This window comes from Cellulosilyticum sp. WCF-2 (assembly GCF_003990395.1).
Lineage (GTDB): Bacteria > Bacillota > Clostridia > Lachnospirales > Cellulosilyticaceae > Cellulosilyticum > Cellulosilyticum lentocellum.
The window spans coordinates 1078529-1136199 of the sequence record NZ_CP034675.1 but is presented as its reverse complement, the minus strand read 5'-3'; the positions used below and the strand labels follow the sequence as shown (position 1 = coordinate 1136199).

Genomic DNA, 57671 nt, shown 5'->3' with positions numbered 1-57671 from the left:
ACTATTAAACCAGCAATTCTTATTCCTTAGAAAGGAGGTGATCCAGCCGCACCTTCCGATACGGCTACCTTGTTACGACTTCACCCCAGTTATTGGTTTTGCCTTAGACGGCTCCCTCCCCGAAGGGTTGGGTCACCGGCGTTGGGCCCCCCCAACTCCCATGGTGTGACGGGCGGTGTGTACAAGACCCGGGAACGTATTCACCGCGACATTCTGATTCGCGATTACTAGCGATTCCAACTTCATGTAGTCGAGTTGCAGACTACAATCCGAACTGGGACTGCTTTTTTGAGGTTTGCTGACTCTCGCGAGATCGCTTCCCTTTGTAGCAGCCATTGTAGCACGTGTGTAGCCCTAAACATAAGGGGCATGATGATTTGACGTCATCCCCACCTTCCTCCAAGTTATCCCTGGCAGTCTCTCTAGAGTGCCCAACTCAATGCTGGCTACTAAAGATAGGGGTTGCGCTCGTTGCGGGACTTAACCCAACATCTCACGACACGAGCTGACGACAACCATGCACCACCTGTCACTTCTGCTCTAGCAAGCTAGAGAAAGAGGCATTACCCTCTAGTCAAAAGGATGTCAAGTTTAGGTAAGGTTCTTCGCGTTGCTTCGAATTAAACCACATGCTCCACCGCTTGTGCGGGTCCCCGTCAATTCCTTTGAGTTTCAATCTTGCGATCGTACTTCCCAGGTGGAATGCTTAATGTGTTAACTTCGGCACCGAGACCCGTAAGCCCCGACACCTAGCATTCATCGTTTACAGCGTGGACTACCAGGGTATCTAATCCTGTTTGCTCCCCACGCTTTCGTGCCTCAGCGTCAGTTATGGTCCAGAAAGCCGCCTTCGCTACTGGTGTTCCTCCGAATCTCTACGCATTTCACCGCTACACTCGGAATTCCACTTTCCTCTCCCACACTCTAGTTCATCAGTTTCAGAAGCAGCTTAGAGGTTGAGCCCCTAAATTTCACTTCTGACTTAACAAACCGCCTACGCACCCTTTACACCCAGTAAATCCGGATAACGCTCGCTCCCTACGTATTACCGCGGCTGCTGGCACGTAGTTAGCCGGAGCTTCTTAGTCAGGTACCGTCATTTTTTTCTTCCCTGCTGATAGAAGTTTACAATCCGAAGACCTTCTTCCTTCACGCGGCGTCGCTGCATCAGGCTTGCGCCCATTGTGCAATATTCCCCACTGCTGCCTCCCGTAGGAGTTTGGGCCGTGTCTCAGTCCCAATGTGGCCGTTCACCCTCTCAGGCCGGCTATGGATCGTCGCCTTGGTGGGCTGTTATCTCACCAACTAGCTAATCCAACGCGGGTCCATCCTATGCCGATAAAATCTTTACTATAACAATCATGCGATCGTCCATAGTTTATGCGGTATTAGCGTTCGTTTCCAAACGTTATCCCCCTGCATAGGGCAGGTTACCCACGCGTTACTCACCCGTCCGCCACTAAGTTCTAGGAGCAAGCTCCTATCACTTCGTTCGACTTGCATGTGTTAAGCACGCCGCCAGCGTTCATCCTGAGCCAGGATCAAACTCTCATATAAAAGTTTGTCCGTGTAGTATTTCTACTACTGACTATTTTACTTAGTACAAGTTGTACTGATTCTCATCTCTTATTAGAGACGTAATGAATCGACTGGTTTATAGTTACTATTTTGTTTTCAAAGTTCATTTGTTCTCAGCAGCTGTTTGCCACTGACTTGTTTAATAATACACTACTTCCTTACGTACGTCAATGATTTTTTTCATTTTTTCTTTTGTTTTTATGAAATAATTCTAAAATCGGTTAGTTTTTACTTTAACTACAAGGAAAATAAGGGATTTTACTTCTATCTTTTGGTATAATATTTCTATGTTATAATTCTATTTATTTGTAGAAAGGATGAGTTTATGCCCTATATTGATTCAAAAATCACGTTAACGTTATCAGAAGAGAAAAAGGAAACACTCAAGACTGCACTCGGACAAATCATCAGTACTATTCCAGGAAAAAGCGAAAACTTTCTTATGGTGGGCTTTGATGATGAATATTCTCTTTTCTTTAGCGGAAAAAAACTTGATAAAGGTGCTTTCGTAGAAGTAAAAATCTTTGGCTCTACCTCCGATGCAGCTTTGGAACAAGTAACCGCTAAAATTTGCGCCCTTTATGAAAAAGAACTAGGTATTCCTCAGAATGCAATTTATGTTAAATATGAATTTGTTAACCACTGGGGCTGGAACGGGCATAATTTCTAACCCCCATATTATTATCCTTACACAAAAAGGGACGAAGAAGTGCCTATCAATTCTTCGTCCCTTTTTTATATACATATATTAATTTTTTCTATAACACTTCGTTAGAATTTGTAGTGAAATTTATATATTGACCAACATCTTTCATATATAATGCATTAAGTGGTATTGTAAACATAATGCCTGTATTAGGTTTTTTTAAATCATTGCCTAGTACTTTCCGAACTGCATCTGTAGCCTTAAGAAATATCTCTTCATCAGGGATAATAGATAAAATAACTTTTCTATATTGAGCCACTTGACTAATAGATAATAATGCTGATTCTATTGCTGATTGAGAGGCAAGATAGCTATTCTCAATATTATTTGTACCTATGGCATCTATTGCTACATTGCTTTTGGTACCCACACTCTTTAATGCCTTCAGCGTTGGTTTAAGTTTATCTATATTACTAATAACTGTAATCATCAAATACATATATTAGCCTCCTTCCCTCTTATTCTGATTTCGATGCGTTCTTTTCCTCTAATTTTCTCTTTTTATCTCTGCTCTCAATATGCCTTCCTAGCTCTCCCCCTTGCATATGAGCTACTGGCAATACAAACATCATACCTAGAGGTGATTTCTTGGCTTCCCCTTCTAATATTTTTTGCACCTCTTCCATTGCTCTTTGAACCTGCTCTTCACGTTCAATTAATGAAAATATCACTCTACTAGCTTTATTTCTTCTTTCATATGCATTTACTAGACTTGCTAAAAATGAAGCCGTATATAAATCATTATCTACGATTTCACTTGCACTAGTACCTTCAATAACTGTTGCCCCCCTTACGCCTGCTTCTTTCATCTTTTTAATAATCTCAGCTAAATACTCTATTTCATTAAGAATAATAAATAATACATACATCCAGCATCCCTCCTATTTGTTTTTAATCCTACTCTTCTTGTAAACCTACTTTCCCATCCTCGCCCGCTTTAATAATGGCATATCTCGTACATAGTGGCCCTATAATTTCAGTGATAATAGTAGTAGCTAATAATATAGTTATTACTAAATTGCCTATTTCTGTGCCTGCAAACTCATGACTAATAACGATAGCTAGTCCAACTGCCACTCCAATTTGAGAAAGTAATCCTAGGCCTATATATTTCTTGACACTTGGCTCTGCTCCCGTAATGATTGCCCCACAAGATGCTCCGCTTACCTTCCCTACAATTCTAGCAATTGTATATACTACACCTATCACTCCTATTTGTCCTAACAAACTTATTTGAAGTCTGGCACCTGCTAATACAAAAAATGCTGTATATATAGGTGGCGTGATAGCTTCAATCGTTGCAAATGCTTTTGCTTTATTAGAACTAAGATTGGCTACCATTATGCCTAGACTCATATTACATAATAGAGCTGATAAACCTAATTTAGTCGCTATTCCTAGTGTTAATAAAATGGCAGCTATGACAACTGTTAGTATTTCTCTTGTAAAAGATACTTTACTTAAAATAACCACTACTATAGCACCAATAACCATACCTAGTATGATAGAACCACCAATTTCAATTAATGGACTGATCATAACATGTGACCATTCTACATTTTGTGTATTTGTTATAAGTACCTTTGCAATAGATGATGCTACTGCATAAATCATTAAGCAAATTGCATCATCTATTGCAACTACAGCTATTAACGTCTTGCTTAAAGGTCCTTTAGCTCCTAGTTCATTAATAACCATAACTGTTGCTGCTGGTGCTGTAGCTGATGCAACCGCTCCAAGTAGTAATGCCGTCTCCATCGGTTGCTTTAATAATAGCATTGCTCCTGTTACACAGACAAATGCAAAAAAGGCTTCAAAAAAAGCTATTATAAATACTTTAATACCAATCTTTTTAAGCTCACTTGCTAATAATTCTCCGCCTATGCTAAAAGCAATAAGTCCCAGAGCTAAATCACTTATACTGCTAGTGGCTTCAATAAATGCTTCATTAAATACCCCTAGAAATGATTGTCCTAATAATAAGCCTGCTATAACATAGCCTGCAACCGAAGGAATTTTCAACTTATTAATCAATTTCCCTATAAAATACCCACAAATAATCGCTATACCTATTCCCATCATTGCATTCAACACATTCGCCTCCAAACTAATCTTAAATATTATGTATTGATTCTATATTGATTATTTTCAACATATTATTATACGCTTGCTCCAAGTAATAAGCAAATTACTGATTGCAAGCGTAACAACAGCACTCTATAAATTGGCTTAGCAAAAATTGAATGCCTTTATAAAAAGCAAAAGACTAAGAGGATACTTTTTATTCCTCTTAGTCTTTTACCTTTATTATTTTTTATGCGCTATTTATTGTGACTGTTGACATTACTTTGTCTTAGACTTCTTAAGTACGCATTTAAAATACTAGTTGTGCTTCCTCTGGCTCCTGGAAAGACTTGAAGCCCGTAATCTTCTAATTCTTTTCTTTCATTTGCCTTAATTTCCCCGCATAATACAACTTCTACTTCTTCATTCTGCAAAATATATACTAGACCTTCGTAGCCTCCTCCTGCAGAGGCATCAACTAACATCCTGCTTGTAGCTTTTCCCTTTTGTACATCAAAAATTTCAAGACCCTTGGTGCTTGCAAATTGTTTTGATACACTTCTTCCATCAGTAGTTATAGCAACTTTCATAGGCTCCTCCTAACTGAAATGGTTCTCTTTCTTCTTCATTATATGCTACTTTACTGTGGTTCATGTTTAGAGGTTACTCATACTAATTTGTTGGCAAAGGGTTTTATTGAAGTTTCTCGTGAGTATTGCCTGTAAGTGCTACTTTGTATTTTCCTTGGGTTTGATCCCCATGTTCTGATGTCACATCTACACCTATAGCATAAATACCATCTGGCTTCACTTCCCAATCTACTAAATAACCTGTTCCTCCTTCATTAAGTTCAAACCCCATAGGATAAAGTTTACCATCTTGTTCCCAGCTACCTAAACTTATACCTATGCCATAAAAATATCCCTTTTCTCCTAATATCTCACCTTCAACTTGTCTACCTTCTGGATTAGCTTTAATCGCTTCTTCAATAGAAACCTTCATTAGATTACCATCATAATATTGCATCATCTCTGGTGTATTACTAAGTAATGCTTCCATTTGATGTGCTTTAATATAGTATACATAGCCATCTTGTACTTGAAAATCGTAAATATCATCATTCACGATTAAATCTGCTTGTTTATTATCTACTATTCTAACGATTAAATCTGTTCCCATAATACCATCCCCTACATGGAAACTTGCATACTTAACTGTTTTATCTTTTGTTTGTTTTGCTATGAGTTCAATCCATCCCTTATCATTATCTAAATCTCTATAAAATAATTTGTTGTTTTTCTCACCAATAAGGCACCACTTATGACTAAAAATAATGTTATAGTTCTGTTTTTCAAATGCTACTTGTAAGGTTGAATTAAGATAGCCATCTACTACACCTCCTACATAAACGAACTTATTGGCTTGATCATACTTGACTTCTACGCCTAATGCCTCACCTATAGCCCTAAGTGGTAAATAAGTAGTTTTATTCTTAATAAACGGAGCTACCTCTAATGATACATTCTTGTTACCTATTTGCATTGTCTTGCTTCCTATTTTTAATGTTACCTTAGCTTTACTCGTGGTGACATCAATTTGCCCTGTCTTTTTATCCCAATCTACTTTAGCTTTTAATCCTTCTGCTATTATCCGAAGAGGTAATAACACCCTATTATCTTCTAATAGCAATGATACACCTTGAACCTCTTTTCCATCTATAAAAGCAATATCGCTATCTAGGCATAGAATTACTTTACCTTCAAAATCCTTTAGTTCAATAACTTGGTTATAGTCTTTAATTGTTTTTACTTCTTCCCCATAAACATTTCCTACTGAGCTTAACCCTAAAAAACCTATTAATAATATACTATATACTTTTGATAATCCCCCTCTAATCCTCATAAAACTCTCCCCCTATTAATTTATCTCTTCTTTTAGTAATCTTTATTATAAAATATATTATACATTTTCTTTGTTACTAGAGGGTTACAGCCTCATTAATTTCTTAATACTATCCCGAAAAATCTTTTTATATTTTTACTACCACGTGTATTACTTCTAAAAATCAATCTCATTATTTAACTGCTATTATAAACAGAAATTTGTCTCGGTGTTTATGGAGAATGACGTCTGGAGGAAAATGAGGGAGAGGGCTACCTTCCAGAGTTCCGGTTCAAATTTTTTGAGGCACTAGGCTCACTTATTTGGATGAACGCACGAAAACTCCCGCTGGTCAGACACTCATGCTAAAACCCATCCAAAACGTTCGCCAAGTGCCTCTAAAAAATTCTCCCAAGTCACTCTTCCAGGCAACCCTCTCCCTCATTTTCACAAACGTTATTGACCTCATAAACATCCATGACATTGAGGCAGCCTGGGAAGAAGGCGTAACGACAAATCATGTTAATAGCAGTTAAAGAACGCAAAAAAAACACATCTCCAAGTACTATATATACTCGAAGATGTGTTTCCTTGGTCCAGACTCTGGAAATTAACTTTCATAACTAGCTAAATAGACCCTAATCAAGGTGCAAGATGGCTCCTCAGCACGTATGCGTTATAGCTTAGTGCCTACTAAGACTAGCTATGAAAGCTAAACCAATGAGTGAGGAGCTCCTTAAAGTCTTGGCCGGCGCACCCTATGCTAGGAAGCTAAGACCTTAAGACTCTGGTTTAAAACTTTATTTGGTAATGCTAGTTATAAAAACATTTAAAACAACTTATAAGTGGCGCCTTCCTTGCAGCGCACCAGTGAACATTTTCCTTAAGTCCAGAGGTACCTATAACAATAGATTGAGACTTGGCTGACCCGGTCAGTTCCTCAGGTTGAAGCTGTGGTAATTATGCCGAGGGAAGTTATTTATTTTGTTTTTACACTTATATATATGTAGCCAGGAAGCCGACTCCCTAATAAAAATCCATAAATTATTATTATTTCTCTTTGGCATTTCTAGTAAGGGAGCCTTTTTCTCTTTGGCAAACACTTAAGGAAGGTGTTTTACGCGTTATTGCTGGTAGAAGTGGGAGAGGGTGGCTGCCTGACGGGGTGACTTCGAAGTATTTTCAGTAGGCACTTAGCGAACGTTTTGGATGGTACTTAGCCCACGTGTTTGAGGGAACCGAGTTTGTGGGCGTTCATCCAAAAAAGTAAGCTTAGTGCCTACTGAAAATGCGAAGCGGAACCACGACAGGTAGCCACCCTCTCTCACTTCCGCCCAAATAGCCAATGAAGTCACCGACAAATTTCTGTTTAACTAGTTATACTGCAACAAAAAACAGCTTAAATACGGCATTCATTACCTATTTAAGCTGTTTTCTTATGATTCAATAGTTATTTGATTTAATGACAATGGCAATCATGTTCATCTTCATGATGGTTACAATCATGTTCTTCCCCATGATGGTGATTGCAGGTCACTCCGCCGCTTTCAGGAAGCTTACCTTGAAGATAAGCAAAAACTAGCTGCTCTACTTCTCCACATAAACCTGAGATAACCTTAATGCCTTCTTTTTCAAGTCCTGATTTTGCTGGGCCTCCAATGCCACCACATAAAAGAGTATCTACTTTTTCTTCTTTTAAAGCTGCTACTAAGGCACCATGGCCGCTTCCTTCAGTATTTAATGCTGTTTGATGGATGGATGCATTTTCTGTTACTTCATATACTGTAAAAAGTTTAGCTTTACCAAAGTGTCCATAAATATGATTGTTTTCTGTTGGTACTGCAATTTTCATAACGATCTCCCTTTCCTAAAACTTTATTATAAATACTTATCAATAAATAAGTACTTTTAACTTTAACCTTAGGCTTTTATATCCTTTTTCCCATTTATCACTTTTGCTAGGTTAATTATAGAACTAATGACGTCACTTTACTTATTACAAAATGTCACAATACGTTCTGCTACGCTACTTACTAAGTCTTCTTCCACTTCTTCTACTTGGCCTTTGTCACAAAGTGTTGCAAAAGCTGGGTCTATTGGTAGCTGCGCTAGTACTTCTATTCCTTGCTCTGCTGCTACTTGCTCTATTTTGCTTTCTCCAAAAATAAAGTGCTTATTATCACAATCTGGACATTTGAAATAACTATAGTTTTCAACTATACCGATAATAGGTATATTCAGCATTTGTGCCATCTTCACAGCCTTACTTACGATCATAGACACTAAATCCTGTGGTGAAGTAACAATGATGATGCCATCTAGTGGGATAGATTGAAATACTGTAAGGGCTACATCACCTGTTCCTGGTGGCATATCTACAAACATATAATCAACATCTTGCCAGATGACTTCCTGCCAAAATTGTTTAACAGCACCTGCTATAACAGGTCCTCTCCATACAACTGGATCTGTTGGCTTATCTAATAATAAATTAATAGACATAATATCAATACCATTTTTTGTAGGTACTGGATATAAGCCCTCTTCCGTTGCATAAGCTTTTTGATTAATACCAAAGAGTTTTGGAATAGATGGTCCTGTAATATCTGCATCTAACACCGCACTATGATAACCTTTACGATTCATAGATATAGCTAATCTAGCTGTTATACTAGATTTTCCTACACCACCTTTACCACTTACAACTCCGATTACCTTTTTAATGCTACTTAATTGATGTGGCTTTTCTAAAAGGCTTTTTGGTCCTGATTTTCTAGAAGAGCAGCTTTCACTGCAACTTCCACAACTACCACTTGTACATCCTTCACTCATATTAACATCTCCTTAAAATAGTAGATTCATTTATTGTATTTTTATTAGCTATTAAAATTTTAGTCGTTATAATGATTGAGTTATTATACGGGGTATTCACTGTTTGATTGATTAACTTTTATTCTTCTTGCTTTTTAGAAAAACAACAGTGTTTACACCTCTTGCTAGCCTCACATAGTTTCTTAGAAACTTCATAGTTTCCACCATCAATGGCAATAGACTTCCCCATCACTAGTGCTTCTGCCACCTTGTGCCTAGCACTATAGAGAATGCGCTGGAACGTTCCTCTTGAAATAGACATTCGCTCAGCCGCTACATCTTGATCGAGATTTTCGAAGTCTGTAAGTCTTATACTTTCTAGTTCTTCAACACATAAGATGACTTCTTCATTTAATAATGTATCTGATTTAAAAAACTTATGTTTTGGTTCTGCACATACACGTCTACATTTGGCTATTCTCGGCATAGCATCACTTCTTTCGTAAGTTATCTCCACATTAAATGGGCATATGCACATTTAAATTATATTGTGCATATGCCCATTTGTCAACGCCAACTCATCCCCATTAAATCTATTTTCTCTCTCTCTATTTGCTTAAGTTTAGACGAAGTAGACATATATTTTTTATATAATGGTGCTGGTAAAATAATCAGTTCGATTTGAAAAACCTCATCGTTAATGCGATAGACCATCTCCTCTACTTCCCAGCGCAGTCTATGAATTTCCCTAACAGAGTTTTCTATACCAATCAGCACTAGAAGGCTAATCATACTTTCTGCTCCTACATAGCCCTTAGCATAGTTTCCAAATAAATAGATTTCACTACCAGGTATTAACTTAGTAATAACATCAAAACATAGCCTAACTCTACCCTCATATTTTATTGGCAAATCTAAATACTGCATGTTTGCCTCCCCCGTTCTTATACTTTCTTTATCTGTCTTTTTCTAGAAAGTAATTTCTTTTCCCCCTGGTCTAAACAACTTAAAACTAAGATGCTCAAATCCATACTTTTCTATAAGCTGCTCCATGTAGCTTGTAAATTCTATCATATCATAAACAATACAATCGATATAACTATTAAAGAGTCCAGTAGCTCCTCCAATGTATCGAACAAAATGCTTTTCCCTACTCACCTTTATAAGCTGATCTTCTAATCGGTTACGTACACTTAATGCACTTTCCTTGGACATATTTTCTGTATTAAAAAATATAAAGCCATAAGTAATCCCCAGCTGCTGCCCCTCATCTAGCACACCTACTTTATTGGTATAATATTCATGTACAAGTGCCATAAGCGCGTTCTTTCCCTCGTAAATATCTTCTCTCAAGGGACATCTACGTTCCTTACTAGGTAGAAGTTCATATGCTGTAAAGACCTCACAAAGATCGCCATATACAGGCACATAACCCTCTTCAATCATATCTTCAATATATGCTTTAAGTTCCGTTAACAATAATGCTTCTTCTATCTCTAGATTAGGTACTATCTCTACCTCACCAATATAAGCCATATCATATGCTTCGCCAATAAACTGTTGCATAAAAATATACAGCATTAAATAAGCTTCGGCTTCATCCAACTCATTTAACTTCTCTGAATATACCCTAAGATTTACCCTTCCCTCCTCTAAACTGGGATAAAGTAAAACATCTCTTACCTCTAAAACGGTATCATACATATGAAGTTTAAAATTTTCGGCATTTGCCATCGGCTTTCTCATCTCATAAAAAGTCCAGTGTTCTAATAGCTGACTTGGTGCTTCTTCCTTCCAATAGCTTAGCGCAAATAGCCTAGCTTTATCACCTTCTGGAGTTAGCATGAGCTCCCACTTATTAGTACTTTTATTAAATCCTATCTCACAATTACGCGTGGAAAAGGTATTGTCTATAAGCTCTTCTATGTGCTGCCTTGCTCCTTGAAAATTTTCTTCATTTTCTAGGCTTTCTCTTAAGCTAGCCTCCTCTTCTAAAAAGAGCCGCCAAAATAGATCTATTCTTTCTTTAAAACTTTTCATTCCTTTGCCCCTTTCTAGCCTAAGCTAACCTCTATTCATATTTTATCAAAATCTTCTACCTTTTTCATCCTTTAATAGAAAAATAGTATTTAAACACAGCAATATATTTTTATAATCACATAAACTTAGATTTATATGTTATTTTGTCGTATAATAAAAATATACGGCATAACGACTAAGAAAGGAGACTCTACATATGAAAAAATCAGCCTATATCCTTAGTTTCATTTTATTAATCGGAACCATTAATATTCACGGTGCTACAATTCCTCAGTTAGAAAAATGCGGTTTGAATAACCCTTATCATTTACTGATAAATAAGGATCATCCTTTATCACCAGATTATAAACCTAACAATCTAGTTATCCCTAACGTAAAATTTCAAACACCTGGTAATATAGAAAAAAATTATATGGAAGCTACTGCAGCCGCTGCTTTAGAAAAAATGTTCGAGGCAGCTAAAGCTGCTAATATTCGTTTAGTAGCTATTAGTGGTTATAGAAGCTATGCTAGACAAACAACACTTTATAATAATGCCGTTAGAACCTATGGTAAGAATCAGCGAAGTTCAGCTAAAGCTGGTGAATCTGAACATCAATCTGGACTTGCTATGGATCTTAATAGCCTTTATCAATCTTTTGGTAATACAAAAGAAGGTAAATGGTTAGCCCAAAATGCTCACTTATACGGTTTTATTATTAGATATCCCAAGGACAAGACAGATGTTACTGGCTATATCTATGAACCTTGGCATGTAAGATATGTTGGCACCGAACTTGCTACCTATTGTTATACAAATAATCTAGCCCTTGAGGAAATTGAATTTTGTTGTAAAAAAGATGAAGAAATTGAAATGCATATTAGTAACTCTGAGAAACTCACCCTCACACCCTATAAGGTTATTAAACGAGACGGTGTAACCTACATAAAAGTAAGAGATTTAATCGGAAATATTGGTGGCTCTATTGAATTTCAAAAAAACACCCTTACTTTAGATACCTATGAGCATCGACTCATTCTTACAGAAAATAGTAATTATGTTATGCTTGATGATTTACCTCAAACCATAACGCCTACACCTATTCGAATAGACAACTCTCTTTATATACCTATGAGAGCTACTTTAAGTTTACTCGGATTAAATCTTGATTTAATAAATAGCTCCACTTTAATCATTACCAAAGCACCTACTCTAGAGGCAACGCCTCACTCTCCTCTTGTAGAAGAATCTTCTCCCACTTAATGCTTATCATTAATTGAGTAGGAAAGCCTTCACTAAAAACTATTCTCTGTTAGATTGTATCACTAAAATAGGCGTAAGCTCTTTGCTTACGCCTATTAATATCCATTATAATTTCATTACCAGAAACGTCTTTATAGACTCTTATCATACGTCTTCTTAATGCAATATCTGTGGGGTATCAATATATATTCCTATCAATAAGGTCTTTTAACAACTAATGTTTTTCAGTGCTTTTTTCCTTTTTTCATATCGTAAAAGAACTCCTTGATTAACAGGCTTTCTTTTAATAATATGTCACTTTAAATTGATTAGAATCAAAGTACACTAAGTCACCTTGTTCCTCATGCCAAATAGCTTTTAAACGGGTAGGATACTTGATACCATCAATTTCCTTATAGTCTTCTGCAATGCACTCCCAGTCTACAGATTGAGTTGTACCGGTTGTTTCATCTGCCATCATTCTATCTGATGTGTAAAAAGAAATAAATGCCCCCGATTCATCAAAAGTAAAAATACCACTTACCTTTAGGCCATAATAGTCTAAAGTTGCTTTTACATGGTTATTATCAATACTTTCCCAGGTTACATAGTCCTGTAAAATAAAACTAGGTAATAAAAGCCCTTCAGCTAGGCAAGTTACAAGCCCTGCTGCATTCATTCCTTCTCCTTTTACATCGAACAAATTAATCGTTTTTGCAATAACACCTTTCATACCACCATCTCCTTCTAAATAATGGTCTAATCCCTGAAAAGGAATCCCCATTACTGAAGCATCAATAAATGCTACTCTCTCTGGCTGCGTAGTAAAATTATAGTGCATATAATCCATCTTGAGAGGTTTACCCCCTTGAATAAAGTCTACATCCTTATAAGTAACTTGCATATAAGTAGGTTTCTTCATCCCTATGAAACCACAATAACGAAAGTAGCGCTGAAGAGGCTCTGGTAAGTCTTTAATATCTTCTTCACTAAAACTTCCTTCTATGAGTTGTTGCCTATTAATTGCTTCTTGCTTCTTTTGATTAAATTCACTTTTAGTTTTTGACATAGGTAATTGAAAAAAGATTAAAATTGCTCCTACTAAAATGAACAGTATACCAATAACATACATCATTATTCTCATTCCCCTTTTCCTCATTTCATCTCGTCTTCTTCCATCTGCTTTATATTATCCTCTAGCTGCTTTAAACCTACGCACATGACTTCAAGTAAGTTCTCATCCATCCCTTGAAAAAGTTTTTCTAGGAAATACCCTTCTCTTTCCTCTCTACTTTTGGCATGTTCTATAGCTTTTTCTGTTAAAGTCAATTTCACACTTCTACTATCCTTTTCATCTGTATGAATAGTAATAAAACCTTTTCTTTCTAAAATGACAGCCATCTTCTTAACATTTTGTCCTGAGCTTCCCAGGAAAGTAGCAGCTTGACCAATAGAAGCACTTCCCCCCTCAAATTTAGAAAGCGCTGCTAAAAGCCCCCATTGCTTTAAGGAAATCTGTTCATCAAATTGATCCCCTAAGTATTGTAGTCTGTTAGCTAGTATAAAAAGCTGCCCAAATATATACCCTTGTTTGTCTTTCTCATTCATTATTTCTTCCCCTTCTTTTTCCTAGTGTTATGCTTATCAAATTAATACTAAATCATCTTATTTTTACTATGATTCTTTTGTTTACCTGGTACTCTTTAAGTAATGTATTGATGTATTTCCTCTGATAAATCAAATGAGTACTAATAAAGCACAAAAAGCTAACCGGTTAGGTATATTTTATCTAACCAGTTAGCTTTTTACAATAGTATTTATATTTTATTAATAAATTTAATTCACTCTACTCTTATCCCACTAAATGAATAGCACATTTAATAAACGAGCTATATTCCTCAAGAGAAGTATGTATATCGGTAACATCCCCTTGTAAAAGTTTTTTTGCTATGTAAAGTATTTGTTCATGAGGATAAGTTCCTTCTCCCATACAAGCTTCCAATAAATAGGTTGGTCCTCCTAATGAAAGCTCCTCATAAGCCTCCACATAAAATGCCTCTCCTTCATAATGAATATAGTCATCTTGAAAAAGCGCAATGAGATAAAGAAAGGCTAACTGTCTTCGTAATAAAGCTGAAGGTTGTTTTAACTCTATTTCTGTAAGATCCGCTTCTTCTATCAGCTGGTTGTATGCGTCTTCATGGTGATGGTCTTTAAATATGAATTCCATTGATAATCTCCTGTCTTTGGTTCCTAAATACTTTATTTATCACTTTCAGCCACTATTCTAAATTGAAATTTGTCTTGGCGTTTATGAGAATGACGTCTGGAAGAAAATGAGTGGGAGGGCTATCTTCCAGAGTTCCGGTTCAAATTTTTTGAGGCACTAGGCTCACTTATTTGGATGAACGCACGAAAACTCCCGCTGGTCAAACACTCGTGCTAAAACCCATCCAAAACGTTCGCCAAGTGCCTCTAAAAAATTCTCCCAAGTCACTCTTCCAGATAGCCCTCCCCCTCATTTTCACAAACGTTGTTGATCTCATAAACATCCAAGACAGTGAAGCAGCGTGGAAAGAAGGCGTAACGACAGTTAAAAAATACTCAGAACTAGGGCAGACGCCCATAGTAATAATGTATCAAGCTTCCCATAAGTCTGTTTTGCCAAGAAGTAGCTATGTAAGGACGCTAGGGAGCCTTACAAGTATTATTGACCTTATAAACGTTCAAGCCCCTAAGTGAGAAGTGCTGAAAAGAGATAATAACAAGTTTTATTTCCTCTTAAAAACACTTAATGGAGGTGGCTTTACGCGTTATTGTTGGTAGAACTGAGAGAGGGTGGCTGTCCTAGCGAGGTGACTTCGGAGTATTTTCAGTAGGCACTTAGCGAACGTTTTGGATGGTATTTAGCCCACGTGTTTGAGGGAACCGAGTTTGTGGGCGTTCATCCAAAAAAGTGAGCTTAGTGCCTACTGAAAATGCGGAGCGGAACCACGCAGGATAGTCACCCTCTCTCAGTTCCGCCCAAATAGCCTAGTAAATTCCCCGACAAATTTCAATTTTTAAAATCCATCTCCTGCAACTAGCCATTTGCCATTTTCATTAGTTAAAACCACTCTTCTTGGGTATTCACCGTTTTGAAGTATACTTGTATCATTCGTTTCTATACGATAATTAACGGTATAAATTTTTGTTCGATTACTAGAAAGCTTGTCGTTCTCCTTGCTAAGCTTTATGTCTAAAATATCCACCTTCTTATAAAAAGTATTCATTAGCTGCCTTACTATGCCTTCATTAAATAAAGTAGTGTTATCCATGTTAGTAAACAAAATAACTAACCAAGTGTTAGTGGAAACCGTTTTGAAATAAGTCTTTGTATCACCATCCACCAAAGCTTTAAAATAAGTAGCGATGAGCTCTTCATCTGATGAATAGCCACCTCTTTCAAAATCAGCCATGACTGTTTCTGCTAAATAATCTACTGGTGTTAGACTTGTAACTTCATCAAAACTTTTTCCAGATAAGGTATAAAATGCAGCCGAATGTCTACCTGAATCCATATGCGCTCCTACTATCTTTCCTTCATACCTTATAACAATACCTCTTGCATCTGATATAGGCCTATCTGATTCCGGTAAAGACTCAACTAAGTAATAAATTTCTGCTGTGATAGATTTACCTAATACCCCTACATCTCCTAATTTCTCTCCATAATCTAAACCAATAGCCTTAGACATTTCTATACTTAGAGCAAAATAAAGATTTTCTATATCATTAGCGCTAGTTACTTCCAACGTTTTAGGTAGTCGCCTTTCACTACTTCCCATTAGAAAAGCTGGTGTATATCCATATTTGCCAAATAACTCTATGACATCTTCTGGTATCCTGCTTCCTTCTGGCCTATATTCTTCTGTAGCAGCTAGTAATCTAAATAACATTTCATCTAGTTGAAAGCTATACTCGCCATATTGAATCCACCCTTGTTCATATAAGGTATCATAATTGATATAAAGCTCTGCTAACTTTTCGTCCTTTTGATAAAATACAATGGGTTGATTTTTAACGCTGTTACCACTCATATCCTTCTCACTGATTATACTCGTGTCACTCCTTGCTAATAAAGCCAATATAAGCTGAATATGTCTTTCTTCAGTAATAGTAGCTGGTATGTAATCTGCCTCAAAATTATTAAAATAATCGTAAGATACTTCTATACGAGTAGTGTCTATTAAACTAGTAATTAGGTTCGCTAATTCTTTGTTTTTAATAGAAGCAACTTGTATGTTTTCTATATCAATTGGGTCTCTATATTGTTCTATCTTACTTGCTATCTGACTGCTATTTCCTATAGGAGCATTGTTATTTTCTTGTTGATTTGTAGCATCTTTCGCCCCTTCTGATATTGCTTGCTGCTTATTATAATCCTGATTCTTCATAGCCTCATTCTTTGCATCCTGATTTGTCGTATCTTGATTATTGGCACCTAAGGTATTAGGATTAGTTAAGCATATCCCTCCTATAATGACTACTAATCCTACTCCTAATACAATTCCTACTTTTGACAACTTTTTACCTTTGGCAATGACTTCGATCCTCTTTTTAGTGGTACTTTCTTTCCTTGCGAAAGCTATAACGCCTATGGATCCCCTCATCATAGTTGCCTCTTTAAATAAAACTTCCGAATAACTTACACGGCTCATATTGGTCTTTTCTAAGACCCTTACATCACACAAGATTTCTTGATCCTGCCTTATTTGTTTGAAAACAAAATAAACTACTGGATTAAACCAATACAACCCTTGAAGTAAAACAAGACACCAATTCACTAAAAGGTCTCCATAACGATAGTGAATCAATTCATGGGTTAAAATAGCACGGTACTCTTCCTCACTATAACCTGCCTTAAGAATCAGAATTGGTTTAAAAATGCCTGCTATACAAGTATTTTCTCCATATACCAAGGCTATCTTCTTTTTAATATGTAAATCCTTTTTAATTTGCTCTACTAACATTAGAAGCTTTTCATCACTTATAGGTAATAGTCGCCTACTCTTATAGCAAAAGCTTATGTAGCCCATTAGCATGTATGCAAAATATAGAATACAACCTAGTACATAAATAACTATAACTATCTTTGAGTTTCTTTCTTCGGGGGCATTTACAGCTACCAGTTGGTTTTCATCTTGTTCAAAAGCCTTAGAAAGGTCACTTATATGAAAGAATACATCACTTAGTGCTTCTAAATCATAGGTCGATATAGCTTTACCATCAGCTAATTTATCTTTACTATTATTTGAACTATCTTTATCCGGAAATAATGGCCCTTGATCATGGGTTACTGGATTATTTGTTGATGAACCCATTTCATCTTTCATTTGCCCCGTCATTGTTGTCAGCTGCATTCCCTCTTCTACTAGTGCTTTCTCATCTTTACCTTGCAAATAAATAGAAGAAGCCTCATTCCCCAATAAATTAAATATACTTAAGGAGCTTTCAGGAAACTGCACCATCATTAATCGCAGTAAAAAAATACCCCATAAATAATACTTTAGCTTCGGAGAAAGATTTTTCCCTATAAGTATCCGGGCAAGTATAATAACTGCAGCCGTTACAGTACTCATCACAAACACACTTACAAGCCACTGGCTAAGTATAGCTATTTCCATCTATTCTTCCTCCTTCATTTGATTAATTAGTTGTAGAATTTCCTCTCTTTCCTCCTTTGAAATCTTTCCTTCCTTTGCAAAACAAGCTACAAATTGACTAATAGACCCCTGGTAGATTCTCTCTAAAAAAGAACTTGCCTCCTCTTGTACACATCTTTCCTTATCAATCAGTGTACTATATTTATAAACACCTGTTGTCTGGTCTACAGATACAGCCCCCTTATCAATTAACCTAAGTAACATGGTACGAACTGTACCACTACTCCAACCTGTTTGTTCCTTAAGTTCTTTTGTAATTTGCTTTAACTCTAGTGCATCCTTCTCTAACTTTTGATTTTCCCATAATACATTCATAATGTACCACTCTGCTTCTGAAAGTTTCACTTGTTTATCCATATCGTCCTCCAAAAATAATAACAAATGTATCTATTTTTATAATAGTAACATTTGTTATTATTTTTATCAAGGATATTTTATTAAATATTCTAAATTTAAATCAATTTACTGATTAAATATTTTTTAGTTGCGTTTTACACTTGATACAATTTGCTTTCTTCCCATTCTGCTCTAGTGAGTTGATAATGCATAAGGTCTCCTACTAATTCTTCTCTTTGAAAGCTCTTTTCTTCCAAATGGGTTTGTTTCATACCCACTTTTTCTAAGATTCTCATGCTAGCAGGATTAACTGTTACAGCATCGGCCAAAATAACTGTAGCCTTCGTATTCTCAAATAACTCATCTACCAAAGCCTTTGCTACTTCAAATCCGAATCCTTTTCCCCAGTGGTTCTGACAAAGCTGATAATAAAGTCCATACTCCCCTTTTTCATCACTAACAGTAGGCACCCCCGCTACCCCTATCACCTCATTATGATGAAGAATAACCCAGTTATTCATATGTAGTGGATCTATAAACTTCTGGATATGCTCGATACGTGCCTTGCAATCCTCTATTGTCTTGCACCAAGGATTATAAGTATATTTTACAACTTCATAGTCACTCCACAGAGCTAATAGGTCTTTAGCATATTTTATTTCTATTGGTACCAATTGTAATCGTTTAGTTGTAATCATCTCTTTGCTTCCTTTCATAATAATTCTATTTGAAAGCCTTCACTCAATTGAAATTTGAAAAATAACGGCATAAAGTTAGGAGCCGCTAAGAAGTCCGAGAAATTGTCTTACTTCCATCTACTGTCTCGGCTCACTAAGAAACTCTAAACTCATAGCCCTTATGAACGGCTGAAAACTCGCTAACGCTCAGACACTCAGCCTAACACCCATAAGGGCTATTTCGTTAAGAGTTTCTTAGTTCACCTCCAAGGTAGCTTTCAGTAAGCCAATTTCTCTCCCTCCTTAGCTACTTCCTAGCAAACACATACTAAAAGTCACTTTATGCGTTATTGTTATAAGAAGCCAGAGGGCAAGCGTTCAGAGCAATAACGTATCAAGCTTCCTATAAGTCTGTTTTGCTATTGTTATTATCTCTTTTCTGCACTTCTCGTTTAGGGTCTTGAACGTTTATGAGATCAATGATGCTTGTAAGAAATGAGAGGATAAGGGCTGCCTGGAGGAATGACTTCGTAGTATTTTTTAGAAGCACTTGGCGAACTTTTTTGATGGGTTTTAGTGCGAGTGTTTGAATGAAATGAGTTTTCGCACGTTCATCAAAAAAGTGAGCCTTAGTGCTTCAAAAAATACGGAGCGGAATTCCGGAAGGTAGCCCTTATCCTCTCATTTCCGCCCAGCAGCATGCCTTATAAACGCTCAATAAATTTCTATTTATAGTCTATCTTATTCCAAATTAGTTTCACTCCTATTAATCTTTTTCTAATCATTATCCCTTTATTATAATCAAACACATTCATACTGTAGGAATAAACAAAAAAAATCTATTATGTCTTTTAAACACAATAGATTTTTTGTTAAATCCTAATCGACTCTTGCACCAAATGGCATAAGGGCTAATTTTGCAATTTTAAAAGATTGAAGCCCGAATGGAATTCCAATAATGGTAATGCAAAAAACAACTCCAATAATAGTAGCTTCAATAGCCAATGGAATACCACCAAATATAATCCATAAAATATTGCACAGAAGTGAACCTACGCCCCCACCGTAAGTTACTTCTTTTCCAAATGGGAAAAAAGCTAAACCTGCTAACTTAAAGCACTGTACACCTACAGGAATACCCACTAACGTGATGCACCATAAAAGGCCTATTCCAAGCCAACTCATCCCCATAATAAATCCACCGAATATAAACCAAATGATATTACCTAAAAAACTCATTGACTTCCTCCAATCATTTTGTATTATCTATATTACCATGTATATACCTTTATGAAAATAAAAGTGTTAATTTAAATACCACTTATTTATATGTAAAGTAAGAATACGTTATATCATCTTTATGAATATCAAAAATAGGATAGCGATAAGGATCAACGAATTTAAAGTAAGAATCCTCTGAAAGCATTAAATTGTAGACTTTATTTTTGGCAATATGACTTAAGTCCCCAGCGATTGCAAGAAGTAATATATTCCCTTCATCATAAAATTGACCCTTCTCCACAACTTCAACCACCAAAATATTACCTTCTCCCTTTAGCACATTGACTTCCTGTTTACTAAGTTGAGGAAGGATATCTCCTTCATATGTTGCTAAAAAGTCTTCGTAAGAACAAATATCATTTATGCTTACAGGAAATTTTGTTGTACATCTATTTGAAAGAATAGGACTTAAATCCCTTGCTTCAGCATATATGTCAATAGTATCAGATTTACCCAAATAAAACATATTAGAAAAGTCTTTTTGCTTAATGCACTCTATGATTTCTGCTTCGCTCATATCATCAGATACAAAACAAATATGAACCTGGTCATCCAAGAAAATATTCTTCTTAGTAGAATAGCGTCCTATGAAGTCTCCATTTTCTACAATGTTATGCCCCCACTCTCCCTCCACCCAACTTCCATAAATATTAATATAATTATTTGTATCTTCATTAATAATGTAATACCAATTTTCTCCACCATCTTCAAATAAATAAGAAGGTGCAAGAATTTCATTTGATAGCCTTTGCACTATAGGTGTCTTACTTTCAGTAACCTCATCGTAGTTAAGTACCTTCAACTTTCGAATTTTATCAATAAACCATTCAGTACCGACTCCCCATAAAACAGAAATATCCCCCCGTATCTCTACAATATCTCCTTCTTTTAAATCATATTTATCAATCTCACTATCTCTGCACTTAAAAATGCTATAGCACTCAACTTCCTTCTCATCATATAGACCACAGAAACTATCATCTCCCATATAGAGAAATGTCCTAGAAACGTTTTTTTCTGTACTTTCTCCACTATCAGGATGATGTCTATTCCATTCAGCAATAGCACTACATCCAGTAAATAATAGGCACATCATAAAACAACAAATCACCTTCCGCATATGAACCTCCCCCATAAGCAAAACATTGTTTCCCAAATTTTATAAATAGTATATCCCACACTTAGATTCATTAAAAGAACTTAAGTTGTTGTATTTTATTGCAAATCCAACGCTTGCAAGCCGGAAACCAGCACCCATATAATAACGTATAGAGTTTCTTGGTAAATGGAGATAGGAGCTAAAGGTAAGTTACTTAGCTAGACTACCTAGTGGCTATTTCGCTTAATCGTTATTATTCAAAATTCAATTTGATACTCAAAAAAACAGGACACTCCATCATGGAGTTTATCCTGTTTTTTATATCCTCTTTATTTCTCAATAACCTTGAAAGTATTTATGTAATTGCATTAGTTATTTATCTTATTCTTCATTTTCCAAGCATTTAACTGCTTTTGCATCTCAGATATAATATCATCTACTCCTGCTGCCTTAAGAGCTTTTTTTGCCCTTGGTAAATCCGTTGTGACATCTCCAGCTCCCAGTAGCATAGGGCGCACCTGTTTTTCCCATATTAAATTACAGTTTTCAATTTGAGTATAAACTGAATCTGGATTAAAAACAAAACCAATGGTTTTATCTATTTGTGCTTGTTCATTAAAGCTTTGCATCTCATTTATAAACTGGTTTTCCCTTTCATTAAAAGCATAATTTAACATCTGATTCCCAAAAGCCCAACCAAGACCTGGATTATACGCTCTCTCCTCTTCTCCAGCTTGAATAATATTTGTCTTGCCCTTGACCTTAATATAATGTTTACCTTCTATACCAAAGTTTAGAAGATTATTTAATGCTTTATCGGTATTAACCAATTCCAAGAACATCAGTGCTCTTTCAGGATTATTAGAAGTGGCAGAAATCGCTTGCATAGCACCTGTAGAATTCTTTGTACTCATAACAGCTTTAGTTAGGGGAATAGAAATGTATTCATACCCACTTCTAGCCTCTGCGTAATATGCTTGGCCTGGATATAACTCAGTTAGGCTACAAAAGATTTTTCCATACATTTCGTCTATAACATAATTTCCTTCTTCAGCTACTTCTTTACTTATAAAACCTTTTTGCACATAACTTTGCATTAATTTCATATAAGCTATCATTTCCGGTGTTTCTAATTGATTAATTACCTTATAATCCTTTGTATCGTAATAAACTCCACCAATCCATGTACTTGTTTGGCTAGTTACTTCACAGCCTAAGCTTCTCATATTTAACATCTCAGAAGGAGCTTCTACTGACCTCGGGTCTAAAACATACATTGAAGGTTCCTTCTTCTTTATTATTTCAAAAAAGGGCTCCATGTCTTCTAATTTTTTTACCTTTGATAAATCCATATTGTATTTCTGAACTAGATCCTTTCGAATTAATAGCCCATACTGAGTGGCCTTCTCTTTATTACTAGGAATGGCATAGCAACTGCCATTAACATAGGTTCCTTTTAAATAATCTTCTCCTAATAAAATAGTAGTTTTAGGTGCATAGGTAGGCAATAAGCTATCAAGAGATATAAAAGCACCTTGTGATGCACGAATATAATAATTATTGCTCCAATTACTAGTAAAACAAATATCAAATTCTTCTGCAGAGTTTATCATCTGTTGCATTTTTTTATCATAGTTCGTCCAGTCATAACATCTAAGCTTAATGCTACAATTAAGCGTTGTATTTTTAGCAATATACTCATTAATAGCTGTTTCGACCAATACTGTATCCTTTTCTTGCCCATTACCAACAAAATACCAAGTAAGTTTGATTGGCGGTAGTTGGGTTGAAACTTCCTCACAGTAAGCCGGCATTGTCAATACGATAATCCCCATTATTAACACAAATACCTTCATTATCTTCTTCATTGCATCTTCCCTTTTCTTAATTTACTTGCTCTATTTTATTTCATCTCCACCTATATTATAATTTACATTCTATAAATTTCAATATAATTTTTTCAATTCAAAATATTTAATATTAATATTAACTTTTATAAGTTGATGCATAGAAAAAAATAACAAAAAAGTAGCTTATTATTCATAATATGCTACCTTTTTTTAAATCTATAAAGTCTCTATGCTGCTACTTCTCAATAACTACTCTGCCCTTCATCTTAGCATCTACAGGCCCAGTTTCTGATAAACTTACCTTTTCATCATCTTTTAAATTCGGAAATACAATTGGTGTAATCAGTGATGGCACCTTATCCACAATTGCATCGATATCTACTGTAAGCAGTAAATCTCCTGCGTTAACTTCTTGGCCCTCTTCTACATGAGTTGTAAAGCCTTCACCCTTAAGCAAGATTGTATCCAGCCCAAAGTGCATCAGCACTTCATGCCCCTTTTTAGTTTGAATAACAATAGCATGTTTACTTGGGAATACCGTAAGAATGGTTCCATCTATAGGTGCATAAAGCTTACCTTCCGTTGGCTTAATAGCAAAGCCTTGCCCCATCATTCCTTCAGAGAATACAGGGTCTGGAATTTCTTTTAAAGTAAGGAGCTCTCCCTTCATTGGTATGAGTAAACTCTCAACGATCTTACCATGTCCATCACCCTTCGTCATTTCAAAACTTGCAGATTTAACTGGCTGACTCTTTGATATTTCTTCTTGTACACTTCCCATAGCAATATCAATATCTTCTGGTTTAACACGGCCTTCCATAATATCTAAAATGTCATTCTTAATATTATCTGATCGTCCACCAAAAATAGCTTGTACATTGTCGCCTACTTCTAGTACGCCTGTAGCTCCTAAAGCTTTTAAAGCTTCTTTATCAACTTCATTTTTATTATGAAGCCCAACACGAAGTCTAGTAATACAGGCATCTATATTTTTGATATTTTGCTGACCACCTAATGCTGCTAAAACTCTAGCAGCTAATACAATGCCTTTTGCTGCACCTTTACTGTCTTCGGTAACGCCATCATCTTCATCTTCTCGCCCAGGTGTTTTTAGATTAAGTCTTCTAATAAAGAAGTCAAAAATCAAATAATATATTGCAAAGAATACAATACCTACTACTATGATGTAATACCACCTCGTAGGTACTCCTGCTCCTGCTGGAAGTAATCCAAAAAGAGCAAAGTCTATTAATCCTCCCGAGAAGGTCATCCCTACAAATACATTTAAAAGGTCCATAATCATATAGGATAATCCTGCAATAACTGAGTGAATTGCATATAAAATTGGTGCTACGAATAAGAAAGTAAATTCAATAGGTTCTGTAATACCTGTAACAGCTGCAGTTAAAGCTGCTGATGCCAGAAGTCCCCCGACATAAGCTTTCTTTTCCGGCCTAGCATTCTTGTACATAGCTAGAGCCGCTCCACCTAACCCAAAAATCATAAATGGGAATTTACCGGCCATAAAACGTGTGGTTCCTTGCACGACTTGTGCCATAGTGACTGCATCCGCTCCCACTAAAGCTGACATATTAGAAAGTTGTGCAAAATAAGCTGTATTAGCACCATCTACAATAGTTGTTGCACCATTTGGTAGGAAGACTGTTCCTTCTACAAAGGCTGTATACCAAAATGGTGTGTAAAAAACATGGTGAAGTCCTACTGGAATTAGACCTCTTTCAATGGTTCCGTAAAGGAAGGTTCCTAGTGCCCCTAATTCATTAACCCATTTAGCAATAACAGCTATACCATTTTGTACAACTGGCCATATAAAGGATAAAATAACACCCACAACAAGCATAACTACTGCAGTCACAATAGGTACAAAACGTGATCCTCCAAAGAAGCCTAGGACTTGTGGCAGTTGAATTTTATGATAGCGATTGTGCAAAATGGAGGCTATAATACCTGCAATCATACCACCAAATACCGAGAGGTTAAGTGTAAAAATACCCAAAGTTGTACTTACATAAGAGCTATACTGCGCTGGTGTATGATCGGGTGTTAATATACCCAAAGGCGTAACACCTAGTCCTAGCATCGTTGAAATCGCTGTGTGCATGATAATGAAACCAACTGCCCCTGCTAATGCCGCTGTTCCCTTATCTGAATTAGCTAAGCCTACCGCTATTCCTATAGCAAACAGCAATGGCAAATTTCCAAATACAATATCTCCTACATTTCTCATAACGGTTAAGGCAACTGTTACACCACGTAGATTAATAAAAGAAATTAACCCCTCATAAATAGCAGGTGGATTTTCTAAAGCCGCTACATTAAGTAATGCACCACCTACACCTAGTAAAATACCTGCGGCAGGCAATAATGCAATAGGAAGCATAAAAGCTTTTCCTACTCGTTGCAATATTCCAAAGGCATTGCTCATCCTATTACTTTCTTGCTTCATTTTTTTCCTCCTTAATAGCTTGTTGTCTTATATTCCTTACATCCGCTAATCTTTTTTGCTCTTTAGCCTTTTTTTTAAAAACATAACTGTAGGCTAAATACACAATTAATACTACGATTGCTATAATAGCTGCTACGGCAAGCCAACTATCTTCTGTAAGGGGACGAAGAGGCAAACTTAGCAACAAGGTTTCTATTTTAAATAATCTCATTTAAATTTTTCCTCCTACATTTCTAGCAAAGTACTTTATCTGAATTAGTATGTGTTAATTTATTTCAATATATTTATGATATGTACTTATTTGTCTTTCTTCTTCTAATTTGATTTATATTGCTACAAATCTTCATTATTTCCCGGAAAATAGGCTATAACATAGCATTTCTATCATTTTTAGTTTAAAATAATACTATCTTGTTAACGCAGTTTACACAAAAAAGGAGTATCTTATATGAAAAAATTCAAAAAATTAACTTTGTTGTTTTGTATAACGATCTTTTCATTTCAATTAGTTGCTTGTAATAAAGAAGTTCCAGCATCTTCTACCGAAGCACCTATTACTTTTGAAAAACAATATGAAGAAGGCGTCTTAGATACCTTTACTAATCCACACGGTACTTTCTCTATTGATTTGCCAAAAGAATGGCTACAGGACGCTAGCGCAGGTGTAGATACTATTCTAGCTGCTCAAGATGAATCCATGCCTATTAGTGTGATGATTACAAAATATAGTAAAGACTCTTCTCTTCTTGAAGATATTAAAGAAGATACACTCGATGCCTTTATCAATCTCTATGAAGAAAAAGGTATTCCAAAGCTATTAACTATGGTAACTCCTTCTCCTTTAGAAGCAGTAAGCCTCGATAACTTTCCTAATGCAAAAGGATACGAAATAGCCTTTGCTGAGGATGATATTAATAACAAAGGCTATTATCTTTACACAGAAGGTAAAGATGCTTTTTATGCTATAACAATCAGCGGCAAGGCTGCACTTTATGATGAACACATTTCTAAACTCAAAGGCACGCTTAATACTCTCAAAGAATTCGAAATCCAAAGCATTGACTAATACTAAATCAAGGAAGTGTCACGAAATGCATAAACTCCCTCTAAAAATGAATATTAACTTTACTAAATAGTAAAAGGGCTATAAAACGAGTATGTAACCTCTCGTTTTATAACCCTTTTATTCTTGAATATTTATAAATATTAATGACCTCATAGCACATTTATTTATTATTTACTACTTGAACTGCTTCATCTTGCTAGTAGTATACTATTAAGATATGACACATGAATTGTACAAGGTTACACTTGCTTTTTCTTAGATAACTTTCCACGCAAAAATTTATAAATACCATATAAAATCTTAAATACTATATATCCAATCCCTGCTCCTATGGTATTGAGAATAACATCATCAATATCTGTCACACCAGTACAAAGTATGTATTGCAGTATTTCTATAGATGCAGAAACAATTGCTCCTATAAGCATTACTCTTCCTGGTTTTCTCTGACTTATAAATAAAGCAGGCACTAAGGCACCTAAAGGTACAAACCATATAAAATTCCCAATGACATTATAAAATAAATGCCACCAAACACCCTTGACCGTCCAATTCCATAGTTCTACCATAGGCGTCATATTAACTCTGGTATTTCTGGCCATCATATTGCTTATATCCCACCCAATACCTCCAAAACGTAAGGCTGTAATTTGATATAAACATAACAAATAGAAAATAAACAGTATGACTGCTATCTCTTTCTTCCAATTTTTTATAGGCCATCTTCCCTTACGACGTAAGTACATTCCTCTTATAAACATAATAGGTATGAAAAATAATGTGGCAACAATAAATGTTACATATACATATCTAATAATCTCATCGATTGCCATTGTATTCTTCTCCTATCCTTTATTCTTACTAGATGTAATAGCCTACCACCTAGCTTACAATCTATATTCAACGACTCTGTTTTTCAGTATAAACTAAAATCTACTTAAATTAAAGTATAAATAAATGCTATTTACACTACTTATCCACATTTTTATAGCATTTCTCATTTCAGGTCGAACATATATTCTATCTTATCCACATTTTCTTTGATTTTATCCCAAATTTGTGAATAACTCTGCATAAACTAAAAAAGCACCTCCTCTTAACCACAGCGAGGAGATACCTTTTATATTATTAGTTTCTTTTATCGCCTGTTGCAATAAAAGTATTACCAGTCACTTTTGTATAATTAACAAAATCAAATCCACTCTTGCTTAAAAACTCCTTTACTTCATCTTCAGCATAAATTCTTAAGCCTCCATCTTTACTAAGAGGATTAAGTAGATTTTTAACAGCTCTTAGAGAACTTGCTGTACAGAAATCACATAAAACAATTTTTCCCCCTACTTTAAGTACACGATACATCTCTCTTATCATAAGCTGAGGGTTTGTCGTGTATCTCAAAATATCACTTCCCACAACTACATCAAAACGTTTATTTTCAAAAGGTATCGCTTCTGCATCTCCTTGGATAAGTTCCACTCTCTTTGGTAATTTATCTCTAGCTACTTTAAGCATTTCTTCTGAAAAATCTATGCCAAAAGCCTTTACTTGTGGTTTACGATCTAGGATTTCATATAATAAGCTTCCTGTCCCACATCCCACATCTAAAACGGTTTCAAACCGAATAGGCATTAAGGTATTTAGCATATACGGATAACTTTGTCTAGCAAACTGACTTGCCTTGCTATTGTCGTATTCTCGTGCCTCATGGTCAAAATTACTCTTTATTTTCTCTTTATTTTTATCCATAATCACCCCTCCTTACCTATCAAACTACTTGTAGGATTTAATAACGCCCCTATACTACTCATCTTACTCTGAATTATGGAAATTAAAAAGGTGTTTTTTGATTTTTCATTAAAATTATACATATTGCATAAACTCATTTGGAACTAATAACTATTTAAGAAGTTTTTCTTTTACGTTAATAAGCACTTGCCTACACCACTCAGCCTTGAATTTTTCCTCATCCCAAGGTTCTCTGACTTTAATACAATCCTTACTCACCAGAAAATCAATTGTTTCCTTATAGCTAGCACAATCATACTTCTTGCCAATTCGTTCTATCATTTGCTTTACATAAGTTAACTTCATTGTTTTAGTGTTGCCCCATATTTTTAAGTCAAGCTGTATACCTGCACTAATAAGCGCCTTAACTGCATCAATCAGAACTTGATCCTCCTCAAGTATATCCAGCACCTTCTTTACATCTTCTTTGAGCTGCTTCCATGCAATAGAATGCTCTACATAGTATTTAGGACATATCTTACCAGTTATATCATAGTGCCTTAGAAGTGCTTCTTCTGGGTTCAAACCATAACGTCTGCAAATATTAGCACATAAACTAACCAAAGAAACATAAGTAGCTGAATTAAACTTGCCTCCTTGATCTGGATGGCAATTCTCAATACCTATACTATAACTATTGGCTGGACCTGCATGATAAGCTAATTCACTTTCTGGTATGCACTGAATAATCTCCCCCTGAAGTCCTACAATATAGTGGGCACTTGCATAAGTCCCTCCCTCTTTCAAGCTTTCAAAATAATTACAATTTTCCATAGCTGTGCTACCTGGATTACCTACCCAGTGAATAACAATATGAGTAACCTTCCTTAGTAGTTTTTGAGGTCTGCTATATGCATTTGGCGTAAGTAGTACTTGTGTAATTTTCATTTCTAATCCCCCTTAATCAAAATCAGCTTTCATTCTTTATATGTGATAGCTCGCTTAATGTCTTGTCATCACTCGTTCCTTATATAAAGCTTTTCTGAAAGTATTTTTTTAGGGAGGCCGTACCTATCTTATTTCTCTCGTAATATCTACAATCTCTGCCTCACAATTTTCTTCAATGAAGTCTAAAATGTGGTCCATGGTACTATCACAGTTAGCAGTATGCGCTGCAATCATAGCAATACCTATAACAATAGTTTGATGAATATCCTGCTCAGCTATTTCACAAACTGATACATTAAATTTATTACGTAGTTTGCCCATAATGCTTTTTACAATCATACGCTTTTCTTTCAAAGAATGTACATAAGGTGCGTGAAGTTTGATTTTAAGTATTCCAACTAACATAAGATGCCTCCTTCTTGTTGTGACAAGGTCTTGACTGCCTTTACTTTATCATATGCAATAATGCCACACTTGACTCACTAAAACCTTTTATCTTCTTACGAATCTAGGTTATTATTTCCTTCATCACTGCAAAAAACTCTCTAAAATAATAATTAGGAATCAAATAGAAATAGCTTTTAGCCCCTATTCCACCTACTCTTCTTCCCATATCACTAGCAATCATCCTTGCTCTTAAAACATGAAAACGGTTGGTTACGATACTAATACTACTATTTGCTTTTATCTCATCGATGATTGCAAAAGAATATTTTAAGTTCTCATAGGTGCTAGTAGACCGATCTTCTAAAATCAACCTTTCTTCTTCAATACCTTTTTCCACTAAATAACGCCTCATCGCTTCTGCTTCGGTCATGATTTCATCAGGGCCTTGGCCTCCTGATAACACCGCTTTAGTTTGTGGATTAGCCATCAAATAATCATAAGCACTCTCTAAACGATATTGCAGTGTCATAGAAGGTGCATTTCCCCTTACCTGTGCCCCTAATATAATAATAAAGTCACAGGCTTCACCTGGTACACTCTTAAAACCTGACCATACAATAAAGCTTTCTACCCCTACAAAAACAAGCATTCCCATAGCAAAAAGAACTTTTATAAACTTTATCCCAAAGCATTTATTAAAAATTCTTTTAAAAGAAAGTAGAGTGGCCACTACCTCTACACCTAACCATACAGGTACCATCCCTGCTGCTCCTCCAAACACAAATAATATTATAATTTGTAGTAAGGAAAACACTGCTAAACTTCTAAAAAAATAAATCATATCCTTCCCCCCTTTAAGAATAAATGATCCATAACATTAAAGAAGAGAATGATTTTCACCATTCTCTTAAATCTTTCTAGCTAAAATATTAAGCCATTTTTCATTTGTACGTTCTGGCCTTATATCATTACTAACATGCATTTCTTCTATTTTAAAACCAGCTTCTATAAAAAAGCCTTCTGCCCTTTCTTCTTTTAAGTCTAGGAAATAACGACCATTTCTTTCTCCTTCAAAGTCCCCATATTTAAAAGAAGCATAGAGAACCCCATTTGGCTTTAGATGATAAGCACATCTTCTTAGTACCGCTGGTAATTCCTCACTTGGTACATGTAAGAGAGAGGCACTAGCCCATATCCCATCAAAATTAAGTTTAAAGTCCATATCTTGAAAACGACAATAATACACTGACTGGCCTATGTATTCTCCAGCAAATTGACACATTTCTGCGCAGGCATCCATCGCCACCACATAATAGCCTAATTTTTTAAATGCTAAGCTATCTCTGCCTGAGCCGCAACCTGCATCTAAAATAACACCGCCCTCTGGTACTAACTTTAAAAAAGGTTCATAATGCATTTGCATATCCAAGTTAACTGTACCAGCTAAAAATTCCTGTGCATGTTCATTGTAATAACAACTCATAGACGTCCTCTTTCTATTTTTGATATTTACCTATTAACTGTTTTTCTTTTGTCTCCTACTGTATACTAACTAGTTTCCATTGTTGCCTCATTTATATTACCTCTTTTTAGTTAATCACTATTTTGAAATAAGGTCAAGCAGATAAATTAAAATTTGTCTTGGCGTTTATGAGAAGTACGTCTGAGAGAAAATGAGTGGGTATGGGTGCCTTCCGTTGTTCCGGTTCACATTTTTTGAAGCACTAAGTTCACTTATTTAGATGAACGGCAGAACTCACTTCGTTCAAACAGCTGCCTAAAACCCATCTAAAACGTTCACTAAGTGCTTCTAAAAAATGCTCCCAAGTCACTACTCCAGGCACCCATACCCACTCATTTTCACAAACGTTGTTGACCTCATAAACATCCAAGACAGTGAAGCAGCGTGGAAAGAAGGCGTAACGACAGTTAAAAAATACTCGAAGCCGAGGGCAGGCGCCCAAGGCAATAACGTATAAAGCTTCCCATAAGTCTATTTTGCCAAGAAGTAGCTCTGTAAGGAAGCTAGGGAGCCTTACAAGCATTATTGATCTCTTAAGTGTTCAAACCCCTAAGTGCAAAGTGCAGAAAAAAGATAATAACAAGTTTTGTTTTTTCTTGAAAACACTTAATGGAGGCGACTTTACGCGTTATTGCTGGTAGAACTGAGAGAGGGTGGCTGCCTGACGGGATGACTTCGGAGTATTTTCAGTAGGCACTTAGCGAACGTTTTGGATGGTACTTAGTCTACGTGCCCCCGGGAACCGAGTTTGTGGGCGTTCATCCAAAAAAGTGAGCTTAGTGCCTACTGGAAATGCGGAGCGGAACCACGATAGGTAGCCACCCTCTCTCAGTTCCGCCCATATAGCCCGTAAAGTCCTCGACAAATTTCTATTTAAATAAGGAAGTTAATTACTAAAAAATAGGGAGAAGGAATACTGTAGCTATCAAAATAAGCATTTCTTTCCTTAGTAAAAGGACAAAAATGCTTATTTGATGAAAAAGGGGATATGTTATGTGTTAGCACTGCTTAAGTACTAGGCCTTCATAGGCTTTAAGGTTAAGACTTATGTGCTTAGAGTTGTTTTCTGTAATAGTTTCAGGATTGCCAAATGCCACCTGCCACTTATTATTTTCTGCTGGGATAGTGTAGGTAGCCTCATTAGGAGTGTTCGCTAGGATTACCCAAAAACGTTCTGTTTCCTCCCTACGTTCAAATACATAGAGACCTTTTGCTTCATCCACTATAATCACCTTGAAGGTGCCACTTGTAAAAGCCTTGCTACTTTTTCTTAGGCTAATAAGTGCTTTATAGTAGTCTATCATTTTTTGCTCTCGGGTATTAGGGCTCCATATCATTGGTTTCCTATATTCCAGTTCTTTTTCGCCACTTATTAAGAGCTCATCACCATAGAGAATAGAAGGAACACCGACAAAGGTAAGTAAAAATAAAGCTGCTAAGCTTAACTTTCTTTCATCCTCTTTAGCATAATGTAAAAAGCGTGGTACATCATGGCTATCTATTAAATTCATTTGAGCGTAGGTCACTTGTCTTTGATATCTCATGAGCATTTGATTAATGCCATAGTTAAAGGCTGTTACACTCATACTCCCTTTAGCAAAAAATTCACGGCAAAGATTAGTGAATCGGTAATTCATAGTAGAGTCAAATTGTTCTCCTTGAAGCCAAACTTCTGAATCCTCCCAGATTTCTCCTATTAAGAAGGCATCTGACTTAATGGCTTTAACTGCCTTTCTAAAAGCCCTCCAAAAGTCATGGTTCACTTCATTGGCTACATCTAATCGCCAACCATCAATGTCGGCTTCCTGCAACCAATAGGTTCCCACCTTGCAGAAATAATCAATAACTGCTGGATGCCCCGTATTTAGCTTAGGCATTTCTTTTACATATGCAAAAGCTTCATAGTTAGGAGGTGTTGTAAACTCTATAGGAAATTTCAAGCTATAAAACCAGTCTTTATAAGGAGACATTTCTCCTTTTTCTAAAACATCCTTAAACGCAAAGAATTGGGCACCACAATGGTTAAATACACCATCTAAAATCACCTTTATCTCTCTTTTATGACAAGCTGCTACCAGTTCCTTTAAATCTTGTTTCGTCCCAAAGCAAGGGTCCACATCAAAGTAATCCATAATATCATACTTATGATATTCCCCTGCCACAAATATCGGATTTAAATAAATACAATTAATCCCTAACTCTTCTATATAATCTAAATTTGCCTCAATCCCTTTTAACGTTCCACCATTCAGTGTACTGGAACGTTCTTTTAAATGATTCATCTTCTCTATTGGCTGCTGAGCAATACTACCTTTTTCTGTAGCAAAGCTATCTGGGAAAATTTGATACATGACAGCATCCTTTGCCCAATCTGGAATAATCGCCATATCTTCTCTTCTAATGTATGGGAATTGAAAATATTCAGTGCGATCTTCTCCTGGCTTTTCTAGAAACTGCTGTCCATAATAGTAATAATGAGTACTTTCATCCTCTAAATAAAAGTAATAACACACTCTTGTATAATCACTTACTAGCTCTGCTTCATAATAGTCAAACAGTGCATCACTAGCTACTTTCTTCATTGAAATTGAGAAAACCTGTATAGGATTAGTAGGATGTACTCTGTCTCCATAAAATAGTTCACATCGTCTTACATCATTCTTTCCCGTCCTTAACCTAATTACTAGCGTACGTTCTGTTAAAGCAAAGGCATACTGAGAAAGAGGGATATGCATAATAGCTTCTAGTTTCATTAGTATTTCACTCCTCCCGCTGTTAACCCAGATACTAAGTACCTTTGGATGCCAAAGAAAATAAGTAACGTAGGTATAGATGTCATCATAGAACCTGCCGCAAATACTGGCCAGTTTCTAGTGTAGTCTGTTCCTTGAAGTGAATATAAACCTGCTGCCAAAGTATATTTATTGGCATCACTTAAGAAGTTTACGGCATAAATATATTCATTCCAAGTCGTAATAAAAATCATCATAGCTGTTACAATAATAGCCGGCCTAGCTAAAGGAAGTACTATACGCGTCAGTATAGTGAAGTTACCAGCTCCATCAATCATAGCAGCTTGTTCTATATCTATAGGAATCGATTCAAAATAACCTTTTAAATTCCAAATACTAAAGATAATCATAGCTCCTGTATATACAATAATAAGTCCCGCATAACGATTCATTAATGAAAAGGTAGTAAACAAACGATAAATAGCTACCATAGATAACACAGAAGGAAATGCATTTAGCAAAAGTAGTGCAAATAAAGAACTACTTTTCCCTTTGAACTTCATCCTTGTATAAGCGTAAGCTGCTGGTAATGCCACTCCCAAGGCTACTATTACTGTACTTACCGTTAAGATTAAACTATTTTTAAGCCAAGTCAAAAAAGGCTTTTCAAATAAAATAATACGATAGTTATTTAAAGTAGCTTGGTCCGGTATTAGCTGAAAATGTGAACTTAATAGGGAATTGGAGGATTTTAGAGATACAGAAATGGTATATAAAATCGGAACCAAGAAAATAAGACAAATGATAATAAGTACAATATGAGTTCCTATGTGATAAGTTTTCTTATTAATCTTCATCTATTAATCCCCCTTCCTTAAGCTTCGCTGATTAAGTAATGTTAAAATCACAATAATGATAAAGATAATCACAGAAAGTGCTGAACTATAACCATAGTTATTAGTAATAAAAGCATTTTCATAAGCATATGTAATGATCGTATTCACATCTGCTCCTGTTTTGGCTCCAGTTTGCATTGTCATCAAGTATACGATATCAAATTGTTTAAAGGTTACAAAAGCAGTCATAATAATAGCTGGCATAACCAAAGGTTTTAATACCGGTACTGTAATATAAATAAGCTTCTGCCATTTATTAGCACCCTCTATTTCTGCGGATTCATAAAATCCTTTATCAATTCCTTGTAAACCACCATAAAACATTAAGATCATATAAGGCAGTGCCATCCATAAGTTAACAAAAAGACAAGAAATAAAAGCTATTAAATCTGTATTGAGCCAACCTACTTTTCCAAGTCCTAGCTTTACTAGGACTTGATTAAGTAGACCAAAATCATTTTGGAACATACCGAACTTCCAAATAAGTGCTGATATATAAGTAGGCATTGCCCAAGGTAGCATTAAAAGCGTTTTATAAACTCCCTTTCCTCTCAAACCTTCTGTATTAAGCAAAAGAGAAATACCTAGCGCAATCACTATTTGAAGTGTAAGATTTAAAATTGTCCATATAATTGTTCGGATTAATGCCGCTACAAAACCACCATCTAACACTGCGAAGGCTTTCAAATAATTAGTAAATCCTATAAAACGATAATCCTTCCAGTGCCATATATTCATATTGGTGAAGGATATAGCTACAGTATAGATAATTGGAAAAAATACAATAATCCCAATGATGAGCCAAGCAGAGCTAATGTATAAATAAGGCCCCACTTTTTGTTTAGAATTTTGCTTCATGCTATTCCTCCCCCTTTATTAACTATTGCATTGCTTTTATTTGATCTAAAGCTTCTTGTTGTGCTGCATCCATAATTGGCTTAGTACCTCCGCCACTCTTATAAATGGCAGCAAGTGCATTCTCTGTACAAGACCACATAACATCCATTTGAGGAATATTAGGCATTGGTACTGCATTTTCTGCACATTCCTTTAAGGTCATGATAATATCACTACTTTGAATCTCGGTATTGTTATAAGCCTCTTGATGAGCTGGTGCTGCTCCATTTTTAAGAGCAATAGCTTCACTTAAATCCTTTTGACATAAGAACTCAAGTACCTTCTTACCTGCTTCTTTATCTTTACAAGTAGTAGAAATCATAATACCTTGAACACCTGAATAAGGTTTTAATGCATTCCCATTACTACTTACGGTTGGCAGTGGTGAGACCCCAAGGTCAATACCTGCATCTTTTGCGCTTGCTACGAACCAAGGACCATTCACAATAGAAGCTGCTTTACCTTCCAAGAATAAAGTAGTTACTGTATTCCACTCACCATCAGTTGGCATGTATTGTACAAATTGTTTATGATAATCAATAGCTTCTTCCATTTCTGCTGTATTAAGACCTGGCTGTGCTTTATCATTAATAATACTTGCTCCAAATGCATGAGCCCATGCACTAAAGTAATAAGCCGTGCTATGTTGTTCTACAAAGCCATAAGAATCTCCTGTTGTTTTAGATTTAGCAAGCTCTAAAAGTTCATCAGTAGTAGTTGGTGCCTTATCTAATAAAGCTTTATTATACATAAACATAAGTGTTTCATAGTAAGCTGGGATTTGATAATGTTTACCATTATAAAGGCCTGCCTCTGCTGTCATTGGTAAGAATTTATCGTAAACACTTGGATCTAAGTAATTATCTATACTGTCAATAATATTCATTTCTGCAAACATGCCAATTTTATCATGAGCATACCAAATAAAATCCGGTGCATTGGATGGGTCTGCTGCACTAAGCTTTAAAGCTTCTGTCATATTTTCTTTTCGGACTACATTTACCTTAATGTCTGGAGCTAATTGATCTAGTTGTTCTTGAAGTACACTTGCTATTCCCTCTTCTGTTTCATGCCATAAAGTCAGTTCTACCGGTGCTTTTGTTTCCTCTGTTGGTGCTACACTTGCCTCTGCAGCGTTAGTAGGTTCACTACCTGTTTCCTTTGCAGTTTCCTTTCCACCACAAGCAGTTAAGCTCATAGTTATCATAAGTAAAGGAACTAACATTTTAAATTTCTTTTTCATTTTTACCCCTCCATTTTAGTATAATGTTTTCCTTGTTTTTTCTTAGGCCTAACTAATAACCACACTTGATAATCCTACATTTTCAAAAGCAAAACTTATGATGCATAGAATATTTTTAAGAAAACGTTTTCCTTGTTGATAATTTAGTTATACCACTCACTTTAGTGAATTGTCAATATATTTTAGATAATTTTCTTTATTTCTTAGTAAAATTATCTATATTTTCACATTAGTTTGACCGTAACCCTTGTATATGCTATACTGAATACCAAGGAAAACATTTTCCTATTTTATATAAGGAGACTCTCATATGTCTAAAATTACAATTAAAGAGGTCGCTAAAGCGGCTAATGTTTCCATTTCTACTGTATCCAAGGTAATGAGTGACGCTCCTACGATTTCAGATGCAACCAAAAAGCGAGTACGTGAAGTAATGGAAGAGCTCAATTACTATCCTAATATCATCGCCCGCAGCTTTGTGCAACAAAGCTCTAAAAATATCGGTATCGTTATGGAATTAAAGCGCCACTATGCTTTTTTAAATTCACATATTTATGAAATACTAGGCGGAATCGAGTCTATCTTGAGTCAAAATGGTTATAGCCTCACCTTACTTAACCCTTCTTCTTTAGGAGAGGGCTTAGAACCTTACGAAAAAATCATCCGTGAAAAGCGCGTAGATGGTCTCATTATACATGTAGCTAACCTTAACAAGGCTCTTTGCAAAAAGATGGATGCTCTCCATTTTCCTTATGTGGTCATCGGACAGCCAGCCTTTGAATCCAATCTTTGTTGGATTGATATTAATAACAAAACTGCTGGTGAAATAGCTGCTGCTCATTTACTAAGCGAAGGCTACACCAGACCTGCCTTTATTGGTGCTCCTCACGAAGATCACTTTTCTCATAATAGACAAATGGGTTTTTGCTCTGCCTTAGAGAAAAAAGGCCTTACTATCGACCCTGAGTATATTATGGAGGGCGAAACCTCTATCGAAAATAGTGGCAATATGATGAATGCCCTACTCGATTTACCCTCTCCACCAGATAGTGTAGTTTGTCTTAATAACTTCGTAGCTTTCGGTGTTATTCAGGCTATCAAAAAAAGGGGGCTTAAGATTCCTGAGGATGTGGCTCTTATTTCTTTTGATAACTATCCATTATCTATGTTTACAGAACCTCAGCTGAGCGTCGTTGATAATGATGTATTTGAATTAGGCTCTCATGCTGCCAATATTTTGTTAAATAAAATAGCTAATCCTAATTTACAAATGCAATACAGCATGCTCCTTCCTAACCTTATCGTTAGAGAATCTAGCAGAAAAGTAAACTAGCAAAAAAAGACATTGTAACAAGGTCTATACCTTATCACAATGTCTTTTTTATCTAATGACCTCTATGCATACTATGTCATTCTCTTTAAATCACAAAAACCAGGTAATACATCTCTAGATCATATCTTCTAGAAATCAAACATATCGAAGAAATTATTTTCTAGTTCTTCTCCTATGTAATCTACTGCATCTTCGGCAATACCCATGATGGAGTAATTAATATCATAAACATCAAATTTAACAACAAAAAATACACAAAATACCCCAACAGTAATCCATAATACCACTGGTTTAAAAATATTCATAATCGTATCAACAACTGGCACCTTAAGACTAAGTAGCCAATACATCACCATAAATAAAATACATGTAATCACTGCAATAATCATCGCATTTACTATAAGAGAACTATTTCCTGATTTTAGCACGAAACTATATTTCCCTCTGTCCATCTCAAGCATATCTCTATAATAACTATTAGTAGCTTGAAGATTTACACTCATTACATAACCCGCCATCTTAGATACCATTCCAAAACAAAAACCTAAGCCCAAACTCACTAAAGCTGATTCTTTAAACGCTACCTTCAATTCTAAATCTCTATCTTTAAAAAATTGATATGCTGCTGCTAAAATCATACAAGTAGTAATAATCACTGCTACAATCAGCCACCACTTCATAAAATTACTCATTTGTTCTTCCACGCCATACATCTCATACTTAATATTAGCCAGTGTCATCTTCAGCTTAATCACTGAATCTGAATTTACCACTACCTCTATAAGATCGAATCGTCCCATTAGTATTACTGAGATAAAGATTCCTGTCAAATATAAGATACCTACCAAAACAGCTAGTAAACTTGCTCCTTCCGGCATTTCTCCTACTTCCATAAGTACTTTTATCATTACACTAGTTGCCATTACAAAAGCAAACCCTACTACAATGAAAATAAGCTTTCTAATGATAGTCAAAATTGGACTTTGTTCATTAACCCCTTTACTTTTTATAATAATTTGTAATGTAAAGAATGTTATCATAAACACCATGAAGAAGGTAAAAAGCAACTGAATACCTGAGCCTACCTTAAAAATATCTTCTGGAGAACCAGAACCATAGCTATAGCCGTAAAGCTCTCTATAATTAGTACGTACGGATTTATTGAGAAGCATTCCTCCTAAAGTTACTACAACCCCTGTTATAGCAGCTATAATACCATTTCCAGATAAGGTCCTTTCCTTGCTAGATAATTTAAGTCTAATTTTTTCACTTATAATAAGTACAATTACTCCTAAAATTATGCCTACAAAAGGAAATGCAGCAGCTACTGTTCCCTTAATACCACCCACAGAAAGTACCCAGTTGACTTTTCCACCAAACAACATACTATAGGTCACTAAACTAAGATTACACACTGTATTAAAAAGATTTTTCTCTAGTGCACTTTCAAAAGTATATCCGCTATATTGACTTTCAAAGATAGCACTTTTTACCCCTGTCCCTATCAATAAACTTAACACTATCGCAATTGCTACTACGATAACAGAAAACAAAAGCCCTTGTTTTACCCACTTTACAGCTTCAGCAATTGTAAGCTTTTCAAAATTTAATTTATCTAATTTTATATTCTTTAAAGCTTCTTTACCTGGGAGTACATTTTTAACTGAAGCCCCTGTTTGTTTAAGCTGTTCCATTGTTTTGAAACCACTTTTTATTTTTGCCTCTACCTTTACACTACTTTCCCCACAAGCTTCGCAATATCTTCCCTGTACTGCCGCACCACAACTTCTACAGAAATTAAAGTTTGTTTCTACTGCTTGTATTGGAAGTGTTCCTTGTTGCACCCTCGACCCGCAATTACCACAGTATTGATTGGATTCCTCTATTTGTGTCCCACATTTATTACAAAACATTTTGGTCTCCTCCCTATTCTGCTGATTTTTCTAAACTGAAGTGACTACTTTGTTTCGTACCACATACTACGCAGTAGTTTTGTTCTGCTTTCATTGGAGTGCCACAACAATGACACTTAGCTATATAAGCTGCAAAATATTCCTTAACTGCAAAGCCACATTTACTACAGAACATAGCATCAGCTTGTAATGCTTCATGACACTGAGGACAACAACTTATATCCACAGCATTAGAAGTTTTACTAATTTGAATATCTGCTTTTTTGATTTCTTCTGATAAGCTTCTTAATTTGTCGGAAATGGTCATACTTCCCCCACGTACTAAATTGTGTGTTTCTTCCCCTAACGCTACTAATAAATTCAGGCGTTTCTCCTTTAATTCATTCATGTTTAACCCATGTTCCATTTTACTTCCTCCTTATTTTTTACATCTCTCATATACCTTAAATTAATACTATCCTAAAACCTATTGATAAGATACTGGTTTTTTATTGTTGGATTGGTAACCATCCATAGTCATCATTACCTTGGTAGGTATAGCTAATCTCTACCCAAATAACCGAAGTATCATAGTCAATGTGATAGTTAGTTACTGGCCACGTTTTATCTTTATTCGTATAAAGGGTTGTTTGTGTACTATAATCATAAGTCGTATAAATATATGTATTGGCCGGTATAAAGGCCCCATAATTGTAATAACCTTCAGCTGTAGACTCAAGCGTTTCTCTTCTTATCCTTTCTGCTTCTGCAGCTCGTCTTTCCTCTGCAACTATTGCTTGTTCTTCAAGCTTTTGATTAAAGTCATCTTCAGAAATACTCTCTAGAGGATACACATATCCAGCTCCTACTGTTATTGTAAATGTGTCATCTTCTAATTTATTAAAGGTTATTTCATCTCCAAAGAAATTAGCTAAATAACTATCATCAACTAATGTTGCATCTAAACTATATCTTCCATAGGAATTGTACTTCGGATATACACTACTCAATCTCTCTCCATCTGTATAAGCTATAAATTCGCCATCTTCTTCTATTTTAATAAGTGTTTCTAATTCCTCACAAGCATAGTATCCAACCAATTCTTCATAGCTCATTTTGCGTTCATACTCTAAATCATTAATGACAAAGGCATCATATACGTTTATGTCTTCTAATATAACCTCTTCACCTTTTTTAGTATCATAACGCATTAAGCTTACTTTTTCTTTTCCATCTACTGTTTCTTCTGTTAGATAAGTAATATATCGACCAAACTCTGATATAGAATAATCTTCACCTAATTGGTCTGTAATTAAAATAGCTTCTGGCAATGCTTCTAGTTTTTCTATGTTAATTCCCTCTTGAATGAAAAGTTCACCTTCATAAGTCATATAATAGACATGTTCATTAAAAGCTTCTTCAAACATGACACTACTATCTATTTTTTCCTTCTCATCTTCCCTTAATAAGTATAAATCATCATTTATATCTCTGGCTACAACACTTTTCCCATTAGGACTTACACTATAATTTACAACATCTCCTAATAGTTTATTAACTTTGCAATCATCTATCACTTTTTCAAAATAAGTTCGATCTGCAAGCGCCTTCTTATTTATCTCCGGCACATCTATGCTATAAAGCTCATCTTCAGTATTTAAATAATATACTTTATTTGCATCTTCACTATAAGTACACTCTTTAACCTTATCAACTAATTGTACTTCTTCTTGACCTGGAAGTTTAATATAGATTTGCTTCACATCATCCAAATCCTCTGATGCATTAAATAGTACAGCTTGGCTTTCCTTTATATAAACAGCATTCCATATATCCACAGCATTATGATTTAACTTTTCTTTTTCCATTCCATCTTTAGTTTCTCTATAAAGATAACAAGTTGGATTATAGAAGTCATTGGTTGCCAAGAAATAATAGTCTGAATCTAATATATTGAAACCTACAACATCAGTTGCTATTCTATTTCTTTCTGTACGATTAACAAGCTTATAAAACTTTTTATCATTATCTATGTAATAAAAATCATCTGTACTTGCATCATAATATACAGCTTCAGTCCAATCCTCTACAAGTAATTCCTTGGTGTCTTTTTCTGTATCATAAATATAAGTGTTTTGATCCCCTGAAGATGTATTTTCTATAAAAATAATAAACCTACTTGTTTCTTCAAAATAATAATACGAAGAATCTTCACTTATAACCTTAGGTTTCTCGCCTGATTTAGCATACTGTAAGCGGTCATCTTCATCTAAGTAAACGATATCGCCAGTTTTAGGAGAGACAATAAAAGAATCTAAGTCGAATCCCTCACCTAACTTTTTCTTTTCTTCTCCTATTTTTTGAGTATACACATCACCATAGTTTCCTGATTCCCACTGTATGAAATTGACACCAAAAACAGTATTAGGATCATAGCTTTCTTCATAAGTCTTAGCTTGATTTCCTGTGTTTTGTGCTAAATAAAATGCGCCTACTCCTATTCCTGCCCCTCCAACAACTAAACCTAACAAGATAGCAGCTATTTTTAGTTTACCTTTTTTCCCTTTTCTTTCTTCTTCCTTAGTGGTAGCCTCAGATACTGCAACTCCTTGCTCGGACATAGCAAGTTCACCAGGCTCATTAGTTACGGCTACAGTCTCTGGTTCTCCAGATATTTTAGTTTCACTTTTCACCTGCTCCTGTACCTGAGTAAGCTCCGATTCTTTAGCTAGTGTAATTATAGCTTCCTCTGCTTCTAGCCTTTTACCACAATAGACGCAGAATACATAGCTATTATCATTTTCTTTACCACAAAATCGACACTTCATCCTATCCCTCCATAAGTTTAGTAAGCTTACTTTTTTCGACAATCACCTAATATTATATCAATTCTTATAATTTTTGTCACTCTTACCAAACTAAACAATAGTGCCATTTCAATTTTTTTCTACATTTTTCTACACACAAAAAGAAAATACCATAATAGTAATCTATTCATCACCATTATGGTATTTTCTTTTTGTATATAGAATACATTATCTTGCAACATTGGCTTCTTCAACCACTACCCCTTTTTTCTGAGAAATAAACCAGTAAGGAAGTGCTACGAATATAGCTCCACCCAATATATTACCTATAATAACTGGAATAAGGTTAGAAAGATAACCTCCCCAATTTACAGTCTCTGTCGCATATGGTGAAAAAATGCCTAAAGCCAATAAAGTCATATTAGCTACACTATGTTCTAAACCTATACCTATAAAAGCAAATAAGCACCACCAAATCATAATTAATTTACCTGATTCAGATTGTAACTTCTGTGCACACCACAAAGATAAGCAGACACAAATATTACAAAGAACACCTCTAAAAACTAGAGCCGAAAAAGACGGTGCAATTTTCCCTGCGCTCATAGTTACCACAAATTTGCCAAACACCTCTCCATCTAAAAGTCCAGTGAGTTTCATAAGATATGCAATAAGCAATGAACCACAAAGATTCCCCAGTATATTAACACACCATACATAGATTACCTCTCCCCATTTAACCGTTTTCTGCAAACCACCCACAGTTAAAAACAAGGTGTTTCCTGTAAACAAATCACAGCCACACATTACTACTAATGATAAAGCAATCCCGAAGGAGGCACCCATTACCAGCTTTGTTAATCCACCTAAGTATTCGCTATTTGCAATAGGAGCACCTATGGAAAAAATAAGGGAAATACCTAGCCCTATAAATGCACCTGCAAACATAGAATAAATAAAACATTTAATAAAACTTTCTTTAGCAAAATCAACTTTTACTTTAGCTAAATTTGCTATTTTATTTATCGTTACTAGTTCCATACTTTTCCCTCCTATATGATAAACTCAGCTAGAAAATGTTTTCTACCTGAGTTATAAGTATTTTACCAAGGGTATTTACCTTGCTTACTGTAAGGCAGTAACTTACCATTCCAAGTAATGATAACACGGTCTCCCTTTGGATCTTTTTGAATATCCACATCTATCCCAAAATCAATGGCACTCATAATACCATTTCCACCCTTCTCATGAATAATCTCTTTGATAGCTGGACCATATGTATCAAGTACCTCATGTAGTCTATATAAGATAGGGTCTGTATTTCCTTTATAGGGATGGTTGTTTAATACACCCACAGTCTCCATTGTTAAGCCTAAGGCTTCAGCAATCTTAGTACAATACTCTTCCGGAACCCATTGTTGTCCCTTTAAGGCACTTGTAAGCCAAACCTTATTAACACCTACCTTTTCTGCTAATGCTTCAAAAGTTAAACCCTTTTCTTTCCTTGCTTTATCTATACTTGCTAATTCCTCTGCATATTGAACTCTTTCTAAATAATCAGCATTTGACATTGGCATCATTGACATAACCATTCCTCCTATTAGCTCAAGATTAATTTATTTCATCGTTGGCCAACGAACGAAAAAATGGCAATGGTATCCAGGATTAACCTAGGCGCCATTGCCATTTGTTACGTTTAGTATAGTCTCTCTTTTTTCAAAAATCTATATATATTTTTTACAAATTTATAAATAAATCGACATATTTTTCTATTAATTTTTGATTTTATGCCACATGCAAAGCACGAGGTTCCTTTAAAATATTGAGCTGACCATCCACTTGTTTTTTTCTAATGATAAAGAAAATCACAAAGGTAATCATTTCTGCAACAGGCAGCACTAGCCATACCCCTAATTCTCCCCATAGTTTTGGAAGTATTAAAAGCAATATAAAGATTAGCCCTATGCCCCTTGTAAAAGACATAATTCCTGAATAAATAGGTCTTTCCAAGGACTGAAAATAATACATAAGAATTGTATTTAATCCCATAAAAGAAAAAGACATTAAATAAGTGCAAATAGCAACCTGTCCTTGCTTAATAATATGTATATCAGAATCCACTAACCAGGCTGTTATTTGTCCTGAAAACAGCCCTATAACAATCCAAGTTATAAGACCCGCCACTCCAGCTACCCACATGGCATAACGATGAGCTACTTTAACTGTATCGTACTCTTTAAGCCCATAATGCATGCTGACAATAGGCTGACTAGCTTGTGCCATTCCTCCAAACATGCCTTTTGCAATAAAGGCTATATTAGAAATAACACTATAAATAGCTACCGCAGTAGCTCCGCTAATCTTCATAAGCGCTATATTAATCATAAAAATAGTCATGCCTGTAGAAATCTCTAATATACAAGCGCCACCACCATTATTAAACATTCGCTTAAAGAGCTCTTTATCCCAAAAATCTTTAATGAAACTTACGGAATTCTTTTTTAATATGAAATGGAACCATAAAATCACCATACTAATAGAAAATCCAATAGCTGTAGCAAGACCAGCTCCAAAAGTACCCATCTTCATTGGTATAATAAATATATAATCTAAGGCAATATTAATCAAATTCCCAATAATACCAGCTATCATTACCAAATTAGGGTTACCATCGCTTCTTACTAATACTGTCAAAACACCACTAAACATATAAAATAAAACACCCCAAGTAACAGGTCTTAAATACCCTATGGCTTGCTCTAAAATCTCCTTATTAGCCCCTAAGATAGTAGCTATGGGTTTAACAAAAATAATGCTTAGCACCATTAAGGTACTGCCAATAATGCCTATACTTACAACAGCCATGGTTAAAACCTTACTAGCTGCTTTACCATCTCCCTCTCCCCTACAAATAGTCATTGTAACCGAAGCACCTACTCCGATTAAAATGGCAATACACGAATAAATCGTGAAAATAGGTAGCGAAATATTAAGAGCTGCTAACCCATCACTCCCTACACCTAAAGATACAAATAATACATCCGCCAAACAATATAAGCTATAAGTTACCATTCCCACGACAGTAGGTAATAAGTAGCTTAAATAGCTTCTCCAAACTTCTTTATTAGTCTTACATACTGCTCCCATATTACATACTCCTACTCTACAAAATACTCCAAAATTTTACTCACCAGACTATTGTAGAACTTCGTTTCATCAAATTCAAGCTTATCTTTTTATAAATTCAACCCCACTACTTTTATGCAAGTAATGAAAATGCATTCTTTTTCAAAATAAAACGGTCGATTTAAGAAGTGGCTTATTGCTTCTTAAGTCGACCGTTTCTTTATTATTTTATAGAGGAGTGTATGAAAAAGTAATATTTCTTACTTGTTATTAGTCTACAGTCCTAAAGTGATGGTTTTATGATAAGTTAGTGTTTATTATTAGATTTTTTATAAAACCCTAGAAATTTTTAGTGATTCTCAAATTCTTCTATGCTTTCTTTCTTACCAATCACAATAATAATATCATCCTTTGAAAACTTATACTGAGGGCTAATTTCTGTAACAATATTATTCCCTTGTTCAATAGCAATAATATTAAGATTATACTGTTTACGAATATCTAATTGTCCAATAGACTTATTAACCCATTTATCTAATATTTTTATTTCGGAAATTTCTATACCACCATTCAAGGAAAGGTAGTCAAGTACATTAGCAGCTACTATTCTCTTAGCTACTCTTAAGGCCATATCTCTTTCCGGATAAACAACTTCCGCTCCAAGCTTCTCTAGTACACAGCCTTGTTCATAGCTAACAGACTTTGCAATAACTTTAGGTACTCCTAAACTCACTACATTTAAGGTGGTTAAGATACTGACATCTATTTTCTCACTAATACACACAACAACCACTTCACAATTCTGAATACCTGCCTCTTGTAAGGTTTCTTTTGTGAAATTATCTACTACAAAAGCATATTCTGTGTAATTTCTAATTTCTTTAATCTTAGCTTCGCTCTCATCAACAGCTAATACTTCCTTACCTAGTTCACAAAGTCTCTGTGCTAGTGCCATTCCAAATCTACCTAAACCAATAATACCTATTGCTCCATTTTTCTTATTTAAATTATTAAACATCGCCTATTCTCCTATCCGATTGTAATAAGTCCTTCTGAATACTTCACACTTGCTTTTTCTTTAGTAAACCATAAAGAAGCAACTGTCAGTGGACCTATTCTTCCTATGTACATAATGATAATTAAAACAATTTTACTTGGCCCAGTTAAACCTGGCGTAATTCCTGTAGATAACCCCACAGTACCAAAGGCCGAAGTCACCTCAAATATATTTTGTACAAACGTGTTTTCTGGTTCAAAAACGCAAAGTGCAAAAGTTCCAGCTACGACTATTCCTAATGAAAGTAGTGTGATCATAAAGGCTTTCATAATCGCCTCACAAGGAATACTTCTTTTAAAAGCCTGACAGTGTTGGTTGGTTGCTGTACTTTTTAAAGATTGAATTAAAACAAACAAAGTAGTCGTTTTAATACCACCTCCTGTAGAGCCTGGTGAAGCTCCTATAAACATGAGTACAATGAGCACTAATAAACCAGCATTAGTAAAGTCTCCAAGAGGGTATGTACTAAAGCCTGCCGTTCTAGCAGAAGTACTGTTAAAGAAAGCTGCCAGCCAAGGAATATCTTCTGTCCATTTCAAAAGGAGTGTACCTATTAAAAGTAAACTGCCTGTCATTGTTAAAACCACCTTAGAGTGAAAGGTTAGCTTTTTAAAAGAACGATTCTTAGCCACATCAATAATAACAAGGAACCCAAGTCCTCCAAAAATAATAAGACCACAAGTCGTTAAGTTTAAAAGAACATTGTCCTTATAAGGAGATAAGTTCTGCAAATTACCAAGAATATCAAAACCTGAATTGTTAAAAGCAGCAATTGAATGAAATACACTAATTCCAATAGCATCCCATGTGTTATAATCTGCTCTAAAAACGATAAAACTTAGCACGGCACCTGCTAATTCAAATCCAAGTGTCATTAAAAGTACCGCTTTTACTAACCTTACAATCCCCTGAAAAGAATTTAAATTCAAAGCTTCTCTTACCAAAGTTCTCTGTTTAAGCCCTACCCTTTTACCCGCAATTAAAATAATACCTACACCAATAGAAGTTACTCCCAAGCCTCCTATTTGTATAAGTAAAGCTACTATTGTTCGTCCAAAAACATTGAAGGTGTCTGCCGTATCAATAGCAATAAGTCCCGTCACACACACAGCACTAGTTGAAGTAAACAACGCATCTAAAAAAGAAACCTCCACTCCTTCATTTGCAAAAATCGGTAGACTTAATAAAATTGCTCCTATTAAAATCACCATGATAAAACCCAATGCAATTATTTTTGCTGGAGCAATCTTTTTAAGATCATTCCTATTCATAGCCATTCTCCTTTTCATATAAAATGTTTCAATAATATTTACGTAAAAAGACATACCTTACCCCCTACTCAGCGCAAGTTATGCCTTGAATTTTTAAGTGTATTAAGTCCAATAATCTTTTTCTTCATTTAAAACAATATCACTATCCTACCTTTTATTAATACCTGATAAGTTAATCGTTATTTATAATTATAGAGAACATTATATACGCATTATTATATAAAGCAATAATTATTTTTAGAAATTAACAATATCTTTATATTACATTTTATAGTCTATAAAAATAAATTTTTATTTTTAATTTAACACAAATTTTACACGACATTGATAGATACCTTCTCTTAATCTTTGATAAATTAAGGATGAGATTCATGACTTAAATGGCGATTATGTAATTATTCTAGCGAGAAAAGCTGCCGAAATATAATACTAGTTATCACTTAAAGTAAAAGAACAAATTTATTTATATTTAACATTCTTGCCCTTAATTTTTCATCTTGTAGCAAAAATTTACCCATTTTGAGCAAATTTATTTATTCCTTTTGTTTTTTTATATATACTTCTATTTGTAATACCCTTTCGCTAACTTATCAGGTACAAGATAAGTAGCATGTATAATGCAAATAAAGACACTAGTAGTTACCCCTAAACCTCTTCTGCTGGTGTTTTTATTTGTAGCCTCTGCTCTATTCAACTATTTTTTTTATTATTTTACAACAAAAAGAGACAAGTATGTCTTGTTCATACTTGTCTTTTTTCATTCAACTTTACTTTTAAATCTTTAAATATCTCCAGCTACCCCTAGCTCTATTCTTTCTTCTCCCAATCTTGCTGAAAAATTAAAAAGTATTAAGCCTAGTATAAAAATAATAGCAATCACGCTAACTCCTACATTGACACTCCCTGAAAGCTGACTAGCCACACCCACTACAGTCGTTCCTAAAAAAGAAGCACCTTTTCCACAAATATCAAGGATGCCAAAATACTCTCCTGACTTTTCTGCTGGAATAATCTTAGCGAAGTAAGATCTAGATAAAGCTTGAATACCGCCCTGAAACATTCCTACACAGATAGCCAATATCCAAAAATGTAGCTGTGTCGTCATAAATAATGCAAAAATAGCAATTCCCGTATAAGCTAAAATACATATAGTAATCAATTTGCGAGCAGCATATTTCTTTGCTAATCGCCCAAAGATAAGGGAACATGGAAAAGCTACTAATTGAGTTGTAAGTAGAGCCAGTAAAAGTCCTGTACTATCGAGGCCCAAAGCCTGCCCGTAGGCTGTTGCCATATCAATAATAGTATATACCCCATCAATATAGAAGAAGAAAGCTAAAAGGAAAAATAATAACCTTTTATCTTGCTTGATTGTTTTTAACGTTTTTCCTAGTCTTATAAAACTTTGCTTGATAGCAGCTTTCTCACGTTCTACATAATATTTTTGCTTGTAATTTTTGAGAAGCGGCAAAGTTACACCTACCCACCAAAGAGCTACCATAATCAAACTAATGGTCATAGCAAGCTGCATCGTAATCCCTATTTTTTCTGCACCCAATACCAAGCCTAAGCTTATAACAAAAGGTATACAGCTTCCAATATAGCCCCAAGCAAACCCCTGAGCTGATACTTGATCCATTCTATCTTCTGTCGTGACATCCGTTAACATAGCATCATAGAAAACAAGGCTAGATGAAAATCCTGTCTTGGCAATGATAAAAACAATTAAAAAAGCTAACCAGGAACTCATTACCCCCAACAAACTACAAGCTATAACGCCTACTAAAAGCGCTACTATAAAAATAGGCTTTTTAAAATTTTTGGTATCTGCCAGTGTCCCACAGATAGGTCCTATAAAAGCAACTAATAAAGTGGCAATTGAAGCTGCATAACCCCAATACGCTAAATAATCTACTGCAGATAATCCCTCTAAACCAGCTAAATAGTTAAAGTAAATGGGAATAATCGTAGAAACCATTAAAATAAATGCTGAATTTCCTACATCATACAAAATCCACGCCTTTTCAAGCTTAGTTAATTTAAACGGCATAGTTTGCCTCCTTCTCTCTTTGGCCCCCAAAGGTTATTTGATATTTTTCACTAAGCAATGACTCATTATCTATACTTTCATAATATTCTATAATTAATTCCACAGCAATAGCTATTGCTTCATCGTATAAACTTTTTAACTTTTGGTTACTATCCATACACTTTGGATTAGGTATCTCACTAACAAGTAACTCTTTCATTTTTTCAAAATGCCCAGATAATTTAAGTATGCTATAAACAAAAAAGCGTTTAAATTTATTAGGCATCATCAAGAAACTACTATATCTTTTCATAGAGGAAAGTGCCCTTATAATTTCCTTAGGCGTCGCACCTATAAAATACGGAGCTATAACCTTGGCATAGTCTTCATTCACACAAATATGTTTAGTTAAATCTTGCTTGAGAGGATCTTTTCCATCCTCTTCTAATAAAAAGCGATCAAACTCTATTTCTATCTCCATATGTCCTATGCCACTCTCAGCTATTTTTTCATCTACATAGCCATGGCACACACTATCTAGGACAAAGTGGCAGATAAAACCATATAAATAAGCTAATCTCACTTGCTTTTGCCCACTTTTTCTAGTAATAGCCCTAGCCTTCTCAAAAAATCCCGAGCCTGTACGGTCATGAATCCATGCTCCTTCTTGATTAATAACATTTGTTTCTAAAGGCTTATAATAAAATAACAAATCTGGCCCATGAAGCCCTATCTTATAAAGCGGCATATAAGGGTTAATTTCCTTAACTAGCTCCTTAGGAAGTTCTTTAAATACATCTTTTCCAAATTTGTAGTGTGCATAGGTTGATGGCATGATATACTCCTCCTATTTCCCTGTTATTAATTGCATCTTATCTCTCCTCCTTGCTTTTTACTAGCACGTCCCTGTAAAAGTTGAGTTAAAATTACATTAAAAAAGTGCTATCGCCAGATTGCAATAACACTAAGTATTTTCCTTTTCATTTTTTCTCTAACACATCAGTAAGCTTTGTAATACTTTTTGTAAGCTCCTCCATCTTGCCTTCTAACCTTACTAATAAGTACATTGAAACGACAATAGGAAATCCTACATTACCGATTTGAACTAATAATTCTTCCATCAAGAATCACCTCCTTTACTTATATATATGTAGCCCAAAAGGTGACTCCCCTAACTTCATTTGTTAATCTTTTATTTTTATGCAAAATATTTTGAATCAATATTTTTTTAATATAAATTTACCCTTGCTCCAGCTTAATTTAGCATTTTACTACGTTTTTTTATGCATATACCACACTTTTATTTATTATCAAATAACTATTTTTTATAATTACAAATATAAAATATATTATTTTAAGGAGTTGTTTATATGAAAAACAAAAGATTTTTAGCTCAACTATTAGGTATTAGCATTATGGCATCCACAATTTTTTCATCTATTAATGTACCTGTTCTACTCGCTTCTACTTCTTTAAGTAATGTTACAGTAGAAAATAATAACCAAGTAGATAATGAGAGTTCTACATTAAGTGAATCTAAACTTGTTATTTCAGCTACCGGTGGAAAGATGGAAACCGCTGGAGATAGTTTTCAATACTCTTACTTACCTGTAACAGGTGATTTCACTGCAACCTTTAAAGTGGCAGAGCTAAAAAACACTTCTTCTAATTCTCGTGTTTATCTCATGGTTAGAAATGGCCTAGATGCCACCTCACCTCACCTTTCTGCAGGTATCAAAGGCAGTAGTTCAGGCAGCTATGAACTCAGATTACCAGATCGTAATAGCGGCTCTTTAAGTGGTGCTGGTCTTAATCAATACATACGCATTGAAAAAATAGGGACAACTTATAAACTCTACACCTCAAGTAGTACTGATTTCTCAAGTGCAAAAGCTATAAAAACATATGATACAACAACTAAAAATAATACAAGTGAATTAGGTAACGCTGCTGTTAATGTAGGTATTGCTGTATGTGATGCTACTGCTACCATTGATTATTTTAATGTCGTTGATCAAAGTGGCAATACCATTTACAACTTAAATAACGACCAAGGTGGCGGAGAAATAGAAGCTACTATTACTTCAGTAACAGCTCCTAATGCTATAACTGTTTATCAAGGTGATACTGTTTCACTCCCTGCTACTGTAGAAGCCACTTATTCAGATGGATTAAAAGCCCAAGTAAGTGTTATCTGGGACAGTGTGAATACTTCTACTGTTGGTACCAAAACTGTTAAAGGTACCATCGCTAACTTTGCTGCTGGCACTAGTATAAAAGTAACTGTTTTAGAAAAAACATCAGCAGCTACTATTACTTCAGTAGCAGCTCCTAATGCTGTAACTGTTTATCAAGGCGATACTGTTTCTCTACCTGCTACCGTAGAGGCGACTTATTCAGATGGATCAAAAGCCCAAGTAAACGTTACCTGGGATAGTGTAGATACTTCTACTGCTGGTACCAAAATGGTTAAAGGTACTATCGCTAATTTTGCTACTGGCACTAGTGTAAACGTAACTGTTTTGGAAAAAGCACCAGTAGTTACTGGTTCAACTATCTATGTATCTCCAACTGGCAGTGATAATGGTCTAGGTACTACATCAAGTCCTATGTCTATTAGCAAAGCAATCACTTCTATCCAACAAGGTGGTACCATTTATTTAACAGGTGGTACTTATAAGTTAAATAAGCAATTAACTATAGCTGAAACCAATAGTGGTACAGCCTCTAAGATGAATAATTTAGTTGCTTTAAATGGTGCTGAAGTTATCTTAGACTTCTCAGCTCAGACTTATGGTGAACCTTCTACTAATGAGCGCGGTATTCAATTAGATGGTAGCTACTGGTATATCAAAGGCATCACTGTACAAGGTGCTGCAGATAATGGTTTCTTTGTTTCAGGTAAAAATAATAAACTCGAGCTCTGCGTTGCTAGAGCAAACCGAGATACAGGCATACAAATCAGCAGACGTAACTCCAGCTTATCTTCTATGAAAGATTGGCCTGCTAATAACTTAATCTTAAATTGTACTTCTTATAATAATAGTGACCCTGCAACGGGTGAAAATGCAGATGGTTTTGCTGCAAAATTAACTTGTGGTGAAGGTAATGTTTTCGATGGTTGTATTGCCTACAATAACGTAGATGATGGTTGGGACTTATATGCAAAAACAGAAACAGGTCCTATCGGTAGTGTAGCTATTAAAAACTGTATTGCTTTTAGAAATGGAGCTACAACAGATGGACACTTTACTGCTAATAGTGATGGCAACGGCTTTAAATTAGGCGGCTCTGGTATCGCTGTTCCTCATCGTATTGAAAACAGTATTGCTTTTGAAAATAAAAATCACGGTTTCACCGATAATAGTAATCCTGGTACAATTACGCTCAAGAACTGTACCAGTATTAATAATTCCTTAGATAATGGTGGTAAGAGTAATTTCGACTTTGCTCGTGATAAATCTAAGTCTAACAATGTACTCATTAACTGTATTTCCTTTAGTGAGGGTAAGGTAGCCTCTGATAAATATATTGGTAAAGCTGAGAACTGCGTATTTTATGGTGGTGGTAAGTGGTATGAATTCACCACTCTAGCATCAGCTAATAGTACCCTTTCAGATCTTCGCGGTACACAGATTACTGGTCCTACGGCTAGTGACTTTGCTACTTTAACTGCTCCAGCTATTGGAACAGACTTCCACACATTGTGGAGAAATTCAGATGGTTCTATTAACATGGGCAATGTCTTTAAAATTGCTTCAAACAGTACCTTTGCAAATCGTAATTTAGGTGCTAATCTTTCTAAATAAAAATTTGTCTGAGCGTTTATAAGGAATGCTGCTGGGCGGAAATGAGAGGATAAGGGCTACCTTCCGGAAGTTCGCTAAGTGCTTCTAAAAAATACTACGAAGTCATTCCTACAGGCAGCCCTTATTCTCTCATTTCTTATAAGCAGTATTGACCTCATGAACGTTCAGCCAAATTTATGACACCGGCTGAACAGTTTCACTTTCTTTATCGTTACGTTTCATATCCCCTTGATGATTGCTTCCCATATCACTTAGATTAATACTACTTGCATCTACTAACTTATCTGAAGCAGTTTTTTGTCCTTCTGTAGTAGAAGGAATCTCACCATTTAATTGTTTTCTAATACTTTCTGTTCTAAGGTTGATAAAGCTTTTCAAAGTGGTTACACCCTTTTGGAACTCATCATAAGTATAAAAACCAGTAGGATCCTTTTGGATATAAGGACTAATCATTTCTGCTACTCGGTCAATTTCCTTTTCTACTACGCCATTTTCTAAGTGATTCTTTAAGAACTCATCGAAAAGCTGGTGATATTGTTCTTTATAAGTAGCATTACTTATGAGTTGCCCCCATAAAGGTCTCTCTTCCTCTGTGGTACCAGATAACGGTGTATCAATAGCCATATTCACCATTTGTGTGGCTGAGTTTTGTGTATTTTCGTTAAGTACCTCTTGCTTATCTGTAGGTGCTTGATTTTCTACTGTATTTTTAGCTTCTGATGTTTCTTTATTTGCTGCAGTACTTTGGCTGGCTGTAGCTGCTTGGTCTGCCAAATTACCTTGTGGTTTTGTGATATCTTGATTTGGTGAAGCTCCTTTAGCATTGGTTCCTTCTGATACATCAGCATTACTAGCACCCTCTTGTCCTGGCATACCATTAGGTCTTTCCATATTTCTGCCTCCGCCCATGCCACCACCAGCACCTCCAAAAGCACCAAAGGCTAAGTTGTAATCCCAAGGTAACATAGAAAGCTTGCCATCTTCTTCATAAAGATAATAATTATGCAGCATAGTACCTGTATAGCTATCATAATTATCAACGAAGTTATGCACAACAAAGTAACGTAAGGTAGCATCAATATCCACAACTTCCTCTAGATTCTCCCCAGTTGATAATTGTTTAAGAGAAGCAATTAAGCGTTCTTTATCTGTATCATCTATCTTCGTTTCAGCGTTATCAAAGATATTAGCATAGCTACTTGCTTCATCATCTACATATTTAAGATCTGCGCCTTTAGCTTCCATTCCACCCCCCATGCCTTTTCCTCCATCTGGTCTCATTTGCCCTGGATCAAAACCTTCTGGCATGTTTGGCATATTCTCTGGGCTAAAGTTCTCCGGTATGTTTGGCATATCAGTAGGTAATTCACCTGACTGATTATTAACCGCATTAGTAGCTTCTGCGTTAGTAGTAGCCTGGTTCTCACCAGCTACTGGAGCTGCCCCTTCTGGCATATTAGGTGCCACGCCATTATTACCAATCTTATCCTTACCGCCTTGCACCATGTTATCAATATCTGTAGCTGGTTTATAAAGTTCACCATGGTCTTCACCATAGTTTCTATCTAGGAAAGAACTATCAATATCTTCTACATTCAAGTAAAGCCCCCATTCTTCATCATTAATGGTGATGTAGCTATAACTTACATAAGGGGAAGCCACACCAAAATCACCCATGAGTTTATAGGATAGATAATCCTTCATAAAGGTAGCATCTTGAATAATATTATTAAGCGAAAGCTTTTCTAAACCATAATAATCTTGCTCTTTATCAAACTTATCGAACTTAATTTTAAAGCTATAACGATCCGAATCTGAATGAGCTACTTGTGTTAAAGAGGAATTTCCCTTAGTTCGTAAACCAATGTTCTTATAATTTTCTCCATCAATAGTAATATTACAAGAATAGTACGTTTCATCCAGCGGATTTGTCACTAAGTCCTGCCAATCTTCATCTGCTATTTCAATATTAATAGTATGCACATAAGAAGCATCAAATAATTTATCTGTGTATTCACAGTCGGTAGAAGTTTCTTTGCTGTTTACTTCCCTGGCAATAGTTGTATCTTTATTGACACTATTAGCCTCAGCACTATTACAACCTGTTAGCGTAATGGCAAGTGCTACTAGGCCTATACCAAACTTTCTTAATGCCTTCATCTCTATTCTCCTTTATACTCATTTATTCATGAAAAATAACAATTTGCCTATTATCACTTGAGTATACTGAAGCTTCCTTAAATTAATCTTAAATTTTCCTTCCGAAATGAATCTCTTTATGACAGTTTGGACATAAAGCTATAGTATTATCTACTATATCTTCTCCACCTTCTGCTATAGACTTTATATGATGAACCTCTAAATAAGGCATACCATCTAAAGCACTTATAAAAGGGGCCTCTTGCCCACATTTCTCACACTTACCTTCGGCTAGCGCTAGTCTTGTGGCTATGACAACAGGATTATATTCTAGGCAGGTGGTAGTTGTAATAATTCTTTTAGGCTTCTTAGGTACTCCCTGCAAAAGCTTAGCTCTTTCCTCTTCACTCAACTTTTTAGCCGCCGCTAAGTCTTCTTGCCACTTAGCTTTTAAGGTTTCATCTGAATGATTAATCTCTACTTGGTAAGTAAAAATTTTCTCTAGGTAAGTAGCCACTTCTTCTTCACTTTTCTCAGGATAAGCTTCTTTAATGCCTGCCTTCACTACCCCTTGATATTTTGAAGAAGCAACGCTTACTACTTTCCTCTCTTTACTGGTTATAGTTTTAATTGGAACGCCTAGGTACTCTCCTAATTCTACTTCCTTATCATACCAAGCACTGCTTCTGCCTTTTTGATCTCGTATCTCTTCATACTGCTCTGCTGTTACAAGATACATTCTACCTATTGTCTCACCATACTTATGGGTATCTAGAAACATAACCCCCTTATAGTTCCAACTTGGACTACTGTTTCCTATATATACCTCATAAGGAATAAGGATATTTCGACTTGCCAAAGGTTCCTTTTGATTCACGCAACCATAATACTCTTTATGATTAAATTGACAAATTCCCCCTTTAATATAGTGTAAGAATTTTTCATAAAGCAGATCGGCACCATAGGTCACATACCAGATGTAATTCCCTTTGATGATAACACTATTCTTTTTTATCTGATATCCTAAAAACTCATCTATCTCTGCCCTTTTTATTTCATTTGTTTCATATCGAGC

At 35.4% G+C, this 57671-nt stretch carries 49 protein-coding genes and 1 rRNA gene (1 of these 50 cut by a window edge); 5 read left to right on the top strand and 45 right to left on the bottom strand.

Annotated elements, in window-relative coordinates:
* Positions 1 to 30: 30 nt before the first annotated feature.
* Positions 31 to 1557, bottom strand: a 16S ribosomal RNA gene (locus EKH84_RS05000).
* A gap of 346 nt (positions 1558 to 1903) precedes the next feature.
* On the opposite strand from EKH84_RS05000, the gene EKH84_RS04995 reads away from it, so the two are divergent.
* Positions 1904 to 2248, top strand: coding sequence for a phenylpyruvate tautomerase MIF-related protein (locus EKH84_RS04995; protein WP_013655379.1), 345 nt, complete (start codon positions 1904 to 1906; stop codon positions 2246 to 2248).
* Positions 2249 to 2336: 88 nt separating this feature from the next.
* Here EKH84_RS04995 and EKH84_RS04990 read toward each other — a convergent pair whose 3' ends face one another.
* The 10 genes from EKH84_RS04990 to EKH84_RS04945 form a co-directional block, all read right to left on the bottom strand.
* The gene (locus EKH84_RS04990) at positions 2337 to 2723 is read right to left on the bottom strand and encodes a hypothetical protein (RefSeq protein WP_013655378.1); all 387 of its coding nucleotides are present in this window, start codon (positions 2721 to 2723) and stop codon (positions 2337 to 2339) included.
* Positions 2724 to 2742: 19 nt separating this feature from the next.
* Positions 2743 to 3153 (bottom strand): hypothetical protein, encoded by a 411-nt coding sequence (locus EKH84_RS04985; protein WP_127065412.1) that lies wholly within the window; start codon positions 3151 to 3153, stop codon positions 2743 to 2745.
* Between the two features lie 28 nt (positions 3154 to 3181).
* Positions 3182 to 4378, bottom strand: coding sequence for a cation:proton antiporter (locus tag EKH84_RS04980; protein WP_127065411.1), 1197 nt, complete (start codon positions 4376 to 4378; stop codon positions 3182 to 3184).
* A 227-nt stretch (positions 4379 to 4605) separates the two neighbouring features.
* A complete protein-coding gene (locus EKH84_RS04975; protein WP_127065410.1) occupies positions 4606 to 4938 on the bottom strand; it encodes a NifB/NifX family molybdenum-iron cluster-binding protein in 333 nt (110 codons plus the stop codon).
* Positions 4939 to 5041: 103 nt separating this feature from the next.
* The gene (locus EKH84_RS04970) at positions 5042 to 6250 is read right to left on the bottom strand and encodes a stalk domain-containing protein (protein ID WP_127065409.1); all 1209 of its coding nucleotides are present in this window, start codon (positions 6248 to 6250) and stop codon (positions 5042 to 5044) included.
* Positions 6251 to 7688: 1438 nt separating this feature from the next.
* Complete coding sequence (locus EKH84_RS04965) at positions 7689 to 8081, bottom strand: NifB/NifX family molybdenum-iron cluster-binding protein (RefSeq protein WP_127065408.1); 393 nt, start codon at positions 8079 to 8081, stop codon at positions 7689 to 7691.
* 137 nt (positions 8082 to 8218) lie between these two features.
* Complete coding sequence (locus EKH84_RS04960) at positions 8219 to 9061, bottom strand: Mrp/NBP35 family ATP-binding protein (protein WP_127065407.1); 843 nt, start codon at positions 9059 to 9061, stop codon at positions 8219 to 8221.
* Between the two features lie 118 nt (positions 9062 to 9179).
* The gene (locus tag EKH84_RS04955) at positions 9180 to 9527 is read right to left on the bottom strand and encodes a DUF134 domain-containing protein (protein ID WP_041712865.1); all 348 of its coding nucleotides are present in this window, start codon (positions 9525 to 9527) and stop codon (positions 9180 to 9182) included.
* Between the two features lie 80 nt (positions 9528 to 9607).
* Positions 9608 to 9967 carry a hypothetical protein gene (locus tag EKH84_RS04950; RefSeq protein WP_013655370.1) on the bottom strand — a complete coding sequence of 120 codons (360 nt, stop codon included), beginning with the start codon at positions 9965 to 9967 and terminating at the stop codon, positions 9608 to 9610.
* A gap of 42 nt (positions 9968 to 10009) precedes the next feature.
* Positions 10010 to 11080 carry a hypothetical protein gene (locus EKH84_RS04945; protein WP_127065406.1) on the bottom strand — a complete coding sequence of 357 codons (1071 nt, stop codon included), beginning with the start codon at positions 11078 to 11080 and terminating at the stop codon, positions 10010 to 10012.
* A 196-nt stretch (positions 11081 to 11276) separates the two neighbouring features.
* On the opposite strand from EKH84_RS04945, the gene EKH84_RS04940 reads away from it, so the two are divergent.
* Positions 11277 to 12323 carry a D-alanyl-D-alanine carboxypeptidase family protein gene (locus tag EKH84_RS04940; protein WP_127065405.1) on the top strand — a complete coding sequence of 349 codons (1047 nt, stop codon included), beginning with the start codon at positions 11277 to 11279 and terminating at the stop codon, positions 12321 to 12323.
* Between the two features lie 283 nt (positions 12324 to 12606).
* Here EKH84_RS04940 and EKH84_RS04935 read toward each other — a convergent pair whose 3' ends face one another.
* The 11 genes from EKH84_RS04935 to EKH84_RS04885 form a co-directional block, all read right to left on the bottom strand.
* Positions 12607 to 13437: a DUF6544 family protein gene (locus tag EKH84_RS04935; RefSeq protein WP_243118639.1), complete on the bottom strand. Its 831-nt coding sequence runs from the start codon at positions 13435 to 13437 to the stop codon at positions 12607 to 12609.
* A gap of 20 nt (positions 13438 to 13457) precedes the next feature.
* Positions 13458 to 13910, bottom strand: coding sequence for a MarR family winged helix-turn-helix transcriptional regulator (locus tag EKH84_RS04930; protein ID WP_127065403.1), 453 nt, complete (start codon positions 13908 to 13910; stop codon positions 13458 to 13460).
* Between the two features lie 244 nt (positions 13911 to 14154).
* On the bottom strand, positions 14155 to 14532 hold the full coding sequence (locus EKH84_RS04925) for a hypothetical protein (RefSeq protein ID WP_127065402.1): 378 nt from the start codon (positions 14530 to 14532) through the stop codon (positions 14155 to 14157).
* Positions 14533 to 15364: 832 nt separating this feature from the next.
* Positions 15365 to 17968, bottom strand: a complete 2604-nt coding sequence (locus tag EKH84_RS04920; protein ID WP_127065401.1) for a M56 family metallopeptidase — start codon at positions 17966 to 17968, stop codon at positions 15365 to 15367.
* Positions 17969 to 18364 (bottom strand): BlaI/MecI/CopY family transcriptional regulator, encoded by a 396-nt coding sequence (locus EKH84_RS04915; protein WP_127065400.1) that lies wholly within the window; start codon positions 18362 to 18364, stop codon positions 17969 to 17971.
* 134 nt (positions 18365 to 18498) lie between these two features.
* Positions 18499 to 19041 (bottom strand): GNAT family N-acetyltransferase, encoded by a 543-nt coding sequence (locus tag EKH84_RS04910; protein WP_190283490.1) that lies wholly within the window; start codon positions 19039 to 19041, stop codon positions 18499 to 18501.
* 858 nt (positions 19042 to 19899) lie between these two features.
* Positions 19900 to 20259 carry a YccF domain-containing protein gene (locus tag EKH84_RS04905; protein WP_127065398.1) on the bottom strand — a complete coding sequence of 120 codons (360 nt, stop codon included), beginning with the start codon at positions 20257 to 20259 and terminating at the stop codon, positions 19900 to 19902.
* Positions 20260 to 20341: 82 nt separating this feature from the next.
* Positions 20342 to 21421, bottom strand: a complete 1080-nt coding sequence (locus EKH84_RS04900) for a hypothetical protein (protein ID WP_127065397.1) — start codon at positions 21419 to 21421, stop codon at positions 20342 to 20344.
* A gap of 347 nt (positions 21422 to 21768) precedes the next feature.
* Positions 21769 to 23268, bottom strand: coding sequence for an ABC transporter substrate-binding protein (locus EKH84_RS04895; RefSeq protein WP_127065396.1), 1500 nt, complete (start codon positions 23266 to 23268; stop codon positions 21769 to 21771).
* Positions 23269 to 23485: 217 nt separating this feature from the next.
* Positions 23486 to 25717, bottom strand: coding sequence for a PTS transporter subunit IIABC (locus EKH84_RS04890; protein WP_127065395.1), 2232 nt, complete (start codon positions 25715 to 25717; stop codon positions 23486 to 23488).
* Positions 25701 to 25928: a hypothetical protein gene (locus tag EKH84_RS04885; RefSeq protein ID WP_127065394.1), complete on the bottom strand. Its 228-nt coding sequence runs from the start codon at positions 25926 to 25928 to the stop codon at positions 25701 to 25703. Before EKH84_RS04885 ends, EKH84_RS04890 begins: the two co-directional genes overlap by 17 nt.
* 237 nt (positions 25929 to 26165) lie before the next feature.
* On the opposite strand from EKH84_RS04885, the gene EKH84_RS04880 reads away from it, so the two are divergent.
* Positions 26166 to 26783: a hypothetical protein gene (locus tag EKH84_RS04880; protein WP_013655357.1), complete on the top strand. Its 618-nt coding sequence runs from the start codon at positions 26166 to 26168 to the stop codon at positions 26781 to 26783.
* Between the two features lie 239 nt (positions 26784 to 27022).
* On the opposite strand, the gene EKH84_RS04875 is transcribed toward EKH84_RS04880, so the two are convergent.
* The 10 genes from EKH84_RS04875 to EKH84_RS04830 all read right to left on the bottom strand — a co-directional run bounded on the left by EKH84_RS04875 (position 27023) and on the right by EKH84_RS04830 (position 37133).
* Entirely contained in the window at positions 27023 to 27616 is a 594-nt protein-coding gene (locus tag EKH84_RS04875) for a VanZ family protein (protein ID WP_127065393.1), read from the bottom strand.
* 295 nt (positions 27617 to 27911) lie between these two features.
* Positions 27912 to 28529, bottom strand: a complete 618-nt coding sequence (locus tag EKH84_RS04870; RefSeq protein WP_127065392.1) for a class I SAM-dependent methyltransferase — start codon at positions 28527 to 28529, stop codon at positions 27912 to 27914.
* Positions 28530 to 28679: 150 nt separating this feature from the next.
* Positions 28680 to 29456, bottom strand: a complete 777-nt coding sequence (locus EKH84_RS04865) for a peptidoglycan recognition protein family protein (RefSeq protein WP_127065391.1) — start codon at positions 29454 to 29456, stop codon at positions 28680 to 28682.
* Between the two features lie 123 nt (positions 29457 to 29579).
* Entirely contained in the window at positions 29580 to 29861 is a 282-nt protein-coding gene (locus EKH84_RS04860; RefSeq protein ID WP_013655353.1) for a DUF503 domain-containing protein, read from the bottom strand.
* Between the two features lie 103 nt (positions 29862 to 29964).
* Positions 29965 to 30684, bottom strand: a complete 720-nt coding sequence (locus EKH84_RS04855) for a YdcF family protein (protein ID WP_127065390.1) — start codon at positions 30682 to 30684, stop codon at positions 29965 to 29967.
* Between the two features lie 66 nt (positions 30685 to 30750).
* Positions 30751 to 31326, bottom strand: coding sequence for a class I SAM-dependent methyltransferase (locus EKH84_RS04850; protein WP_013655351.1), 576 nt, complete (start codon positions 31324 to 31326; stop codon positions 30751 to 30753).
* Positions 31327 to 32363: 1037 nt separating this feature from the next.
* The gene (locus EKH84_RS04845; protein ID WP_127065389.1) at positions 32364 to 34118 is read right to left on the bottom strand and encodes a glycoside hydrolase family 13 protein; all 1755 of its coding nucleotides are present in this window, start codon (positions 34116 to 34118) and stop codon (positions 32364 to 32366) included.
* Positions 34118 to 34954, bottom strand: coding sequence for a sugar ABC transporter permease (locus tag EKH84_RS04840; RefSeq protein ID WP_127065388.1), 837 nt, complete (start codon positions 34952 to 34954; stop codon positions 34118 to 34120). The genes EKH84_RS04845 and EKH84_RS04840 overlap by 1 nt, the downstream gene beginning before the upstream one ends.
* A 3-nt stretch (positions 34955 to 34957) precedes the next feature.
* A complete protein-coding gene (locus EKH84_RS04835) occupies positions 34958 to 35851 on the bottom strand; it encodes a carbohydrate ABC transporter permease (protein WP_127065387.1) in 894 nt (297 codons plus the stop codon).
* Positions 35852 to 35873: 22 nt separating this feature from the next.
* Positions 35874 to 37133, bottom strand: a complete 1260-nt coding sequence (locus EKH84_RS04830; protein ID WP_127065386.1) for an extracellular solute-binding protein — start codon at positions 37131 to 37133, stop codon at positions 35874 to 35876.
* Positions 37134 to 37443: 310 nt separating this feature from the next.
* Here EKH84_RS04830 and EKH84_RS04825 point away from each other — a divergent pair, with 310 nt between their 5' ends.
* On the top strand, positions 37444 to 38466 hold the full coding sequence (locus EKH84_RS04825) for a LacI family DNA-binding transcriptional regulator (protein WP_127065385.1): 1023 nt from the start codon (positions 37444 to 37446) through the stop codon (positions 38464 to 38466).
* Between the two features lie 128 nt (positions 38467 to 38594).
* Here EKH84_RS04825 and EKH84_RS04820 read toward each other — a convergent pair whose 3' ends face one another.
* The 11 genes from EKH84_RS04820 to EKH84_RS04770 form a co-directional block, all read right to left on the bottom strand.
* Positions 38595 to 40379 (bottom strand): zinc ribbon domain-containing protein, encoded by a 1785-nt coding sequence (locus EKH84_RS04820; protein ID WP_127065384.1) that lies wholly within the window; start codon positions 40377 to 40379, stop codon positions 38595 to 38597.
* A gap of 13 nt (positions 40380 to 40392) precedes the next feature.
* Entirely contained in the window at positions 40393 to 40785 is a 393-nt protein-coding gene (locus tag EKH84_RS04815; RefSeq protein ID WP_127065383.1) for a zinc ribbon domain-containing protein, read from the bottom strand.
* An 82-nt stretch (positions 40786 to 40867) separates the two neighbouring features.
* Positions 40868 to 43186, bottom strand: coding sequence for a zinc ribbon domain-containing protein (locus tag EKH84_RS04810; protein ID WP_127065382.1), 2319 nt, complete (start codon positions 43184 to 43186; stop codon positions 40868 to 40870).
* 207 nt (positions 43187 to 43393) lie between these two features.
* Positions 43394 to 44206 carry a formate/nitrite transporter family protein gene (locus EKH84_RS04805; RefSeq protein WP_127065381.1) on the bottom strand — a complete coding sequence of 271 codons (813 nt, stop codon included), beginning with the start codon at positions 44204 to 44206 and terminating at the stop codon, positions 43394 to 43396.
* Positions 44207 to 44268: 62 nt separating this feature from the next.
* Positions 44269 to 44751: a cyanase gene (gene cynS / locus EKH84_RS04800; RefSeq protein ID WP_013655341.1), complete on the bottom strand. Its 483-nt coding sequence runs from the start codon at positions 44749 to 44751 to the stop codon at positions 44269 to 44271.
* Positions 44752 to 44950: 199 nt separating this feature from the next.
* The gene (locus tag EKH84_RS04795) at positions 44951 to 46312 is read right to left on the bottom strand and encodes an MATE family efflux transporter (RefSeq protein ID WP_127065380.1); all 1362 of its coding nucleotides are present in this window, start codon (positions 46310 to 46312) and stop codon (positions 44951 to 44953) included.
* A 328-nt stretch (positions 46313 to 46640) separates the two neighbouring features.
* Positions 46641 to 47309 carry a potassium channel family protein gene (locus EKH84_RS04790; RefSeq protein ID WP_013655334.1) on the bottom strand — a complete coding sequence of 223 codons (669 nt, stop codon included), beginning with the start codon at positions 47307 to 47309 and terminating at the stop codon, positions 46641 to 46643.
* An 11-nt stretch (positions 47310 to 47320) separates the two neighbouring features.
* Positions 47321 to 48619, bottom strand: a complete 1299-nt coding sequence (locus tag EKH84_RS04785; RefSeq protein ID WP_127065379.1) for a TrkH family potassium uptake protein — start codon at positions 48617 to 48619, stop codon at positions 47321 to 47323.
* Positions 48620 to 49400: 781 nt separating this feature from the next.
* Positions 49401 to 50669 carry an MFS transporter gene (locus EKH84_RS04780; protein ID WP_013655332.1) on the bottom strand — a complete coding sequence of 423 codons (1269 nt, stop codon included), beginning with the start codon at positions 50667 to 50669 and terminating at the stop codon, positions 49401 to 49403.
* Positions 50659 to 51483 (bottom strand): zinc dependent phospholipase C family protein, encoded by an 825-nt coding sequence (locus EKH84_RS04775; protein ID WP_127065378.1) that lies wholly within the window; start codon positions 51481 to 51483, stop codon positions 50659 to 50661. Before EKH84_RS04775 ends, EKH84_RS04780 begins: the two co-directional genes overlap by 11 nt.
* A gap of 145 nt (positions 51484 to 51628) precedes the next feature.
* Positions 51629 to 51769, bottom strand: a complete 141-nt coding sequence (locus EKH84_RS04770) for a YvrJ family protein (RefSeq protein WP_013655330.1) — start codon at positions 51767 to 51769, stop codon at positions 51629 to 51631.
* Positions 51770 to 52018: 249 nt separating this feature from the next.
* Here EKH84_RS04770 and EKH84_RS04765 point away from each other — a divergent pair, with 249 nt between their 5' ends.
* Positions 52019 to 54457 (top strand): Ig-like domain-containing protein, encoded by a 2439-nt coding sequence (locus EKH84_RS04765; protein ID WP_127065377.1) that lies wholly within the window; start codon positions 52019 to 52021, stop codon positions 54455 to 54457.
* A 174-nt stretch (positions 54458 to 54631) separates the two neighbouring features.
* Here EKH84_RS04765 and EKH84_RS04760 read toward each other — a convergent pair whose 3' ends face one another.
* Positions 54632 to 56617 carry a CotH kinase family protein gene (locus EKH84_RS04760; RefSeq protein WP_127065376.1) on the bottom strand — a complete coding sequence of 662 codons (1986 nt, stop codon included), beginning with the start codon at positions 56615 to 56617 and terminating at the stop codon, positions 54632 to 54634.
* Between the two features lie 88 nt (positions 56618 to 56705).
* Positions 56706 to 57671, bottom strand: partial view of an HNH endonuclease gene (locus EKH84_RS22320; protein WP_207669757.1) — the 3' portion only. Its footprint extends 213 nt past the window's final position; only the last 966 of its 1179 coding nucleotides appear in the window; its start codon lies off the right edge, out of view; its stop codon occupies positions 56706 to 56708.

Excerpts from the sequence above, each read along its gene's own strand:
- EKH84_RS04920 (WP_127065401.1), bottom strand. The coding sequence starts at position 17,968 with ATGGAAATAGCTATACTTAGCCAGTGGCTTGTAAGTGTGTTTGTGATG.
- EKH84_RS04820 (WP_127065384.1), bottom strand. The coding sequence starts at position 40,379 with ATGTTTTGTAATAAATGTGGGACACAAATAGAGGAATCCAATCAATAC.
- EKH84_RS04900 (WP_127065397.1), bottom strand. The coding sequence starts at position 21,421 with ATGCGGAAGGTGATTTGTTGTTTTATGATGTGCCTATTATTTACTGGA.
- EKH84_RS04840 (WP_127065388.1), bottom strand. The coding sequence starts at position 34,954 with ATGAAGATTAATAAGAAAACTTATCACATAGGAACTCATATTGTACTT.
- EKH84_RS04960 (WP_127065407.1), bottom strand. The coding sequence starts at position 9,061 with ATGAGTGAAGGATGTACAAGTGGTAGTTGTGGAAGTTGCAGTGAAAGC.
- EKH84_RS04860 (WP_013655353.1), bottom strand. The coding sequence starts at position 29,861 with ATGTTAGTTGGAATACTTAAAATCAAACTTCACGCACCTTATGTACAT.
- EKH84_RS04805 (WP_127065381.1), bottom strand. The coding sequence starts at position 44,206 with ATGGAACTAGTAACGATAAATAAAATAGCAAATTTAGCTAAAGTAAAA.
- EKH84_RS04935 (WP_243118639.1), bottom strand. The coding sequence starts at position 13,437 with ATGATGTATGTTATTGGTATACTGTTCATTTTAGTAGGAGCAATTTTA.
- EKH84_RS04950 (WP_013655370.1), bottom strand. The coding sequence starts at position 9,967 with ATGCAGTATTTAGATTTGCCAATAAAATATGAGGGTAGAGTTAGGCTA.
- EKH84_RS04890 (WP_127065395.1), bottom strand. The coding sequence starts at position 25,717 with ATGAAGCAAGAAAGTAATAGGATGAGCAATGCCTTTGGAATATTGCAA.
- EKH84_RS04835 (WP_127065387.1), bottom strand. The coding sequence starts at position 35,851 with ATGAAGCAAAATTCTAAACAAAAAGTGGGGCCTTATTTATACATTAGC.
- EKH84_RS04775 (WP_127065378.1), bottom strand. The coding sequence starts at position 51,483 with ATGCCATCAACCTATGCACACTACAAATTTGGAAAAGATGTATTTAAA.
- EKH84_RS04760 (WP_127065376.1), bottom strand. The coding sequence starts at position 56,617 with ATGAAGGCATTAAGAAAGTTTGGTATAGGCCTAGTAGCACTTGCCATT.
- EKH84_RS04880 (WP_013655357.1), top strand. The coding sequence starts at position 26,166 with ATGAAAAAATTCAAAAAATTAACTTTGTTGTTTTGTATAACGATCTTT.
- EKH84_RS04850 (WP_013655351.1), bottom strand. The coding sequence starts at position 31,326 with ATGAGTTGTTATTACAATGAACATGCACAGGAATTTTTAGCTGGTACA.
- EKH84_RS04975 (WP_127065410.1), bottom strand. The coding sequence starts at position 4,938 with ATGAAAGTTGCTATAACTACTGATGGAAGAAGTGTATCAAAACAATTT.
- EKH84_RS04930 (WP_127065403.1), bottom strand. The coding sequence starts at position 13,910 with ATGAATGAGAAAGACAAACAAGGGTATATATTTGGGCAGCTTTTTATA.
- EKH84_RS04795 (WP_127065380.1), bottom strand. The coding sequence starts at position 46,312 with ATGGGAGCAGTATGTAAGACTAATAAAGAAGTTTGGAGAAGCTATTTA.
- EKH84_RS04765 (WP_127065377.1), top strand. The coding sequence starts at position 52,019 with ATGAAAAACAAAAGATTTTTAGCTCAACTATTAGGTATTAGCATTATG.
- EKH84_RS04815 (WP_127065383.1), bottom strand. The coding sequence starts at position 40,785 with ATGGAACATGGGTTAAACATGAATGAATTAAAGGAGAAACGCCTGAAT.
- EKH84_RS04825 (WP_127065385.1), top strand. The coding sequence starts at position 37,444 with ATGTCTAAAATTACAATTAAAGAGGTCGCTAAAGCGGCTAATGTTTCC.
- EKH84_RS04925 (WP_127065402.1), bottom strand. The coding sequence starts at position 14,532 with ATGGAATTCATATTTAAAGACCATCACCATGAAGACGCATACAACCAG.
- EKH84_RS04985 (WP_127065412.1), bottom strand. The coding sequence starts at position 3,153 with ATGTATGTATTATTTATTATTCTTAATGAAATAGAGTATTTAGCTGAG.
- EKH84_RS04990 (WP_013655378.1), bottom strand. The coding sequence starts at position 2,723 with ATGTATTTGATGATTACAGTTATTAGTAATATAGATAAACTTAAACCA.
- EKH84_RS04905 (WP_127065398.1), bottom strand. The coding sequence starts at position 20,259 with ATGAGTTTTTTAGGTAATATCATTTGGTTTATATTCGGTGGATTTATT.
- EKH84_RS04770 (WP_013655330.1), bottom strand. The coding sequence starts at position 51,769 with ATGGAAGAATTATTAGTTCAAATCGGTAATGTAGGATTTCCTATTGTC.
- EKH84_RS04910 (WP_190283490.1), bottom strand. The coding sequence starts at position 19,041 with ATGATTACAACTAAACGATTACAATTGGTACCAATAGAAATAAAATAT.
- EKH84_RS04915 (WP_127065400.1), bottom strand. The coding sequence starts at position 18,364 with ATGGATAAACAAGTGAAACTTTCAGAAGCAGAGTGGTACATTATGAAT.
- EKH84_RS04940 (WP_127065405.1), top strand. The coding sequence starts at position 11,277 with ATGAAAAAATCAGCCTATATCCTTAGTTTCATTTTATTAATCGGAACC.
- EKH84_RS04965 (WP_127065408.1), bottom strand. The coding sequence starts at position 8,081 with ATGAAAATTGCAGTACCAACAGAAAACAATCATATTTATGGACACTTT.
- EKH84_RS04810 (WP_127065382.1), bottom strand. The coding sequence starts at position 43,186 with ATGAAGTGTCGATTTTGTGGTAAAGAAAATGATAATAGCTATGTATTC.
- EKH84_RS04885 (WP_127065394.1), bottom strand. The coding sequence starts at position 25,928 with ATGAGATTATTTAAAATAGAAACCTTGTTGCTAAGTTTGCCTCTTCGT.
- EKH84_RS04895 (WP_127065396.1), bottom strand. The coding sequence starts at position 23,268 with ATGAAGAAGATAATGAAGGTATTTGTGTTAATAATGGGGATTATCGTA.
- EKH84_RS04855 (WP_127065390.1), bottom strand. The coding sequence starts at position 30,684 with ATGATTTATTTTTTTAGAAGTTTAGCAGTGTTTTCCTTACTACAAATT.
- EKH84_RS04780 (WP_013655332.1), bottom strand. The coding sequence starts at position 50,669 with ATGCCGTTTAAATTAACTAAGCTTGAAAAGGCGTGGATTTTGTATGAT.
- EKH84_RS04995 (WP_013655379.1), top strand. The coding sequence starts at position 1,904 with ATGCCCTATATTGATTCAAAAATCACGTTAACGTTATCAGAAGAGAAA.
- EKH84_RS04830 (WP_127065386.1), bottom strand. The coding sequence starts at position 37,133 with ATGAAAAAGAAATTTAAAATGTTAGTTCCTTTACTTATGATAACTATG.
- EKH84_RS04790 (WP_013655334.1), bottom strand. The coding sequence starts at position 47,309 with ATGTTTAATAATTTAAATAAGAAAAATGGAGCAATAGGTATTATTGGT.
- EKH84_RS04845 (WP_127065389.1), bottom strand. The coding sequence starts at position 34,118 with ATGAAACTAGAAGCTATTATGCATATCCCTCTTTCTCAGTATGCCTTT.
- EKH84_RS04785 (WP_127065379.1), bottom strand. The coding sequence starts at position 48,619 with ATGAATAGGAATGATCTTAAAAAGATTGCTCCAGCAAAAATAATTGCA.
- EKH84_RS04875 (WP_127065393.1), bottom strand. The coding sequence starts at position 27,616 with ATGGCAATCGATGAGATTATTAGATATGTATATGTAACATTTATTGTT.
- EKH84_RS04970 (WP_127065409.1), bottom strand. The coding sequence starts at position 6,250 with ATGAGGATTAGAGGGGGATTATCAAAAGTATATAGTATATTATTAATA.
- EKH84_RS04865 (WP_127065391.1), bottom strand. The coding sequence starts at position 29,456 with ATGAAAATTACACAAGTACTACTTACGCCAAATGCATATAGCAGACCT.
- EKH84_RS04945 (WP_127065406.1), bottom strand. The coding sequence starts at position 11,080 with ATGAAAAGTTTTAAAGAAAGAATAGATCTATTTTGGCGGCTCTTTTTA.
- cynS (WP_013655341.1), bottom strand. The coding sequence starts at position 44,751 with ATGTCAATGATGCCAATGTCAAATGCTGATTATTTAGAAAGAGTTCAA.
- EKH84_RS04870 (WP_127065392.1), bottom strand. The coding sequence starts at position 28,529 with ATGGATAAAAATAAAGAGAAAATAAAGAGTAATTTTGACCATGAGGCA.
- EKH84_RS04955 (WP_041712865.1), bottom strand. The coding sequence starts at position 9,527 with ATGCCGAGAATAGCCAAATGTAGACGTGTATGTGCAGAACCAAAACAT.